General features: G+C 72.4%; 49 protein-coding genes and 1 pseudogene (1 of these 50 only partly in view). 22 read left to right on the top strand and 28 right to left on the bottom strand.

Going from position 1 to position 56,733, the window contains the following annotated elements; translation table 11 throughout:
- Nucleotides 1-397 precede the first annotated feature (397 nt).
- Nucleotides 398-1,390, top strand: coding sequence for a tryptophan--tRNA ligase (gene trpS, locus IF20_RS16490; protein ID WP_052865966.1), 993 nt, complete (start codon nt 398-400; stop codon nt 1,388-1,390).
- A gap of 118 nt (nt 1,391-1,508) precedes the next feature.
- Here the strand turns inward: trpS and proC are convergent, their stop codons facing one another.
- Together proC and IF20_RS16500 are read right to left on the bottom strand one after the other, a co-directional pair.
- The gene (gene proC, locus IF20_RS16495) at nt 1,509-2,318 is read right to left on the bottom strand and encodes a pyrroline-5-carboxylate reductase (protein ID WP_052865967.1); all 810 of its coding nucleotides are present in this window, start codon (nt 2,316-2,318) and stop codon (nt 1,509-1,511) included.
- A gap of 116 nt (nt 2,319-2,434) precedes the next feature.
- Nucleotides 2,435-3,379 (bottom strand): helix-turn-helix domain-containing protein, encoded by a 945-nt coding sequence (locus IF20_RS16500; RefSeq protein ID WP_199896632.1) that lies wholly within the window; start codon nt 3,377-3,379, stop codon nt 2,435-2,437.
- A 362-nt stretch (nt 3,380-3,741) separates the two neighbouring features.
- On the opposite strand from IF20_RS16500, the gene IF20_RS16505 reads away from it, so the two are divergent.
- Nucleotides 3,742-4,113, top strand: a complete 372-nt coding sequence (locus IF20_RS16505) for an SH3 domain-containing protein (protein ID WP_052865969.1) — start codon at nt 3,742-3,744, stop codon at nt 4,111-4,113.
- A 122-nt stretch (nt 4,114-4,235) separates the two neighbouring features.
- Here IF20_RS16505 and IF20_RS39215 read toward each other — a convergent pair whose 3' ends face one another.
- Both IF20_RS39215 and IF20_RS39220 read right to left on the bottom strand, forming a co-directional pair.
- On the bottom strand, nt 4,236-4,973 hold the full coding sequence (locus IF20_RS39215) for an ABC transporter permease (RefSeq protein ID WP_052866401.1): 738 nt from the start codon (nt 4,971-4,973) through the stop codon (nt 4,236-4,238).
- 288 nt (nt 4,974-5,261) lie between these two features.
- A pseudogene (locus IF20_RS39220) lies at nt 5,262-5,972 on the bottom strand (ABC transporter ATP-binding protein); the annotation flags it as partial.
- A 306-nt stretch (nt 5,973-6,278) separates the two neighbouring features.
- Here IF20_RS39220 and IF20_RS16515 point away from each other — a divergent pair.
- The 3 genes from IF20_RS16515 (at nt 6,279) to IF20_RS16525 (ending at nt 10,207) form a co-directional block, all read left to right on the top strand.
- Nucleotides 6,279-6,689, top strand: coding sequence for a hypothetical protein (locus IF20_RS16515; RefSeq protein WP_052865970.1), 411 nt, complete (start codon nt 6,279-6,281; stop codon nt 6,687-6,689).
- A 280-nt stretch (nt 6,690-6,969) separates the two neighbouring features.
- Nucleotides 6,970-8,640: a SulP family inorganic anion transporter gene (locus IF20_RS16520; protein WP_110944235.1), complete on the top strand. Its 1,671-nt coding sequence runs from the start codon at nt 6,970-6,972 to the stop codon at nt 8,638-8,640.
- Nucleotides 8,641-8,785: 145 nt separating this feature from the next.
- Complete coding sequence (locus IF20_RS16525; RefSeq protein ID WP_052865971.1) at nt 8,786-10,207, top strand: M1 family metallopeptidase; 1,422 nt, start codon at nt 8,786-8,788, stop codon at nt 10,205-10,207.
- Between the two features lie 80 nt (nt 10,208-10,287).
- On the opposite strand, the gene IF20_RS16530 is transcribed toward IF20_RS16525, so the two are convergent.
- Together IF20_RS16530 and IF20_RS16535 are read right to left on the bottom strand one after the other, a co-directional pair.
- The gene (locus IF20_RS16530; protein WP_110944236.1) at nt 10,288-10,860 is read right to left on the bottom strand and encodes a hypothetical protein; all 573 of its coding nucleotides are present in this window, start codon (nt 10,858-10,860) and stop codon (nt 10,288-10,290) included.
- 37 nt (nt 10,861-10,897) lie between these two features.
- Nucleotides 10,898-11,209: an SH3 domain-containing protein gene (locus IF20_RS16535; RefSeq protein ID WP_052865972.1), complete on the bottom strand. Its 312-nt coding sequence runs from the start codon at nt 11,207-11,209 to the stop codon at nt 10,898-10,900.
- A gap of 200 nt (nt 11,210-11,409) precedes the next feature.
- On the opposite strand from IF20_RS16535, the gene IF20_RS16540 reads away from it, so the two are divergent.
- A complete protein-coding gene (locus IF20_RS16540) occupies nt 11,410-13,779 on the top strand; it encodes a protein kinase domain-containing protein (protein ID WP_052865973.1) in 2,370 nt (789 codons plus the stop codon).
- 62 nt (nt 13,780-13,841) lie between these two features.
- Here the strand turns inward: IF20_RS16540 and ilvD are convergent, their stop codons facing one another.
- The 4 genes from ilvD to IF20_RS16560 all read right to left on the bottom strand — a co-directional run bounded on the left by ilvD (nt 13,842) and on the right by IF20_RS16560 (nt 18,457).
- Nucleotides 13,842-15,695, bottom strand: a complete 1,854-nt coding sequence (gene ilvD, locus IF20_RS16545) for a dihydroxy-acid dehydratase (protein WP_052866402.1) — start codon at nt 15,693-15,695, stop codon at nt 13,842-13,844.
- 233 nt (nt 15,696-15,928) lie between these two features.
- On the bottom strand, nt 15,929-16,588 hold the full coding sequence (locus IF20_RS16550; protein WP_052865974.1) for a TetR/AcrR family transcriptional regulator: 660 nt from the start codon (nt 16,586-16,588) through the stop codon (nt 15,929-15,931).
- Nucleotides 16,585-17,409, bottom strand: a complete 825-nt coding sequence (locus IF20_RS16555; RefSeq protein WP_199896633.1) for a sugar phosphate isomerase/epimerase family protein — start codon at nt 17,407-17,409, stop codon at nt 16,585-16,587. The genes IF20_RS16550 and IF20_RS16555 overlap by 4 nt, the downstream gene beginning before the upstream one ends.
- A 94-nt stretch (nt 17,410-17,503) precedes the next feature.
- Nucleotides 17,504-18,457, bottom strand: coding sequence for a Ppx/GppA phosphatase family protein (locus tag IF20_RS16560; protein ID WP_052865976.1), 954 nt, complete (start codon nt 18,455-18,457; stop codon nt 17,504-17,506).
- A gap of 45 nt (nt 18,458-18,502) precedes the next feature.
- Between IF20_RS16560 and IF20_RS16565 the strand changes: the two genes are divergently transcribed.
- A complete protein-coding gene (locus IF20_RS16565) occupies nt 18,503-19,366 on the top strand; it encodes a hypothetical protein (RefSeq protein WP_052865977.1) in 864 nt (287 codons plus the stop codon).
- 63 nt (nt 19,367-19,429) lie between these two features.
- Here the strand turns inward: IF20_RS16565 and IF20_RS16570 are convergent, their stop codons facing one another.
- On the bottom strand, nt 19,430-21,169 hold the full coding sequence (locus IF20_RS16570) for a sigma-70 family RNA polymerase sigma factor (RefSeq protein WP_052865978.1): 1,740 nt from the start codon (nt 21,167-21,169) through the stop codon (nt 19,430-19,432).
- A 274-nt stretch (nt 21,170-21,443) separates the two neighbouring features.
- On the opposite strand from IF20_RS16570, the gene radA reads away from it, so the two are divergent.
- Nucleotides 21,444-22,886 carry a DNA repair protein RadA gene (radA, locus tag IF20_RS16575; protein ID WP_052865979.1) on the top strand — a complete coding sequence of 481 codons (1,443 nt, stop codon included), beginning with the start codon at nt 21,444-21,446 and terminating at the stop codon, nt 22,884-22,886.
- Nucleotides 22,887-23,099: 213 nt separating this feature from the next.
- Nucleotides 23,100-24,224 carry a DNA integrity scanning diadenylate cyclase DisA gene (gene disA, locus IF20_RS16580; RefSeq protein ID WP_052865980.1) on the top strand — a complete coding sequence of 375 codons (1,125 nt, stop codon included), beginning with the start codon at nt 23,100-23,102 and terminating at the stop codon, nt 24,222-24,224.
- Nucleotides 24,225-24,308: 84 nt separating this feature from the next.
- Here the strand turns inward: disA and IF20_RS16585 are convergent, their stop codons facing one another.
- Together IF20_RS16585 and IF20_RS16590 are read right to left on the bottom strand one after the other, a co-directional pair.
- Nucleotides 24,309-25,133: a hypothetical protein gene (locus IF20_RS16585; RefSeq protein ID WP_052865981.1), complete on the bottom strand. Its 825-nt coding sequence runs from the start codon at nt 25,131-25,133 to the stop codon at nt 24,309-24,311.
- A 69-nt stretch (nt 25,134-25,202) separates the two neighbouring features.
- Complete coding sequence (locus IF20_RS16590) at nt 25,203-25,505, bottom strand: hypothetical protein (RefSeq protein ID WP_234426685.1); 303 nt, start codon at nt 25,503-25,505, stop codon at nt 25,203-25,205.
- A gap of 116 nt (nt 25,506-25,621) precedes the next feature.
- Between IF20_RS16590 and IF20_RS16595 the strand changes: the two genes are divergently transcribed.
- The 3 genes from IF20_RS16595 (at nt 25,622) to IF20_RS16605 (ending at nt 27,686) form a co-directional block, all read left to right on the top strand.
- Nucleotides 25,622-26,470: a helix-turn-helix domain-containing protein gene (locus IF20_RS16595; RefSeq protein WP_052865982.1), complete on the top strand. Its 849-nt coding sequence runs from the start codon at nt 25,622-25,624 to the stop codon at nt 26,468-26,470.
- Nucleotides 26,449-26,646: a DUF397 domain-containing protein gene (locus IF20_RS16600; RefSeq protein ID WP_052865983.1), complete on the top strand. Its 198-nt coding sequence runs from the start codon at nt 26,449-26,451 to the stop codon at nt 26,644-26,646. Before IF20_RS16595 ends, IF20_RS16600 begins: the two co-directional genes overlap by 22 nt.
- A 146-nt stretch (nt 26,647-26,792) precedes the next feature.
- A complete protein-coding gene (locus IF20_RS16605) occupies nt 26,793-27,686 on the top strand; it encodes a hypothetical protein (RefSeq protein ID WP_052865984.1) in 894 nt (297 codons plus the stop codon).
- On the opposite strand, the gene IF20_RS16610 is transcribed toward IF20_RS16605, so the two are convergent.
- Nucleotides 27,648-28,166, bottom strand: coding sequence for a pyridoxamine 5'-phosphate oxidase family protein (locus tag IF20_RS16610; RefSeq protein ID WP_052865985.1), 519 nt, complete (start codon nt 28,164-28,166; stop codon nt 27,648-27,650). The genes IF20_RS16605 and IF20_RS16610 overlap by 39 nt on opposite strands.
- Nucleotides 28,167-28,352: 186 nt before the next feature.
- On the opposite strand from IF20_RS16610, the gene IF20_RS16615 reads away from it, so the two are divergent.
- On the top strand, nt 28,353-29,402 hold the full coding sequence (locus IF20_RS16615) for an HhH-GPD family protein (protein ID WP_234426686.1): 1,050 nt from the start codon (nt 28,353-28,355) through the stop codon (nt 29,400-29,402).
- Nucleotides 29,403-29,444: 42 nt separating this feature from the next.
- Here IF20_RS16615 and IF20_RS16620 read toward each other — a convergent pair whose 3' ends face one another.
- Complete coding sequence (locus tag IF20_RS16620) at nt 29,445-30,569, bottom strand: YVTN family beta-propeller repeat protein (protein WP_110944238.1); 1,125 nt, start codon at nt 30,567-30,569, stop codon at nt 29,445-29,447.
- Between the two features lie 374 nt (nt 30,570-30,943).
- Between IF20_RS16620 and IF20_RS16625 the strand changes: the two genes are divergently transcribed.
- The 4 genes from IF20_RS16625 to cseC all read left to right on the top strand — a co-directional run bounded on the left by IF20_RS16625 (nt 30,944) and on the right by cseC (nt 34,306).
- Entirely contained in the window at nt 30,944-31,495 is a 552-nt protein-coding gene (locus IF20_RS16625) for a SigE family RNA polymerase sigma factor (RefSeq protein ID WP_052865987.1), read from the top strand.
- A gap of 66 nt (nt 31,496-31,561) precedes the next feature.
- The gene (locus IF20_RS16630) at nt 31,562-32,269 is read left to right on the top strand and encodes a hypothetical protein (RefSeq protein ID WP_324605572.1); all 708 of its coding nucleotides are present in this window, start codon (nt 31,562-31,564) and stop codon (nt 32,267-32,269) included.
- A gap of 8 nt (nt 32,270-32,277) precedes the next feature.
- Complete coding sequence (gene cseB, locus IF20_RS16635; RefSeq protein ID WP_052865988.1) at nt 32,278-32,991, top strand: two-component system response regulator CseB; 714 nt, start codon at nt 32,278-32,280, stop codon at nt 32,989-32,991.
- Between the two features lie 7 nt (nt 32,992-32,998).
- The gene (cseC, locus tag IF20_RS16640; RefSeq protein WP_052865989.1) at nt 32,999-34,306 is read left to right on the top strand and encodes a two-component system sensor histidine kinase CseC; all 1,308 of its coding nucleotides are present in this window, start codon (nt 32,999-33,001) and stop codon (nt 34,304-34,306) included.
- Between the two features lie 109 nt (nt 34,307-34,415).
- Here cseC and IF20_RS16645 read toward each other — a convergent pair whose 3' ends face one another.
- Nucleotides 34,416-36,011, bottom strand: a complete 1,596-nt coding sequence (locus IF20_RS16645) for an MDR family MFS transporter (protein WP_052865990.1) — start codon at nt 36,009-36,011, stop codon at nt 34,416-34,418.
- A 157-nt stretch (nt 36,012-36,168) separates the two neighbouring features.
- Here IF20_RS16645 and IF20_RS16650 point away from each other — a divergent pair, with 157 nt between their 5' ends.
- The gene (locus IF20_RS16650) at nt 36,169-36,747 is read left to right on the top strand and encodes a TetR/AcrR family transcriptional regulator (RefSeq protein ID WP_110944239.1); all 579 of its coding nucleotides are present in this window, start codon (nt 36,169-36,171) and stop codon (nt 36,745-36,747) included.
- 31 nt (nt 36,748-36,778) lie between these two features.
- On the opposite strand, the gene IF20_RS16655 is transcribed toward IF20_RS16650, so the two are convergent.
- The gene (locus tag IF20_RS16655) at nt 36,779-37,489 is read right to left on the bottom strand and encodes a M23 family metallopeptidase (protein ID WP_052865992.1); all 711 of its coding nucleotides are present in this window, start codon (nt 37,487-37,489) and stop codon (nt 36,779-36,781) included.
- A 497-nt stretch (nt 37,490-37,986) separates the two neighbouring features.
- On the opposite strand from IF20_RS16655, the gene IF20_RS16660 reads away from it, so the two are divergent.
- On the top strand, nt 37,987-41,088 hold the full coding sequence (locus IF20_RS16660) for an NACHT domain-containing protein (RefSeq protein ID WP_052865993.1): 3,102 nt from the start codon (nt 37,987-37,989) through the stop codon (nt 41,086-41,088).
- 92 nt (nt 41,089-41,180) lie between these two features.
- Nucleotides 41,181-43,835, top strand: a complete 2,655-nt coding sequence (locus IF20_RS16665) for an NACHT domain-containing protein (RefSeq protein WP_052865994.1) — start codon at nt 41,181-41,183, stop codon at nt 43,833-43,835.
- 73 nt (nt 43,836-43,908) lie between these two features.
- On the opposite strand, the gene IF20_RS16670 is transcribed toward IF20_RS16665, so the two are convergent.
- Entirely contained in the window at nt 43,909-46,434 is a 2,526-nt protein-coding gene (locus IF20_RS16670; RefSeq protein WP_052865995.1) for an ATP-dependent Clp protease ATP-binding subunit, read from the bottom strand.
- Nucleotides 46,435-46,922: 488 nt separating this feature from the next.
- Between IF20_RS16670 and IF20_RS39965 the strand changes: the two genes are divergently transcribed.
- Entirely contained in the window at nt 46,923-47,690 is a 768-nt protein-coding gene (locus IF20_RS39965; RefSeq protein WP_110944240.1) for an SCO3374 family protein, read from the top strand.
- Here the strand turns inward: IF20_RS39965 and IF20_RS16675 are convergent.
- From IF20_RS16675 to IF20_RS16720, 10 genes are all read right to left on the bottom strand, one after another.
- The gene (locus IF20_RS16675) at nt 47,621-47,953 is read right to left on the bottom strand and encodes a histone-like nucleoid-structuring protein Lsr2 (protein WP_052865996.1); all 333 of its coding nucleotides are present in this window, start codon (nt 47,951-47,953) and stop codon (nt 47,621-47,623) included. The two genes, IF20_RS39965 and IF20_RS16675, sit on opposite strands and share 70 nt — an antisense overlap.
- Nucleotides 47,954-48,109: 156 nt before the next feature.
- The gene (locus tag IF20_RS16680; protein ID WP_110944241.1) at nt 48,110-48,628 is read right to left on the bottom strand and encodes an amino-acid N-acetyltransferase; all 519 of its coding nucleotides are present in this window, start codon (nt 48,626-48,628) and stop codon (nt 48,110-48,112) included.
- A 9-nt stretch (nt 48,629-48,637) separates the two neighbouring features.
- Nucleotides 48,638-49,051 carry a BlaI/MecI/CopY family transcriptional regulator gene (locus IF20_RS16685; protein ID WP_110944242.1) on the bottom strand — a complete coding sequence of 138 codons (414 nt, stop codon included), beginning with the start codon at nt 49,049-49,051 and terminating at the stop codon, nt 48,638-48,640.
- A gap of 164 nt (nt 49,052-49,215) precedes the next feature.
- Entirely contained in the window at nt 49,216-49,395 is a 180-nt protein-coding gene (locus IF20_RS16690) for a hypothetical protein (RefSeq protein ID WP_052865999.1), read from the bottom strand.
- Between the two features lie 47 nt (nt 49,396-49,442).
- Complete coding sequence (locus IF20_RS16695; protein WP_234426687.1) at nt 49,443-50,096, bottom strand: hypothetical protein; 654 nt, start codon at nt 50,094-50,096, stop codon at nt 49,443-49,445.
- A 112-nt stretch (nt 50,097-50,208) separates the two neighbouring features.
- Nucleotides 50,209-51,006 (bottom strand): type III pantothenate kinase, encoded by a 798-nt coding sequence (locus IF20_RS16700; RefSeq protein WP_052866001.1) that lies wholly within the window; start codon nt 51,004-51,006, stop codon nt 50,209-50,211.
- Entirely contained in the window at nt 51,006-52,049 is a 1,044-nt protein-coding gene (gene nadC / locus IF20_RS16705; RefSeq protein WP_052866002.1) for a carboxylating nicotinate-nucleotide diphosphorylase, read from the bottom strand. The genes IF20_RS16700 and nadC overlap by 1 nt, the downstream gene beginning before the upstream one ends.
- Nucleotides 52,046-53,812 (bottom strand): L-aspartate oxidase, encoded by a 1,767-nt coding sequence (locus IF20_RS16710; protein WP_052866003.1) that lies wholly within the window; start codon nt 53,810-53,812, stop codon nt 52,046-52,048. The genes nadC and IF20_RS16710 overlap by 4 nt, the downstream gene beginning before the upstream one ends.
- Nucleotides 53,813-53,831: 19 nt before the next feature.
- Nucleotides 53,832-54,980 (bottom strand): pantoate--beta-alanine ligase, encoded by a 1,149-nt coding sequence (gene panC, locus IF20_RS16715; protein WP_110944243.1) that lies wholly within the window; start codon nt 54,978-54,980, stop codon nt 53,832-53,834.
- A complete protein-coding gene (locus tag IF20_RS16720) occupies nt 54,977-55,906 on the bottom strand; it encodes a Rossmann-like and DUF2520 domain-containing protein (RefSeq protein WP_052866004.1) in 930 nt (309 codons plus the stop codon). The genes panC and IF20_RS16720 overlap by 4 nt, the downstream gene beginning before the upstream one ends.
- Before the next feature lie 209 nt (nt 55,907-56,115).
- Here IF20_RS16720 and IF20_RS16725 point away from each other — a divergent pair, with 209 nt between their 5' ends.
- A protein-coding gene (locus IF20_RS16725; protein ID WP_052866005.1) for a threonine aldolase family protein crosses the window boundary here: on the top strand, nt 56,116-56,733 show its 5' portion. Its footprint extends 537 nt past the window's final position; the window shows 618 of its 1,155 coding nt (coding positions 1-618); it begins with the start codon at nt 56,116-56,118; its stop codon lies off the right edge, out of view.

A 56,733-nucleotide genomic window follows, 5' to 3' on the forward strand; every position in this document is an offset into this window, starting at 1 on the left:
ATAATCGAGCCGATCGGTCGAATTTCGGCATGCCGAAATTGTTCCCGAGGGAAGGTCGTGCAGTAGTGGGTTGCCGCCGGTGCGGCGTGAGTGGCTGCCAGGAGCCGATGACTCCGTGGCAACTCGGAGGACACTACACGACGCCCGGGGTTCGTTCAAACCCGCGCATGGACGCCCTCCGCGGCGTACCTTGGGCTCCATGCATACGCGTGCACTCGTACAGCAGTGGTGGCCCGCCTGACGGCGGCCGACCACAGCGCATGCATGACCACGGCCGCCGCCTCCGGCGGCCGTTCGCGTATCTCCCACCCGTAACGGCCGGTCGGCTCGGTGCGGCGGTCTCCACGCAATCGATCGCTCCAGGCGATGGAGCGACAGAGCAGGTAAGGGGACCGGAATGACGCGGATCTTCAGCGGTGTGCAGCCGACGGGGCACCTGACGCTGGGCAATTACCTCGGGGCGATGCGGCGGTGGGCCGAGGAGGATCAGTACCGCGCGGACGCGTTGTTCTGCGTGGTCGACCTGCACGCGCTCACCGTCGACCACGATCCGGCACGGGTCCGGCGGCTCAGTCGGCAGGCGGCGACGCTGCTGCTGGCCTGCGGGCTGGACCCGGAGCGGTGCACGTTGTTCGTGCAGAGTCAGGTGGACGAGCACACTCGGCTGTCGTACCTGATGGAGTGCACGGCCACCGACGGCGAGATGCGGCGCATGATCCAGTACAAGGAGAAGGCGGCGCGGGAGCGCGAGCGGGGCGGCAGCGTACGGCTGTCCTTGCTGACGTATCCGGCGCTGATGGCGGCCGACGTCCTGGCGTACGGGACGGACGAGGTGCCTGTGGGTGAGGATCAGGCGCAGCACGTGGAGCTGGCCCGGGATCTGGCGATGCGGTTCAACCAGCGGTACGGGCAGACGTTCGTGGTGCCGAGGACGACGCTTCCTGTCGTGGCCGCTCGGGTGATGGATCTGCAGGAGCCCACCCGGAAGATGGGGAAGTCGCACGCCCGTACGGCGGGGGTCGTCTACCTGCTGGACGAGCCGGACGTGGTGCGCAAGAAGATCATGCGCGCGGTGACGGACGCGGGCAGCGATGTCGTGTACGACCGGGCGGAGCGGCCCGGCGTCGCGAATCTGCTCGATGTGCTGGCGGCCTGTACGGGCGGGGATCCGCGGACGCTGGCCGCGGGGTACGACTCCTACGGCGCCTTGAAGAAGGACACGGCGGAGGCCGTGGTGGAGAGGGTGCGGCCGGTGCGGGAGCGGCATGCGGAGCTGGCCGCGGATCCGGCGTACGTGGACGAGGTGCTGAGGGCCGGGGCCGAGCGGGCTCGGAGGATGGCGCGGCCGCGAGTGGATGCGGCTTATCGGGCGGTGGGGCTGCTGGCGTAGGGAACGTGCGGGACAGGCGCCCCGCGGCGGCTGCCTGGAGAGGCAGCCGCCGCTGGGTCGGGAGTCAGCCGTTGCGCCGGAGGCCAGAGCGACCAGCCGTGCCCGGAGGCCAGAGGCGTCAGCCGTTGCCGGAGGCCAGGGCGCGGCTGCGGTCGCGGGCCGCTTCGAGGGCGGCGATGAGCGCTGCGCGTACGCCGTGGTTCTCCAGCTCACGGATGGCGTTGATGGTGGTGCCGGCCGGCGAGGTGACGTTCTCGCGCAGCTTGACCGGGTGCTCGCCGCTGTCGCGGAGCATCACGGCGGCGCCGATGGCGGCCTGGACGATCAGGTCGTGCGCCTTGTCGCGGGGCAGGCCGAGCAGGATGCCGGCGTCGGTCATGGCCTCGACGAGGAAGTAGAAGTAGGCCGGACCGGAGCCGGAGAGGGCGGTGGCGGCGTCCTGCTGGCTCTCGGGGACGCGGAGCGTCTTGCCGACGCCGCCGAAGATCTCCTCGGCGTGCGCGAGGTGCGCGTCGGTGGCGTGGGTGCCGGCGGAGATGACGGACATGGCCTCGTCCACGAGGGCGGGGGTGTTCGTCATGACCCGTACGACCGGGGTCTCCGGGGCCAGCCGCTCTTCGAAGAAGGAGGTGGGGATGCCGGCGGCGCCGCTGATGACGAGGCGTTCGGCGGGGACGTGCGGGGCGAGCTCGTCGAGGAGGGCGCCCATGTCCTGCGGCTTGACGGTGAGGATGAGCGTGTCGGCGGTCTTGGCGGCGTCGGCGTTGCTGACCGACTCGACCCCGTAGCGCTCGCGGAGCTGCGCTGCACGCTCGGGGCGGCGGGCGGTGACCAGCAGGTCGGACGGCGACCAGCCGCCGCGGATCATGCCGCTGAGCAGGGCCTCGCCGATCTTTCCTGTGCCTAGGACGGCGACCTTGTGGGACATGCGGTTCACCTCGCCGGTGGGACTTCGCGGTGCGCGCCGGGCGCGCGGTACCGCGTCATCCTCGCATTCGGGGGTGCTCGGTCGCCGAGGCGTTTCACGTTGTGAACCGTGGTGGTCTAGGCGCGAGGCGGAGCCGAGGTGATGCGGAAGAGCTGGGGCTTCGTGGCCTTGCAGGGGGCGACGACGGCTTCCGTGCCCTCGGTGGTGGCGGGGGCGTTGATGGCCACGCAGTGCCGGCCGCCCACCACGCGGAAGCGGTAGGCGGGGGTGTCGGCGGTGTGGAGCGCGGCCGTCTCCCCCGCGACGGTCTCCACGTGGAGGCGGGTGGCGCCGGCGCAGTCGTTCTGGGGTTCCAGGAGCCCGGTGGCGGGCCCTTCGGTCCGTACCGCGAGGCAGCCCTTGCCCATTTCGGGGCGGTACCACTGGATGCGGTACGTGCCGCCGCCTGCCGGGGCGAGCGTGGTGCGCTGCGTTCCGACGGCCGCGCACGAGCGCTGTACGGCCACCACGGAGTCGTACCTGCCGTCCGGCACGGGGCCGTCCGTGAGGCAGAGGGTCGGTGCGCTCAGGGGGTGGATGCGTACCGGGCCTTCGGGGAGCGCGGACGCGGCGCCCGGGGCGGGGCCTCCGAAGGGGGCCGGTGCGGTCAGTGCCCAGATCGCGAGCACGGCCGGTACTACAAGGACGGCCGCGGCGGCCGCGGCGGCCGACAGGACGGCGGGGCGTGGCGCTGTGCGTAGTGCTGTGCCCAGGCTCTTGCGTGTCCCCGGGTGGGGTGAGGGGGTGCCCGGCCCCGGGGGCGGCGGGGCGTCGGGGGCTGCCTCTGTCGTCGGCTCGGTCGCGGCCTTCGTGGTGAGGTGGTGGCGGGCGGCGGTCCACTCGGTCACCCGGTCGCCGGCTCCGCAGGCGCGGACGAAGGCGGCCAGGAGTTCGGGGCGCGGCAGGGAGCGGCCGCTCAGCGCGTTGGCGAGGGTGCTGCGGGGCAGGGTGTCGCCCTGCGCGGCGGCTTTCTCCTCCAGTTGGCGGTAGGTCAGGCCGGATCGCTCTTTCAGGCGCCGCATCTCTTGGATGAACTCGGCCGCATTCTGTGCCGCGTACGGCGCTGGGCCGTCCCCGTTTCCCATGGGTGTCATCTTGCCCAGGACATGCCATTCGGCCAATGGCTACTTCGCGTCGCTCCCGTACCGGGTGAACCGTGTCCGGGTCTGTCGCCGGACAAGGCGCTGACCTGCTGGGACAGCGGACGCTGTCCGGGACGGCGGTAAGTCGTTGACCTGGTACCGGGCGTCTCAGGAGTCTCGAAACGTCCCGGTCGCCCCGCCGCCCGCCGTTGTCACGGGGATCGGCGGAAGCGGGGGCCGGTACGTCCGTCCTTCGCGCCACCCGTCTCTGCCGTGGCGCGCAGAGCCTGTGAGGAGACTCGATGCGTATCCGTAAGGCGTTGGCCATCACCACACTGGGGGCGGCGCTCACGTCCGGTGCCGTGCTCCTGCCCACCGCTTCGGCGGGCGCCGCACCCTCCGCCGTGACCTGTGGCAACGCCCACTGGCCGCACCCGAACAAGGACAGCGGCACGGGGACCGTGACGTCCGGTTCGGCGGCGGTGCACACCGGTCCGTACGGCGACTGCGCCGTCACCGCGTACCTGAACAAGGGGCAGAAGGTCACCTACGACTGCTACAGCCGCGTCTCCGCAGGCAAGAAGTGGACGTTCGTGCGGCACCCCAAGGGCGCGAGCATCGGCTGGGTCTACGGCAAGTACCTCGACGACGGTGGCGCCACGAAGCACTGCTGAGCAGGCGGCCACGAAGTACTGCTGAGCCGGGCTTCCCGACTCTGGTCCTCGAAGCACTGCTGAGCCGGGCTTCCCGATCCTGGTCGCTGCGACCCCGGCCCGCCGCGTGCGGTGGGCCGGGGTCAGCGCGTGCGGCGGCGGAGGGTGGCGGCGCCGAGGGAGAGGACGAGAAGGGCGCAGCCGGTGACGACGGCGAGGTCGCGGAGGAAGTCGGTGGTGACGTCGGGGTGGCGGAGCACTTCGTTCATGGCGTCGACCGCGTAGGACATCGGGAGGACGTCGGAGAGGGCGGAGAGCACCGGCTGCATCTCGTCGCGCGGGGCGAAGAGGCCGCAGAGCAGGAGCTGCGGCATCAGGACCGCCGGCATGAACTGGACGGCCTGGAACTCGGATGCCGCGAAGGCCGAGACGAAGAGGCCGAGAGCCGTACCGAGGAGGGCGTCCAGGACGGCCACCAGGAGGAGGAGCCAGGGGGAGCCGGCGACGTCCAGGTCCAGCGCCCAGAGGGACAGGCCGGTGGCGAGGGCCGACTGGACGATGGCGAGGGCACCGAAGGCGAGGGCGTAGCCGGAGATCAGGTCGATCTTGCCGAGCGGCATGGCGAGGAGGCGTTCGAGCGTGCCCGAGGTGCGTTCGCGGAGGGTGGCGATGGAGGTCACCAGGAACATGGTGATCATCGGGAAGATGCCGAGGAGGGAGGCGCCGAGGGGGTCGAAGGTGCCGGTCCCGGCGGTGCCGTCGAAGACGTAGCGGAGCAGGGTGATCATCGCGCTCGGGACGACGAGCAGGAGCGCGATGGTGCGGGGGTCGTGGCGGAGCTGGCGGAGGACGCGCGTGGTGGTGGCCAGGGTGCGGGCCACGGAGGCGCGAGGTGCGGGGCGGGAATCGCCCTCGGGGCGCGGTTCGCCCTCGGGGCGCGGTTCGCCCTCGGGGTGCGGGGCCCCGTCGTGGCGCGGCTCGCCGTCGACGGCGGCGGGGCGGGTGGGCGTGTCACCCTCCGCGATCACGTGCAGGAAAGCCGATTCCACCGTCGTGGTCCCGGTGCGGGCCGTCAGGGCCGCCGGGGCGTCGGCGGCGACCAAGCGGCCCTCGCGCATCAGGAGGAGCTGGTCGCAGCGTTCGGCCTCGTCCATGACGTGGGACGAGACGAGCAGGGTCACGCCGCGGTCGGCGGCGAGGGCGTGGAAGAGGGCCCACAGGTCGCGGCGGAGCACGGGGTCGAGGCCGACGGTCGGCTCGTCGAGGACCAGGAGTTCGGGGTCGCCGAGCAGGGCGACCGCGAGCGAGACGCGGCTGCGCTGACCGCCGGAGAGGTGGCCGGCGAGTACGTCGGCGTGCGAGGTCAGGGCGGTGTCGGCGAGGACGCGGTCGACGGCCTCCCGGCGGGCGGCGCGGGCCGTCCGGGCCGGATGCAGGACCTGCGCGAAGTATCCGAGGTTCTGGCGGACGGTGAGGTCGTCGTACACGGCCGGTGCCTGGGTGACGTAGCCGATGCGGGGGCGGAGCGAGGCGTCGCCGGCGGGGCGGTCGAGGACGTCGAGCGCCCCGTCGACGTGCGCCTGGGTGCCGGCGATCGCGCGCATGAGGGTGGTCTTGCCGCAGCCGGAGGGGCCGAGGAGGCCGGTGACGCGGCCGCGCGCCACGTCGAAGTCGAGGGCGTCCAGAACGGTGCGACCACCACGTACCACGGAGAGGCCGCGGGCCCGTACGGCAGGAGCGGGGTCGGAACCGGGTACATCGGGCGCACTCGGCCCGCCCGGAGCGCTCGCCGCACGTAGTGCGCTCCGGGCCGCCCGGCCACCCTCCGGCGCGCCCGCCACACCCCGCCCGTGCGTGCCGTCCGACCCATAATTCACCATGCGTTGAATAATGTGCCGGGCCGCACGGAGGCGTCAAGGAGCGGGCGCGAGGGAACCTGCCGAGAGAGGGCGACGTTCAGTAGAGGTGCACGTGCGTTGTGCCACGGCCCGTCAGGGCCGGCCGTGCGAGCCGCCCGGCGTGCGGCGGTCCGTTACGTACTCCCGGCGGTCGCCGGAGCGATCGGAGGAGATCGTTCCCCTCCGATAACTCCGTGTTAACTCGACGGTTACACACGGACTTGCCGTACGGGGGTTGCCTTTGGACACAATGGAATTGACTGTCCACGGACGCCGGAGGAGGCGACGATGGGGAAGCCGGGTACCGCGATACGTCCTGCCCTGGTCATCTTCATTGCCGCACTGCTGGCTCTGCTGTCCACGGCCGGTTTCGCCTTCGCCGAACCCGCGGAGGGTGTCGGCACCCACGCCACCGCGCCGCAGGACAGCGGGTCCGCGCCGGCCGCCGAGCCCGCCAAGGCCAGCCTCGAAGGCAGCGGCGGGAAGGGCGAGATCGGGCCCGAGACCTGTCATCTGCGGCGGGCCGTCCGCACCTCCGCCGGACCGCCCACGCCGCCCGACCCGCGTGCCTACTGCGTGTGCTGCCGCACCGCGCCGATCGACGATCACGAAGCGGCCGTCTCGCTGACGCGTTCACAGGCCATATCACCGCAGAGAATCGGTCAAATTCCCCTCACCCTCTGTGTTTTTCGCTGCTGAGGGATGTCAACACGGGCTTCCCCCCCTGCCCGCGCACCGCACCACACGGGCGTCGACACGCCACTCACCACTGACCGGAACCGACCGCTGACCGGTACCGACCGCCGACCTCACCGCCCCACGGGCGACTGACGGACGGCTGACGGCGACCGGCCGCGCAGCTTTCGGTACCCCGGATGGTGAGGCGTGCCCGCGTCCGCTCGTACGGATCCAGCCATCCATCCGCAACAGCTCCTGCCGCAGCACGCACTGTCGGCGGGTACCAGCTGGAGGCATCCTCATGCGCCATCTCGTCGACCGGATCTTCAACTCCCGTCTCGGCCCCCCGGGCACCCATGCACCGCCGGGCGCCCCCGCTCCCCGAAGCGCCACCTTCCGCGCCGACTTCACCGCCTCGCTGGTGGTCTTCCTCGTCGCCGTGCCGCTCTGCGTCGGCGTGGCCGTCGCCTCCGGCGTGCCCGCCGAACTCGGCCTGGTCACCGGCATCGTGGGCGGCCTGCTCACCGGCCTCCTGCCCGGCTCCAGCCTCCAGGTCAGCGGCCCGGCCGCCGGTCTGACCGTGCTGGTCTACGAAGCCGTGAAGGAGTACGGCGTCGGCGCGCTCGGCATCATCGTCCTCGTCGCCGGCCTGCTCCAGCTGCTGATGGGCGCGCTGAAGCTCGGCCGGTGGTTCCGCGCCATCTCGGTCGCGGTCGTCCAGGGCATGCTGGCCGGCATCGGCCTCGTACTGATCGCGGGCCAGCTGTACGCCCTCGCCGACGCGAAGGCGCCCGGCAGCGGCCTCGCCAACCTGGGCGGGCTGCCCGACCTGTTCATCGACACCGTGGGCTCGAACTCCGCACTGGCCGCGGTGGCGATCGGCGCCGGCACGATCGCGGTGCTCGCCCTGTGGCCGCGCTGGAAGAAGGCCGCGAAGGTCCTGCCCGCGCCGCTCGCCGCGGTGGCCCTCGCCACGCTCGCCGTCTTCGTCCTCGACCTGCCGGTCGCCCGCGTCGAGGTGCAGGGCCTGCTGGGCGCCATCCAGCCGCCGGGCACCGACGACCTCTCGCGCGTCGCGGAGTTCGGCATCATCGGCACGGTCCTCGCGTTCACCCTCATCGCGTCCGCCGAGTCGCTGTTCAGCGCGGCGGCCGTGGACCGGCTGCACGACGGCCCGAAGACGGACTACGACAAGGAACTGATGGCCCAAGGCGCGGGCAACACCGTGTGCGGTGTGCTGGGCGCGCTCCCGATGACCGCGGTGATCGTACGCAGCTCCGCCAATGTGTCGGCCGGCGCGAAGACCAAGGCCTCGCGCGTGCTGCACGGCGTATGGCTGCTGGTGTTCGCCGCCGCCTTCCCGGCCGCGCTGGGCGTCATCCCGGTGGCCGCGCTGGCGGGTGTCCTGGTCCACGCGGGCTGGAAGCTGATGCCGATCAAGGACATCCGTCCGCTGTGGCGCGACCACCGCGGTGAGGCCGTCGTGCTCGCGACGACCGCGATCGCCATCGTGGTCACCAACATGTTCGAGGGCGTCCTGATCGGTCTGCTCATGGCCGTCGCGAAGACGGCCTGGGAGACCTCGCACGTGCACCTGGAGGTGTCCGGCGACGGCATCGACGGTGGTGTCCGCGAGCCGCAGAGCCTCGTGGTGGCCAAGTCGGTGCCCGGTGGCGGGTCCGTGGCGACCGCCACGATCGAGGAGGCGGAGCCCACGACCACCGGGACCGTGGGGCCGGTCCGCGTACGCGCCGTCGGCAACGCCACCTTCCTGCGGCTGCCGCGCCTCCTCGACCAGCTGGAGGAGCTGCCCGCCGACCGGGAGATCCAGCTGGACCTCTCGGGCCTGCGCCACCTCGACCACGCCTGCGAGGCCGCCCTCCTCTCGTGGGCCGAGCAGCGCCGCCGCCAGCTGGCCGAGCCGGCCGGCGTGAGCATCGACCACATGCCGGTGCGCGGCACGGTCTCCTGACCCGCATCCCCTGAAGCAGGGCGCTCGTCCTGGGAGATCCCCCCGGTGGCGGAAGAACTTCCCGTCACCGGGGGGATACAGGAGTCCGTACGACCCCATAAGGTCAGCGCGATCTCTCCCGCCCCCCACCCCCCAGGACTCTCCCGTGAAACGCCGGCCCCTGCGCGCCTGCGGCGCGACCGCCGCCCTGTCCGTGGCGCTCCTGCTCTCCTCCTGCACCTCCGAGGTCACGGCCGGCACCGCCGGTACCGCGGCCGCGGACGGCCGGGACACCCTCGACGACCCGCTCTTCCCCGCCCTCGGCAACGGCGGCTACGACGTACGCCACTACGCACTGGGCCTGGACTACGACGTGCCGCACGGCACCCTCGACGCCACCGCCCGGCTCACCTCCCGCGCGCGGCAGCGGCTGGCGTCCTTCTCGCTCGACCTGCACGGCCTGAAGGTGACGCGCGTTCAGGTGGACGGCAAGCGGGCCGACTTCTCGCGGCGCGGCGACAAACTGCGGGTACGCCCCGCCGACCCGCTCGCAAAGGGGCACACCTTCCGCACCACGATCGCCTACGAGGGCCGCCCCTCGGACTTCACCGACCCCGACGGGTCGACGGAGGGGTGGGTACGCACCACGGACGGGGCGTTCGTCGTCGGCGAGCCGGCCGGGTCGCAGACCTGGTTCCCCGGCAACCACCACCCCAGCGACAAGGCCACCTACGACATCACCGTCACCGTGCCCGAGGGGTACACCGCCGTCGCCAACGGCGAGCTGCGGAGCCGGAAGAGCGCGGCGGGCGCGCGGACGACGTTCCACTGGCACAGCGGGCAGCCGATGGCGTCCTACCTCGCCACCGCCACCATCGGGAAGTTCCGGGTGCGCACCGGCCGTACGGAGCAGGGCCTGCCGCTGTACGTGGCCGTCGACCCGAAGGAGGCGCGCAAGAGCGCCGAGCCGCTCGGCCACCTGGCGGACATCGTGACGTGGGAGTCGAAGGTCTTCGGCCGCTACCCGTTCTCCTCCGCCGGGGCCATCGTCGACCACCCGCCCAAGAGCGTGGACTACGCCCTGGAGACGCAGACCAAGCCGATCTACTCCGGCGCCCCGGACGAGCTGACCGTGGTGCACGAGACGGCGCACCAGTGGTTCGGCGACTCGGTGACGCCGAAGACCTGGCAGGACATCTGGCTCAACGAGGGCTTCGCGACGTACGCGGAGTGGCTGTGGACCGAGCGGCACGGCGGCAAGTCCCCGCAGCAGCAGTTCGACGTCCGCCACCGGCGGCCGGCCGACGACCCGCTGTGGGCGTTCCCGCCCGGCCGCCCGGGCAAGGCGGAGAACGTCATGGCCACCCCGGTGTACGAGCGCGGCGCGATGGTCCTCCAGCAGCTGCGGAACGCGGTGGGCGACCGGACGTTCTTCCGCATCCTGAAGGAGTGGCCGACCGAGTACCGGCACGGCACGGCCGGTACGAAGGACTTCATCGCCTTCTCCGAGCGGCAGGCGCACAAGGACCTGTCGGGTCTGTTCGACACCTGGCTGTACGAGAAGGGGAAGCCGTCCCGGACGTACTGACCGCCCCGCCCCCGCCGCCGGTCAGCCCACCCAGGGCCCACCGTGCCCATGATCCGCCAAGAGGTGTGACGCCCGGGAGGTCAGCGACGCTTCCTGCTCTTGCCGCCGGACTTGGCCCCGACCTTGGCGCCGCTCTTGGCGCCCGGCTTGCGGGCCGCCGGGTTGCCGGTGCGGGTGGTGCGGCGGCGTTCGTGGCGGGCGCGGGCCTCCTCGTACTCGGCCCGGTGCAGCTTCTCGCCGGGCGCCTCGATCAGCGCGCGGCAGAAGTAGGCCAGCAGCGAGCCGATGAAACCGATCATCATCAGGCTCTGCGCGGACTTCTCCGCCTTCTCGGCCGCGCGGTCCGCGGCCGGCTCGCGGCGCCGGACGAACCCCTCCCACGTACGGCGGAAGGCCAGCACGCTGCACACCGCGAAGCAGACCACGATCAGGACGTTGACCAGCGAGCCGACCTCGGCGACGGCCAGCCCCTCGAAGGCGAAGCGCAGCACGAACGCGCCGAGCACGGCCAGGACGAGCGCGCCGAGGGCCACGCCCGCGCGGCGCAGGGCGTAGCCGCCGTCGTGGTGGACCCAGGTGGTGCCGAAGAACCGGAGGGCGACCGGCTCGGGGCCGGCCGGCTCGGCGGCCGGGCGCTTGTGCTCCTCGCTCATGCCGCCGATTATCCCCGGCCGCCCCCGCGCGCCGTCGTCAGCTCCCGCAGGGCCCGGCGACGAAACCGTCGCTGCCGGTCCGCACGTACGTGTCGGAGACGTACTGGCCGCTGCCGATGCAGTCCCAGATGTCGCTGGTGCCGTACGGGCCGATCACCCGCTGGCCGTGGCGCTGGCAGCGGATCGGTACCGAGGCGCCGACCGGCAGGGTACGGACGACCGCGGCGCCGGTGCTCGGACCGCTGCGGACGTTGAGGCGGTAGCCCGGCGCGACCGGATAGCTGCGGTAGGCCGAGACGGTGCCGGCCGGTTCGTCCGCGCTGTCGACGATGTTCTCCTGCGTGCTCATGTGCACACTCCCCCGTGGCATGTCGTGGAAATGTCCGCGTTCGGCGGTCGGGCCGATTTTCGGCCGCCCGCGCCGAACCGCCGGACGGCTCGAACGAGGGCCAGGCTAGCAAGCGGTGTCCGGGCCGCAGCCGTTGTCCACTAGGCTCCGAACGTCGCATCTGCGGCCGATTACGCGGCCGAATACACGGGGGTGGGGAGATGCCGCCGCTGCGGAGTTCCGGCGCCGGACCGGAAGCGGAACATCCGGCATACGCGGGGAACTACCGGCTGGAAAAACTGCTCGGCGCGGGCGGTATGGGCGTGGTGCACCTGGCGCGTTCGGCGTCCGGTCTGCGGCTCGCCGTGAAAGTCGTGCACGGGGAATTCGCGCAGGACCCTGAGTTCCGTGGCCGGTTCCGCCAGGAGGTGGCGGCCGCGCGGCGGGTGAGTGGCGCATTCACGGCGCCGGTCGTGGACGCCGATCCCGACGGCGAGCGGCCGTGGATGGCGACGCTCTACATTCCCGGCCCCACGCTTTCCTCGCACGTGAAGCGGAACGGCCCGCTGGCCCTGAACGAGGTACGGAAACTGGGCGCCGGACTGGCGGAGGCGCTCCGCGACATCCACCGCGCCGGTGTGGTGCACCGCGATCTGAAACCGAGCAATGTCCTGCTCGCGCCGGACGGCCCGAAAGTCATCGATTTCGGAATTTCCCGACCATCCGACTCCGAAATGCGGACGGAAACCGGCAAATTGATCGGGACGCCGCCTTTCATGGCGCCCGAACAGTTCCAGCGGCCACGGGAAGTCGGCCCGGCGGCGGATGTGTTCGCACTGGGTTCGGTGCTGGTGCACGCGGCGACCGGCAGCGGGCCTTTCGATTCGGAGAGCCCGTACCTCGTCGCGTACCAGGTGGTCCACGACGAGGCGGACCTCGCGGGCGTGCCGGAGGAGCTGGCACCGCTGCTGCGCAGCTGTCTGGCGAAGGACCCGGCGGACCGGCCGACGCCGAGCCAGCTGATGGCCCGGCTCCGCGTCGACCTGCCCACGGAGCTGCACCTGGAGCCGCTGTACGAGCCACCCGCCGCGCTCGCCCCGCCCGCCACCGGCTCCTCCCCCGGCCCGGGCTCCCTCTACGGCCCGGAATCGCTCCTGGAGCCCGACTCGACCCTCGACGCGCCCGAGCCGGTGTCCGCCGCGGCCGTGCCCGAAGCACGGGCCGCCACCCCGGACGGCCCGCGCATACCGGCCCCGCGCGCGCCGGCCGAGGCCGTCCCCACCCACGTGCGGGCCAGGCCGCCGGTACCGCCGCCACCGGCGGAAGCGGACCCGGCCGCCGGCTCCCCCGCGCCGCGCAGGCCGCGCCGCTGGGCGGTCTGGGCCGCGGTCGCCGCGGTCGTCGTCGGCGGGGGCGGCTTCCTCGGCGTACGGGCGTTGCTGCCGACGGACGCGCCGGCGGCGAAGCCCGGGGCGACGGGCCCGGCCGAGCCGTTCCACCCGTGGCGTACCGCACTGCGCGAACGGTCGCCGGACCACGCCGCCGAGATGCCGTTCTGCGCCTTCGCGCCGCGCACCGCGCCCGCCGCCGCCAAGGCCGCGCCCGCGCTGTTCTGCGCCCAGCGGGACGTACGGGCCGCCCGTCTGGAGCCGGCGCACGGCGCCGTGTCGTGGCGGCTGCCCGCGGGGCCCGCCGCCGACACCGACCTGCCGCCGACCGCGCCGGTGTTCTCGGGCGGACTGCTGTACGTCCTGTCCGCCGACGGCGAGCGGCTCGACGCCTTCGACCCCACGGCGGCCGGCAAGGGCGCCCGGCGCTGGACCAAGGACGTCTCCGCGTACCACGGGCAGGTCGCGGTCGTGGGCGACGCCGTGCTGCTCACGGCGGTCGACGGCACGGTCACCGCGCTGGACAGCCGGACCCACGAGCAGCGGTGGCGCCGGGCCTTCCCGGGGCACGCGTTGCCCCACTTCCGTACCTACGGGGCGGGCGGGACCACCGCGTACACGGCCACCGCGCAGGACGACGGGCGCACCCTCGTCACGGCGATCGGCCTCGCCGAGGGCACCGTCCGGTGGGAGAAGGCGCTGTCCGGGACGCTGACCCCGGCGGGGCCCGGCAGCGGCGGCGCGCTCTTCCTGACCGCGGCGGCGCGGGACTCCCGTACGGAGGCGGTGGTGCGGTACGACCCGGAGCGCGGCGCGGTCCGCCGGTACCGGCTGTCGGCGCCGCTGGACGACGCGCTCGCGGTGGTGCGCGGCGGGACGGTCTACCTGCTGGCCTACGGGGGGACGCTGGCGGCGGTCGGGGCGCGGACCTGGTCGGTGGAGACCTCGGTCAGCCGCGGCTCGCAGCCGGTGGTGGCCGGTGACCGGCTGTACTTCAGCTCGGCCGACGGGCGGCTGCTGGCGGTGGACGCCCGGCGCGGGGCGATGCTCGGGCAGACCGAGCCGCGGCTGGCCGCGGGGCGCGGCGGCCTGCTGGAGACGGTGCCGTCGCCGGTGGTGGACCCGGCCACGCACCGGATCTTCGGGTCGGCCCCGGACGGCACGGTCTTTGGCGTGGCGGCGGAGGACCCCGGCCGCTGGTAGCCGGTACGCGCACGCCCCCGGTGTACGGACGTCCGTACACCGGGGGCGTGTCGTGCGTGCGGTCAGCCGAGCTTGCTGACGTCGCGGACCGCGCCCTTGTCGGCGCTGGTGGCCATCGCCGCGTAGGCGCGCAGCGCCTGCGAGACCTTGCGCTCGCGGTTCTTCGGCGCGTAGACGCCGTCCAGGGCCTCGCGGCGGACGGCCAGCGTGGCCTCGTCGACGGCCAGCTCGATCGTCCGCTCCGGGATGTTGATCTTGACCAGGTCGCCGTCCTCGACCAGCGCGATGGTGCCGCCGGCCGCGGCCTCCGGGGAGGCGTGGCCGATGGACAGGCCGGACGTGCCGCCGGAGAAGCGGCCGTCGGTGACCAGCGCGCAGGTCTTGCCCAGGCCGCGGCCCTTAAGGAAGGAGGTCGGGTACAGCATCTCCTGCATGCCCGGGCCGCCCTTGGGGCCCTCGTACCGGATGACGACCACGTCGCCGTCCTTGACCTCCTTGTTCAGGATGCGCTCGACGGCCTCCTCCTGGGACTCGCAGACCACGGCGGGGCCCTCGAAGACCAGGATCGACTCGTCGACGCCCGCGGTCTTCACGACGCAGCCGTCCTCGGCGAGGTTGCCGCGCAGCACGGCCAGGCCGCCGTCCTTGGAGTAGGCGTGCTCCAGGGAGCGGATGCAGCCGTTCTCGGCGTCGGTGTCGAGCGAGTCCCAGCGCTCGGACTGGGAGAAGGCCGTCGCCGAGCGCTTGCAGCCGGGCGCCGCGTGGAACAGCTCGACCGCCTCCGGGGAGGGCGAGCCGCCGCGGATGTCCCACTCCTTGATCCAGTCGGCCAGGGAGGCGGAGTGCACGGAGGACACGTCCTCGTTGAGCAGCCCGCCGCGGAACAGCTCGCCCAGCAGGGCCGGGATGCCGCCCGCGCGGTGCACGTCCTCCATGTAGTACGTGCCCTGCGGCGCGACGTTCGGCGCGACCTTGGACAGGCAGGGGACGCGGCGGGAGACCGCGTCGATGTCGGTCAGACCGAAGTCCTGGCCCGCCTCCTGGGCCGCGGCCAGCAGGTGCAGGATCGTGTTCGTGGAGCCGCCCATGGCGATGTCCAGCGCCATGGCGTTCTCGAAGGCCGCGCGGGAGCCGACGTTACGGGGCAGGACGGTCGCGTCGTCCTGCTCGTAGTAGCGCTTGGTGATGTCCACGACGGTCTGCCCGGCGCGCTCGTACAGCGCCTTGCGGGCGGTGTGCGTGGCGAGGACGGAGCCGTTGCCCGGCAGGGCCAGGCCCATGGCCTCGGTCAGGCAGTTCATGGAGTTGGCGGTGAACATGCCGGAGCAGGAGCCGCAGGTCGGGCAGGCGTTGTTCTCGATCCGGAGGATGTCCTCGTCCGAGACGTTCTCGTTGACCGCGTCGGAGATCGCGTCGACCAGGTCCAGCTTGCGGACCGTGCCGTTGACCAGCGTCGCGCGGCCGGCCTCCATGGGGCCGCCGGAGACGAAGACGGTCGGGATGTTCAGCCGCATCGCGGCCATCAGCATGCCCGGGGTGATCTTGTCGCAGTTGGAGATGCAGATCAGCGCGTCGGCGCAGTGCGCCTCGACCATGTACTCGACCGAGTCGGCGATCAGGTCGCGGGAGGGCAGCGAGTAGAGCATGCCGCCGTGGCCCATCGCGATGCCGTCGTCCACGGCGATGGTGTTGAACTCCCGGGCGATGCCGCCCGCCTCCTGGATCGCCTCGGAGACGATCCGGCCGATCGGCGCGAGGTGGGTGTGGCCCGGCACGAACTCGGTGAAGCTGTTGGCCACCGCGATGATCGGCTTCCGGCCGATGTCCGCGCCCGCTACACCCGAAGCCTGCATAAGGGCACGGGCGCCCGCCATGTTGCGGCCGTGGGTAACGGTGCGGGACCTCAGCTCAGGCACGATGGTCACTCCCTAGGGGTTCGTCGGACTCGCCGCCACGCCGGCGCCTCGCGGGCCCTGCGCCAGGCCTCCGGCCTGCGGCGCAGTCACGTCACGGCAGTCACATATCAGCTGATCCGAGACTACGCCCCCGATCCAAGATCTGGACAGTCCCTCCGGAATGTGAGACGCCCGATCGCCATGCGGACGGACCGGAACACATCCGGCCACCACCCGCGGCGCGCGGCCGCCGCTCACCCCTCCGTGAGGTACCGCTGCAGCGTCGGCGCGACCATCCGCACGATGTCCTCCGGATCGGCCGAGGCCAGCGGCTCGACCTGGACGACGTACCGCAGCATCGCGATGCCGACCAGCTGCGCGGCGGCCAGCTCGGCCCGCAGGCGCGGCTCCGGCACCGCCAGCTCCGCCGCCACCCGCTCCAGCATCCGCCGCAGCACGATGCCGCGCAGCACCTTCGCCGCGGTCTCGTGGGTCACCGCTGACCGGATCACGGCGAGCAGCCGTATACGGGTGGCCGGGTTCTCCCAGACGCCGATGAAGTAGCGGGCGAACCGCTCGCCGATGCCCTCCGGGCCTTGCGCCAGCACGTCGGGCAGGTGCAGCGCGGGCTCGAAGGTGACCTCGATGGCGGCGCCGAAGACCTGCTCCTTCGTGCCGAAGTAGTGGTGCACCAGCGCCGGGTCCACCTGCGCCGCCTTGGCGATGGAGCGGATGGAGGTCTTGTCGTACCCGCGCTCGGCGAACTCCGTACGGGCCGCGGTGAGGATCCGCTCCCGCGCGCCGGGCCCCGAGGCGCCTTCCGTACGGGCGGGCCGGCCGCGCCGCCGCGGGGCTGCCGCGGCAGCGTCGGTACCGGATCCGGTCCCGGAGGCGTCCGTCCCGGACGCGGTCACGAGCCGTACACCGAGTTCGGCGAGGCCAGGTGGAGGCGGGTGAAGGCGAGGGCCTCGGCGAGGTCGGCCTCGCGTTCGGCGGCGGAGAGCGCGCGGCGGGTGTTGACCTCGATGACGATGTGCCCGTCGTAGCCGGTGGCGGCCAACCGCTCCAGCAGCTCGGCGCAGGGCTGCTTGCCGCGCCCCGGGACCAGGTGCTCGTCCTTGTTGGAGCCGTTGCCGTCGGCGAGGTGGATGTGGGCCAGCCGGTCACCCATCCGGTCCACCATGTGCAGCGCGTCACTCCGGGCGGTCGAGGTGTGCGACAGGTCGACGGTGAAGTGCCGGTAGTCGTCCTTGGTGGGGTCCCAGTCCGGCGCGTACGCCAGCATCTCCCGGTCGCGGTACCGCCAGGGGTACATGTTCTCGACGGCGAACCGCACGTCCGTCTCGTTCTCCATCTGCCACACCCCGCGCACGAAGTCCCGGGCGTAGTTGCGCTGCCACCGGAAGGGCGGATGCACGACGACCGTGGACGCGCCCAGCTTCTCCGCCGCGTTGCGGGCCCGCTGGAGCTTGGTCCACGGGTCGGTGGACCACACGCGCTGAGTGATCAGCAGACAGGGGGCGTGGACGGCCAGGATCGGCACGCCGTGGTAGTCGGACAGCCGGCGCAGTGCCTCGATGTCCTGGCTGACCGGATCGGTCCAGACCATGACCTCGATGCCGTCGTACCCCAGGCGTGCGGCGATCTCGAAGGCCGTCGCGGTCGACTCCGGATACACCGACGCCGTGGACAGGGCGACCTTCGCATCCGGGATGCGCACCACTGGCTCCGTCACGAGGGACAGGGTACGGGGCGGCACCTCGCACGGGGCAAGCGACCGCCATCAGGGGTGCCCTTGACCACCCTGCGGGCTCCTCGGGGGCGTCCGCTCATGCCACGTGGCCTTCGGGCTCGCCGTTGGGCAGGTGGTCCAGCCGCCGCAGGATGACGCCCTCGCGCAGCGCCCACGGGCAGACCTCCAGCTCGTCCACCTTGAGGAGGTCCATCGCTGCCTCCGCGACCAGCGCCCCGGCCAGCAGCTGGCGGGACCGCCCCTCGGAGACCCCGGGCAGCTCGGCGCGCTTCTCGGCACTCATCGTGGCCAGCTGCGGCACCCACTCCTCCAGCGCTCTTCGGCTCAGCCCGCGCGCCACGTACAGGCCCTCCGCCGAGCGGGCCGCGCCGGCCAGCCTGGCCAGCTGTTTGAAGGTCTTCGACGTGGCCACGACGTGGTCCGGTGCCCCGTACCGTGTGAAGTCGCTCACCACCCGCGCTATCTCGGCGCGCACCCGGCGCCGCAGCGCCCGTACGTCCTCCGGGTCCGGCGGGTCGCCGGGCAGGTCGCTGTTGGTGAGCCGGCCCGCGCCGAGCGGCAGCGACACCGCCGCGTCCGGGTCCTCGTCCAGGCCGTACGCGATCTCCAGCGAGCCGCCGCCGATGTCCAGGAGCAGCAGCCGCCCGGCCGACCAGCCGAACCAGCGGCGGGCCGCGAGGAAGGTGAGCCGCGCCTCGTCCTCGCCGGAGAGCACCCGCAGCGTGACGCCGGTCTCCTCGGCGACGCGCGCGAGCACGTCCTCGCCGTTGGGTGCGTCACGTACGGCGGAGGTCGCGAACGGCAGCAGGTCCTCGACGCCCTTGTCCTCCGCCACCTGCAGGGCCTCGCGCACCGTGGCGACGAGCCGGTCGACGCCCGCGGCCCCGACGTTCCCGTCCTCGTCGAGGAGTTCGGCCAGCCGCAATTCCGCCTTGTGGGACCACGCGGGCAGCGGCCGCGCGCCAGGGTGCGCATCCACCACCAGCAGATGCACCGTATTCGAACCCACGTCGAGGACACCGAGTCTCATACCCAGAAAGCTACTGCGACCCCTTCTCGCCTTTAGGCTGGGGATGTGGCGAAGACGAAAAAGGCGAAGCAGGAAAAAGCCCTCAAGAAGCTGGAAAAGCAACAGGCGCGCGGGGCGGCGTCCGACGAGGTGACCGACGAGGTCGGCCTCGACTTCGCCCGTGCCTGGGTCACCTTCCCCGACCCGGCCGATGACGAGCAGGTCTTCAAGTGCGACCTGACCTGGCTCACCTCGCGCTGGAACTGCGTCTTCGGCGGCGGCTGCCAGGGCATCGAGGCCGGCCGCGCCGACGACGGCTGCTGCACGCTCGGCGCGCACTTCTCCGACGAGGAGGACGAGCAGCGGGTCGCCGAGCACGTGGCGCGGCTCACGCCGGACATCTGGCAGTTCCACGACGTGGGCACCACGACCGGCTGGGTCGAGGAGGACGAGGACGACGGTGAGCGCCAGACCCGGCGCTGGAAGGGCTCCTGCATCTTCCAGAACCGCCCCGGTTTCGCCGGCGGCGCCGGCTGCTCGCTGCACATCCTGGCCCTCCAGGAAGGCCGCGAGCCGCTGGAGACCAAGCCGGACGTCTGCTGGCAGCTCCCGGTCCGCCGCACCTACGACTGGATCGACCGCCCCGACGACACCCGCGTCCTGCAGATCACCATCGGCGAGTACGACCGCCGCGGCTGGGGCCCCGGCGGCCACGACCTGAACTGGTGGTGCACCTCGGCGACGTCCGCACACGGCGCGTCGAAGGCGGTCTACGAGTCGTACGCGCCCGAGCTCATCGAGCTGATGGGCAAGGAGGGCTACGACCGCCTGGCGGAACTGTGCGAGGAACGCCTCGCGACGGAGAGCCCGATGGCCCCGCACCCGGCGGACCCGGTACTGCTCCCGATGCCGGTGATCCGAAAGGACTGACCCAGCAGAATTCAGCCCGTCCGGCGATTGAGGACCGGGGGTCCGGGGGCAGCGCCCCGGGGCTCAGCCCGCCGGGCTGCCCGAGTCCGACGGCGGCGGCTCGCCGGACGGCGGATCACTCGGCGGCGGCTCCGAAGGCGTCGGCGTCGGGGACGGCGGCGGGTCGGACGGCGTCGGATCGGGCGGCGTGGGCGTCGGGTGCGTCGGATGCGTCGGCGGATCCGTAGGCGTCGGCCGCGGCCCCCCGGGGTTCGGCTGCGTCGCCCCGTGCCCCTCGATCGTGATCACCGATCCCGCCGGGTCCACGGTGATCCGGGCCCGCCAGTGGCCGGCCGGCTCGCGGTCGTGGTCGACGTACACCCTGACCGTCGTCGTCTCCCCCGGCTGCAGCACCCCGGCCGTCGTGCTGAACTGCAGCCACGGCGCGCGGGCGTGCGCCGCCCACCGCACCGCCGACCCGCCGGAGGCGGACAGCGTGATGAGGGTCAGGTCACCGCTCGGCTGCGCCGCGACGGTCAGCCGCCCCGGCCCGGAACGGGACCGCGACGGGCTCGGCACGGCCTTCCGCAGCCGCTCGCCCTGCGCGCCGATCACCTCCACCGACACGTCCGACCGGTGGCTGCCGGGCGCGAACCGGGGGCCGGGCGTGGTCTGTGCGCTGCCCGCCTCCTCGTACGGGCGCGCGCCCAGCCGGTCGCCGTCGGTGTCGCCCGCGGTGACGGAGGTGCCGTCGGTCTCGCCGGTCAGCGGGGCGCCCCGGTACGCCGCCCAGAGGGCGAGCACCGGCGCCGCCAGGACCGTGGCCACCACGGTGGTGGTGAGCGCGCGGCTGCGCAGCCGGGCGTTGCGGGCCGCCCGGTCCTTGGGGCCGAGGGGGAAGCCGTCGCGGTCGTAACGGGGTGCAGAACCGTTTACGCCTACCGCCCGTTTCGTGCGCCCCTGCGCCCCCTTCTCCAGCGGCTCCACCGCCCGCCCGGTCCGCGACCGCAGCGCAGCGCGCATCGCCACGCGGGCCGCGGCGCGCGGCGCCGCGACCATCGGGAGCGGCCCCTGCGCCACCGGCTCGGCCCCGGGCCAGGGCCCGCTCGCCGTCGCGCGCTCGGCCGTACGACGGCACTCCGCACACGCGTCGACGTGCGCCACGAGCTCCCGCCGCAGCGCCGTGCCCAGCAGCGTCCGGGTGTCCCCGGCGAGCCGGGACACGTCGGGGCAGCGGCCGAACTCGACGACGGCGAGCGCCGCGCGGGTGCGCTCCACCTCGCAGGCGGCGGTGGAGAGCAGGGCGCGGGCCGAGACCGGCTCCATGCCCAGCACGGCGGCCAGTTCGCGGGCGCCGAGCCCGTGCCGCACGGACAGCTCCAGCGCCTCGCGCTGCTCCGGTGTCGTCCCGGCCGCCTCCGGCCAGGCCAGCGCTGCCAGTTCGCGCCGCTGGTCGGTCTCGTCGTCGACCGCGGGCACCGGGCGCGCGTCCGGGTCGGCGAGCCGCCGCAGACATGCCCAGCGGGCCAGCGCGTACAGCCACGGGCGGTACAGCGCGGGGTCGGACGGGCGGCGTCCGTGCTGCCGCTCGGCGAGCGCGAGCACCTCGCCGAGCACCTCGGTCGCCGCGCCGTGCTCGCACAGCACGGAGAGGCAGTACGTGAACAGTCCGTCCACGTAGGGCTCGTAGCGCTCGGTGGACAGGTCGTGCCGGTCGGACCGGGCGGCACGACCGGCCCGGTCCTGCTGTCGGTCCCGCTCCACCCGGGGCGCGCGGGGCGGAGCGGCAGTGGTCTGTGTCGGGTGTCCGGGCCTGCTGCTCATCACCCGGCGACCGTAGACAGACGGCGATGACCGGTCAGGGCTGCTTGGCGGCTTTTAATTCTTTCGGGTGACGTTCTCCCTCAAAAGGGGACAGGCGTCCGATCCGCACCGTCCCTCACACACGCATCTGCGGCCACAGCCACCCGGAACGTGCCGCCGGCAGCCACCGGTATGCACCGGTGCCCACTGATATCCACCCGCACCGAACCCCTCATCCCGCCCTTCCGTACCGCGCCCGGCCGCGTTGTCGTACCCCACGGCTACGGTGGCTCCCATGGCAACCCGTAAATCCGCGGCCAAGGACCGACCGTCGTACCGCTGCACCGAGTGCGGCTGGACCACCGCGAAGTGGCTCGGCCGCTGCCCCGAGTGCCAGGCGTGGGGCACGGTCGAGGAGGCCGGCGGCAGCCCGGCCGTCCGGACGACGGCCCCGGGCCGGGTCACCACGGCCGCGCTGCCCATCGGCCAGGTCGACGGCCGGCAGGCCACGGCCCGCTCCACCGGCGTGGCCGAGCTGGACCGCGTGCTCGGCGGCGGCCTCGTGCCCGGCGCCGTCGTGCTGCTCGCCGGCGAGCCCGGCGTCGGCAAGTCCACGCTCCTGCTGGACGTCGCCGCCAAGGCCGCGAGCGACGACCACCGCACGCTGTACGTCACGGGCGAGGAGTCCGCGAGCCAGGTGCGGCTGCGCGCCGACCGCATCGGTGCCATCGACGACCATCTGTACCTCGCCGCCGAGACCGACCTCTCCGCCGTCCTCGGCCACCTCGACTCGGTCAAGCCCTCCCTGCTGATCCTGGACTCCGTCCAGACCGTCGCCTCGCCCGAGATCGACGGCGCGCCGGGCGGCATGGCGCAGGTCCGCGAGGTCGCCGGGGCGCTGATCCGCGCGTCGAAGGAGCGCGGCATGTCCACGCTCCTCGTCGGCCACGTCACCAAGGACGGGAACATCGCCGGGCCGCGCCTTCTGGAGCATCTCGTCGACGTCGTCCTCAGCTTCGAGGGCGACCGGCACGCCCGCCTCCGCCTCGTACGGGGCGTCAAGAACCGGTACGGCGCGACCGACGAGGTCGGCTGCTTCGAGCTGCACGACGAGGGCATCACCGGCCTGGCCGACCCCTCGGGCCTCTTCCTGACCCGCCGCGACGAGCCCGTGCCGGGCACCTGCCTGACCGTCACCCTGGAGGGCCGCCGCCCGCTGGTCGCCGAGGTGCAGGCGCTCACGGTCGACTCCCAGATCCCCTCCCCGCGCCGGACGACCTCCGGCCTGGAGACCTCCCGGGTCTCGATGATGCTGGCCGTCCTGGAGCAGCGCGGCCGCATCTCCGCGCTCGGCAAGCGGGACATCTACAGCGCGACGGTCGGCGGCGTGAAGCTGTCCGAGCCGGCCGCCGACCTGGCCGTGGCGCTCGCGCTGGCCAGCGCCGCGTCCGACACGCCCCTGCCGAAGAACCTCGTGGCGATCGGCGAGGTCGGGCTCGCGGGCGAGGTCCGCCGGGTCACGGGCGTGCAGCGCCGGCTCGCCGAGGCGGCGCGGCTCGGTTTCACCCACGCCCTCGTGCCGGCCGACCCGGGCAAGATCCCGGCGGGCATGCGGGTCCGGGAGGTCGCGGATGTCGGCGAGGCGCTGCGCGTGCTCCCCCGCCGGCCGCCCCGTGAATCCGCGCGGAAGGGGTCGGCGCCGGAGGAGTCCGAGGCGTCGCCGTTGAGCGGCCGGTGAGCCCCGGAGGCCGCCTCCGGTGCGCCGCCCGGGTGCCGCTCCGCGCCGCCCGGGCAGGACTCCCCTAGGTAAACGGCGCGTCGCCGGTAGACTTTGCCCTGGTCTCGCCCGCCAACGCAGTCCTGCCGCAGATCGCGTCCGCGGCGTACGTACGCGGCCGCGGCAGCTCCGGGCGGGCTGCGGCACCGACAGACCTTGCGACGGAGGAGTGCAGTGGCAGCCAACGACCGGGCGTCATCCCCCGGAAGGTCCGGCGGTAGCTCCGGCGGTGACAGTCTGATGCGCGCCTCGCTCAGCGCGGTCGCGCCGGGCACGGCACTGCGCGACGGACTGGAGCGCATCCTCCGCGGCAACACCGGCGGTCTCATCGTCCTCGGCTTCGACAAGACGGTCGAGTCGATGTGCACCGGCGGATTCGTCCTCGACGTCGAGTTCTCCGCCACCCGGCTGCGCGAGCTGTGCAAGCTCGACGGCGCGCTGGTGCTCGACAAGGACATCACCAAGATCCTGCGCGCCGGCGTCCAGCTCGTCCCCGACGCGTCCATCGCCACCGAGGAGACCGGCACCCGGCACCGTACGGCGCAGCGGGTCTCCATCCAGGCCGGCTTCCCGGTCGTCTCGGTCAGCCAGTCGATGCGCCTGATCGCCCTCTACGTGGACGGCGAACGCCGCGTCCTCGAAGAGTCCGCCGCGATCCTCTCCCGCGCCAACCAGGCGCTCGCCACGCTGGAGCGGTACAAGCTGCGCCTGGACGAGGTCGCCGGCACGCTCTCCGCGCTGGAGATCGAGGACCTGGTGACGGTCCGCGACGTGACCGCCGTGGCCCAGCGCCTGGAGATGGTCCGCCGGATCGCCACCGAGATCGCCGAGTACGTCGTCGAGCTGGGCACGGACGGCCGGCTGCTCTCCCTGCAGCTGGACGAGCTGATCGCGGGCGTCGAGCCGGAGCGGGAGCTGGTCGTGCGCGACTACGTCCCCGAGCCCACGGCCAAGCGCTCCCGCACGGTGTCGGAGGCGCTCGCCGAGCTGGACGCGCTCTCCCACACCGAGCTGCTCGAACTCCCGATCGTGGCCCGCGCCCTCGGCTACAGCGGCTCGCCCGAGACCCTGGACTCCGCGGTCTCCCCGCGCGGCTTCCGCCTCCTGGCGAAGGTGCCGCGCCTCCCGGGCGCCGTGATCGACCGTCTCGTCGACCACTTCGGCGGCCTCCAGAAGCTCCTGGCGGCCAGCGTCGACGACCTCCAGACGGTGGACGGCGTCGGCGAGGCCCGCGCCCGCTCCGTCCGCGAGGGCCTCAGCCGCCTCGCGGAGTCCTCAATCCTGGAACGCTACGTCTGACCCGTACGGCCGGCCGAGCCGTACGGTACGGCCGGCGGGCTCCGGTCCTTCGCGAGCGGGCGTCGGCCTGCCGCGGGGCGGACGTCAGTCCTTCGCGAGGACGAAGGACGTGCTGTCCGGCTTCAGCCCGTCGACCGTGATCTCCGCCAGGTAGGTGCCCGCCTTCGCCGTCTTGGCACCGGGCGTGGCGCACTGCGGGGCCGTGGGCTTGCGGTCCCACTCGACGGTCCGGGTGAGGGTCGCCCGCGCGGGCACCTTCAGCAGCGCGGGACCGGTGCTCGGCGGGCAGTCGTCCGAGGCGTACACATGGTCCTCGCTGTTGGTGTGACTGATCGTCAGCACCGCGGACTTGCGGCCGAAGTCGACCTTGCAGTCCTTGTCCGTGGTGTTCTTGACGGTCACCTCGAACGTGGGGCGGTCGTCCGGGCCGTAGTCGTTCTTGACGCTGTGCAGCTTCAACTCGACGTCGGAACCCTGGCAGTCGGCAAGCGACGAGCCGCTCGGCACCAGGACGCCGCCACCGCCGCCGACACCCGCGCCGGATCCGGAGCCGCCGCCCTCGCCGATGGGCGTACCGTCGCCCGTACCGCCACCGGAGCCGCCCGAACCGCCGCTCCCGGCCCCACCGGAACCCGCGTCACCGCCGTCCCCGCCGCCGTCGCCCGCCTCGTCGCGGCCGCCCGGCTTCTGACTGATGCCGGAGTCGGTGGCGTTGGGCCCCGGCGTGATGGACGTGGCGGGACCACCGGCAGACCCCTTGTTGTTCGAGCCGTCACCGCTGGTGTTGCCCATGTTGAGGGCCCACACCACCAGCAGCACGAGGAGCGCGAGGATCGCGAGCGCGACCGCCCTCCGTCGCCAGTAGATGGAGGAGGGAAGCGGCCCGATCGGATTGCGCAGAGATCCCACGCGGAAACTGTACGAGAGATCAGCCCCGATGCCAGCCAGTACCCGCCGACGGGCCGCCGACTTTTCCCATCATCTGCCTGGTTCCTCCAGGTCAGCTCCCGAAATCGACCCCGAGCCCCCGCCTGCCGGGGCCCGTCGTCGTCCCCGGCGCCGAGCAGAGTTCGCCTGCGCGACCTTGGCGCTCAGCACCTCGGCAGCGGTTGCGGGCCGTGCGGCGCCGCACGGCACCTCCCACTCGCGCCCGCCGCGGGGCGGCCGCAGCCAGACCGTCCCCTCGATGACGTCCATGACCTCGCCGACCTCTGCCGTCCGCGTGTCCACCGCGAACGACCCCTTCGGCGGGGCCGCCCCTTTCTCCTCCACCGCACCCATGAGCTCCACCTTCCGTGCCGAAAATCACTGTCCGTAAGGAAAGGGTTGCGCTCCGGCGCTACGGTCGGAACCCGCCGCGCGTCCGCAGCGGGCCATGAGGACAGAGGAGGCCGCAGATGGCGGCAGAGCCCCGCGAGTTGTTCCCCGGCCGGTCGGCCCGCGACTTCTTCGGCGCGGAGCTGCGCCGCGAGCGGCTGGCCGCCCGGCTGTCCCTGGCCCAGCTCGCCGAGATCGTCCGCTACAGCAAGACACACCTCGGGAATGTCGAGACGGCCGACCGCTCCATCCCGCCCGGCCTCCCCTCCGCACTCGACGCCGCCTTCGGCACGGACGGCCACTTCGCCCGCCTGTACGAACTGGCACGACGGGAGCCGCACCCGGGAAAGTATCGGGGTTTCATGGCCCTGGAGGCGCAGGCCGCGACGATCGAGGACTACGCGGCCCAGACGGTGCCCGGCCTGTTGCAGACCGAGGAGTACGCGCGGGCCCTGCTGCGCGTCGGTGACAACGAAGCGACGGATGAGGAGATCGAGGAGAAGGTGTCAGCCCGGCTCTCCCGTCAGGAGCTGCTGCGGGCCCCCTGCCGGCCGTACTTCTGGGCCGTCCTCGACGAGGCGGTGCTGCGTCGCCCCGTCGGCGGACGCGGCACCATGCACGATCAGTTGGCCGGCCTGCTGCCGCTCATGGACACTCGGTACACGACGATCCAAGTGCTGCCGTTCGACCACGGTGAGCACGCGCTGATGAACATCCCGCTCATCCTCATCACCCTGCCGAACAAGCTCACCGTGGCTTACGAAGAGACCGGCTACTCCGGCCAACTCATCGACAACGAGGCAACCGTGGCCAAGCGGAAGCGTGCCTACGATGCCCTCAGGGCGTACGCACTTTCCCCTGCGGAATCCGCGACGCTGATCCGCGCGGTGATGAAGGAGTACAAGCGATGCGAGCAGTCCCCGACCTGAGCACGGCGCACTGGCGTAAGAGCAGCTACAGCAACCAGGACGGCGGAGCGTGCGTCGAGACCGCCTACGGGCTCCCCGGCCTCGTCCCCGTCCGTGACAGCAAGGACCCGCACGGGCCCGTGCTCGTCTTTTCGGCCGACGTCTGGGCCGCGTTCCTCGCGCACATACGGCGCTAACTGGCCTTTTCGAGCCGGTAGTTCACTCGTATCAGCGAGGTACAGGGGGTTTGATCGCCGATACTGTGGGCGCAAAGCGGCCCCAGCGGGTGCTACCAACACCGCACTGGGGCCTTCACTGCCGAGGGAAACGGACCACCCCCGAAGTGCTCAAGCATGCTAACGCGCCCACCCGGTTCTTCACCCTCGCGCCGAACGAAATCATCCGCCATCCGCGGCTTTCCTCCGACGCCAAGGTGCTGCTCCTCTGGGCGTTGTCACTGCCCGAGGGGGCCGAGACGGCCCCGCAGGACATCGCTCGCCAGGCCGGCTGGAATTCCCGCAAGCTCACCCGCGCGAAGCGCGAGCTGGCCGCCGAACGGTACCTGTACGAGTGGCGGTACCAGGGCAGCAACGGCCGCTGGGCCACCGATCAGCTCATCTCCAACGAACCGCTGGAGAAGGAACAGGCGGCCCGCGTCCGGCACGGCGCACCGAGTGAGCCGAAACCGCCGGTCGGTGCAGCGACGGACCGGCCGGTCGGGCGTCCCCCTGAAGACAAGACCAGGGAGAACACCCCCCACCCCGCCGAGTCGGCCGACGAGGCGGTCGTCGCCCTCGCGGCGGTCTCCCGTGCCGAGCCGCGCCTCCGGCTCAGCGGCCGGGACGTACGTGAGCTCGCGCCGCTCGCCGCCGAATGGCTGGCCCGCGGGGCCACCTCGGCTGAGCTGCACACCGCGCTGACCTCGGGGCTGCCGTATCCCATCCATTCGCCGGCCGCCCTCGTGCGGGACCGGCTCACCCGTAAGCTCCCTGATCCGCCGCCCGAGCCGCCCGAGCCGGGCGGGTCGCCGCCGTCCGCCGCTGCCCGGGTCCGTACCTGCACGGACTGCGCGGTCACGGACTTCGTGCCGCTGCAGGACGAGAGACGGTGCCGGAACTGCCGGCGGGCGCGCGCCGATACCGCGCCGGCGCCGCTCTCCCCCGTCACCGTCAGAGGCGCCGCACTCGTCCGTGCGGGGCTACGGCGCCGTCTCCCCGCTCCTCCCGCTCCCGCCTGACCATTCCTCCTTGTGGCCGAAGCCCCGGGCGTTGTCGATCAGGCGGAGCCAGGTGGGCCGGAGTTCCCAGAAGGCGGTGTGGTCCATGGCGCTGCGCAGCTTGGGGCTGAGCGCGACGTACGGGAAGCGGTCGGCGTACGCGCGCCAGGCCCGCCGGCGCTCCGCACCGTCCAGGCGGCGGCACGTGCCGCGGCCCTGCACGCCCGTCAGGCCGGACCACTCCTGGTCGTCGCGTTGGGCGGTGAACGCGACCGGGGCCGCGGGGTGCGCGGCGGCCAGGGCCCGGCCGTGGCGGGTGGACTCCGAGGTGACGAAGAGGAGGACGGGGGCCGGGCCGTCGGTCGCGGCGTACAGGACGGCACAGGCCTGGGGCCCGTCGTCGTCCGTGTAGGCGAGCGTCATGGTGGTGTGGTCGGCCAGGGCCTGCAGGATCTCGGGCGGGCAGGGGTGGTCCTCGGGCTGGGGCGCGCTGTGGGTCATGGAAGCATCCTCGCTCGCCCGGGCGGGTGGCGGAGCGGCGCCCCGCGCCTCGGTCATACGGCCGTCCCGGCGGCCCTCCGCACGCCCCGTTGCAGCAGTCCGCGTACCACGTGCAGGTGCACAACGGGCGGCGCGGGCCCGGCGCGTTTCACCGCCGCGCGCCACCGTGTCAGGATCGACGGTGCCATGACTTCCACTCCTGCCCCCGCCCAGCCCGCCGGCGACGCCGCCGTGGAGCCCGGCACCGGACGCACCGCCGGGACCCCCGCGCCGCGCCCCGCCGAGCCCACCGCCGCCTCCGCCCTTGCCGCCGCATCCGCCACCGGCATCGCCACGGATGCCGCCGACGCCGCCGACAGGGCCGGCCGGCGACTGCACGAGCCGGTCAACGTCTGGTTCGACGAGCACGCCCGCGATCTGCCGTGGCGCCGCCCCGAGGCGGGTGCCTGGGGCGTGATGGTCAGCGAGTTCATGCTGCAGCAGACGCCCGTCAACCGGGTCCTGCCGGTCTACGAGCAGTGGCTCGCCCGCTGGCCCCGCCCGGCCGACCTGGCCGCCGAGCCGTCCGGCGAGGCGGTGCGCGCCTGGGGCCGGCTCGGCTACCCGCGGCGCGCGCTGCGGCTGCACGCCGCCGCCTCCGCGATAAAGGAGCGGCACGGCGGCGACGTGCCGCGCGAACACGCCCAGCTGCTGGCGCTGCCCGGCGTCGGCGAGTACACCGCGGCGGCGGTGGCCTCCTTCGCGTACGGGCAGCGGCACGCGGTGCTGGACACCAACGTCCGGCGCGTGTTCGCCCGTGCGGTCACCGGCCGCCAGTACCCGCCGAACGCCACCACCGCCGCCGAGCGCAAGCTCGCCCGTGCGCTGCTGCCCGAGGACGAGGCGACCGCCTCGAAGTGGGCCGCGGCCACGATGGAACTGGGCGCACTGGTGTGCACGGCGCGCAGCCCGGAGTGCGTGCGCTGCCCGATCTCCGCGCAGTGCGCGTGGCAGCTGGCCGGCCGTCCCGAGCACGAGGGCCCGCCGCGGCGCGTCCAGACGTACGCGGGCACCGACCGCCAGGTGCGCGGCAAGCTGCTGGCCGTACTGCGCGAGGCGGTGGCGCCGGTGCCGCAGGCGCGGCTGGACGCGGTGTGGCACGAGCCGGTCCAGCGGGCCCGCGCCCTGGACGGCCTGGTCGCCGACGGCCTGGTGGAGCCGCTGCCGGACGGCCTGTACCGACTCCCGCTGACCTGATCCCCCGGCCCCGGCCCGGCCGCGCGGCCGGGCCGGACGCCGTCAGTGGGGCGTGATGGCGATGCCCTCCGGCTGGTGTCCGGCGGGCAGGGTGACGGGGCTGCCCGGGGCCGCCGTGTTGATGACGGTCACCGTGTCGGAGCCCTCGTTCGTCACCCACACCTGGCCCCCCTCCGGGGAGACGGCCACGCCCTGCGGGGTCAAGCCGACGGGGATCCGGGCCCGGACCCTGCCGCTGCCGACGTCGACGATGACCAGCTGATTGTTGGTGGAGTCGGCGACGTACAGGGTGTTGCCGCTCGGGCTGACGGCGTTGCCGACGGGTGCCCCGCCCACCGGCAGGACGGCGATCACCTGGTTCGAGGCCGTGCTGATCACCGAGACGGTCCCCGATCCGGTGTTGGAGACGAAGACCCGGTCGCCCCTGGGGGTGGCGCTGATCCCGCTGGGGAAGACCCCGACGGGGATGACGGCGACGGGGCGCAGGCCGGGGCTGATGACCGTCACGGTGTTGGAACCGTTGTTGGTGACGTACGCGGTGCCGTTGGGCACGGTGGCGATGCTGTGCGGCATGCGGCCCACGGGCACGGTGGCGATCACCCGCTGGAGCGGGACACTGATCACGCTGACGGTGTTCGCCCCGAAGTTCGCCGTCAGCACGCGGGCGCCGTTCGGGGTGGGCATCGCGGCGTACGGCTGGGCGCCGACCGGCACGGTGGCGATGACCTGGCGGGTCTCGGTGTCCACGAAGGACACGGTGTTGCTCTTGCTGTTCGCCACGTACACGGTGTTGCCGTTCGGCGCGGCGCCCACTCCCGTCGGTCCGTTGCCCACCGGCGAGGCGCCCAGCGGCCGCGCCAGCTGGACGTTGTACGCGGAGAGCGAGTCCGAGCCGGTGTTGGCGGCGAAGGCCAGGATCCGTACCGGGTACCGGGGGCCGGCCGCGCTCCGTGCCTCCGCCGCACTGCGCGCCGCGGCGGCGTCCCCGGCGTCGTCGGCCGCCGTCACCCCGCAGGCGGCCGCCGGCAGGGCGGCGAGGATGAGGAGGGCGGCGCACCACCGCTGGTGTGCGCGGCGCCGTCGGCGCCCCGGCAGCCCTGGGCCGTGCCCTCGGGTCCGTCGGGCCGCACCGGTCGGGGGACTGTGGGCAGCGGCGAGGCGTCGCATGGCAAAACGCATCCTTTCGGGACAAAACGGAAAGGTCTCTGCCATCCGACCACAGAAAAAGGCATCGGCATATGCCGATGCCGCCGAATGGCGCTTCCGGTGGAACCCGCCGCGCGGCGGGCCCGTCCTCCCCCTGTGGAATGACGTTCCGGCGACTCCCGTCCCCCGCGAGGAGGAGCCCCGCGCCGCTGTTACACAATCGACGGATTCCTGTGCACTCCCTGTGGGGCAGCCGCGCATGACGCCGCAACACCCCCTCCGTAGCGTCCTCTTCGTGCTGGAGAAGGGCCGCGCCGTCAGACGTACGGCGCCCGGCCCGCGACCACCGGCACACGCAACGTGGGGAACGCAGGCGGAGGAACGGAGGCGTCGGTATGGCGACCAGCGGCGGCAAGGTACTGGACTTCGAAGAGTACGTGCGCACTCGGCAGGATGCGCTGCTGCGGAGCGCGCGACGTCTGGTGCCCGACCCGGTCGACGCCCAGGACCTCCTGCAGACGGCGCTGGTACGGACGTACGGCCGTTGGGACGGCATCGCCGACAAGTCGCTCGCCGACGCCTACCTGCGCCGCGTCATGATCAACACGCGGACCGAGTGGTGGCGGGCGCGCAAGCTGGAGGAGGTGCCCACCGAGCAGCTCCCGGACGCGAGCGTGGACGACGGCACCGAGCAGCGCGCCGACCGCGCCCTGCTCATGGACATCCTCTCGGTGCTGGCTCCCAAGCAGCGCAGCGTCGTCGTCCTGCGACACTGGGAGCAGATGAGTACGGAGGAGACCGCGGCGGCGCTGGGCATGTCCACGGGGACGGTCAAGAGCACGCTGCACCGGGCGCTGGCCCGGCTGCGCCAGGAGCTGATGAACCGTGAGGTCGACGCGCGCGTACTGGAGCGCGACGACCAGGAGCGGGAGCGGTGCGCGGCCTGACCGGCCGCGGAACCGCCGGCCCAGGGGCCGGCGACGGGTGAGCGGCACATGGTGAGCAGGAGCGGTGTGACCAGAGGCGGCGGAGCCGACGGCGGACCGGCCGAGAAGCGGCCGGCCCCTTCCTCGCGCCTGCCCGTGAACTTGTGGCGCGCGGCCGGCACGGTCCTCGGTGGGATCGCCGCGATCGCGTTGCTGCTGGCCGGGTGCGAGACGACCGGCGACGGGGTGCGGTCCGAGGGGTCGGCGGCCGACACGCCCGTACCGTCCCGGGCCCGCAGCGCGACGCCGACGCCCTCCCCCTCGTCCTCCGTGGCGTACAAGAAGGTCGACGCGCGGGCGCTGCTGCGCAAGGACCCCAAGGTCGGCGCCGGGGTGAAGAAGTCCCTGGCCAAGCCGTGCACGGCCGACGAGTACCCGATCGACGTCACCTACGCCCCGCTGACCGGCGGCAAGGCGGCGGACGTCATCGTCAACGTGATGACCTGTACGGACTCCGTCGGGATCGGCTCGTACGTGTACCGCAAGAGCTCCAAGGGCTACGAGAACGTCTTCACCAGCGAGGAGCCGCCGGTCTACGCCGCGGTCAGCAAGGGCGAGCTGGAGATCACCAAGCAGACGTACAAGACCGACGACGCCGTCTGCTGCCCCTCGGGCGAGGATGTGATGACGTACCACTGGACGAAGAACCACTTCCGTGAGTACGTCCGCTACCACACCGACTACAGCAAGACCGGCGACAGCGCCGATCCGAACGCGACACCATCGGAGGATTGAGAACCCGCATGGCCGAGACCCATGTGCTCTTCGTCGAGGACGACGACGTCATCCGCGAGGCCACCCAGCTCGCGCTGGAGCGGGACGGTTTCGTGGTGACGGCCATGCCCGACGGGCTTTCGGGCCTGGAGGCGTTCCGTGCCGACCGGCCGGACATCGCCCTGCTCGACGTCATGGTGCCGGGTCTGGACGGGGTCAGCCTGTGCCGGCGGATCCGGGACGAGTCCACGGTCCCGGTGATCATGCTGTCCGCGCGCGCCGACTCCATCGACGTGGTGCTCGGCCTGGAGGCGGGCGCCGACGACTACGTCACCAAGCCGTTCGACGGCGCGGTGCTGGTGGCCCGGATACGGGCGGTACTGCGCCGCTTCGGGCACGCCAGCGGCCCCGACGGCCGCGGCGGTGCGGGCAAGGAGTCCGCGCCGGCGGCGGACGACGGGCTGCTGCGCTTCGGTGACCTGGAGGTGGACACCGAGGGCATGGAGGTGCGGCGGGCCGGCGAGCCGGTCGCGCTGACGCCGACCGAGATGCGGCTGCTGTTGGAGTTCTCCGACGCGCCGGGCACGGTCCTCTCCCGCGACCGGCTGCTGGAGCGCGTGTGGGACTACGGCTGGGGCGGCGACACCCGGGTCGTGGACGTCCATGTGCAGCGGCTGCGCGGCAAGATCGGCCAGGACCGCATCGAGACGGTCCGCGGCTTCGGCTACAAGCTGAGAGGCTGACCGCGGCGTGGTCGGGCTCGCCCTGCGTACGGGACTGCGCTGGAAGCTCAGTGCGGCGATCGCGCTAGTCGGAGCGCTGGTCGCGATCGCGCTGAGCCTCGTCGTGCACAACGCCGCCCGGGTCTCCATGCTCGACAACAGCCGCGACGTGCAGATCGAGCGGCTGAACTTCACCCAGCGGATCTACGAGACCACCAGCCGGCTGCAGTTCGGCGCCCGGCTGGACGACCCCAAGCTGCCCAAGGCGCTGCGCGCCGAGGTCGCCGAGGGGCGGCGCGCCACCTACCTGGAGGACAACGGCGAGGCCGCGCCGGAGGTGTGGGCCGCCGCGCCGCTGGACGACGGCCGGGTGCTCTCCCTCCACAACGACTTCCCCGACCGCTTCACCGTCCTGGACGACCTGGACCAGGCGCTGTTCATCGGGTCCATCTCGGTCGTGGCGGCCGGCTGCGCGCTCGGCGTGCTCGTCGGCGGCCGGCTCTCCAAGCGGCTGCGGAAGGCCGCGGCGGCCGCCCGCAAGCTCGCCGAGGGTGATACGTCCGTCCGGGTACGGGACGAGATTCCCGGCCGGGTACGGGACGAGACGGACGAGCTGGCGCACGCCATCGACGCCATGTCCGACGCGCTGCAGACCCGGATCGAGGCGGAGCGGCGGGTGACGGCGGACATCGCGCACGAGCTGCGCACGCCGGTCACGGGGCTGCTCACCGCGGCGGAGCTGCTGCCCCCGGGCCGCCCCACCGAGCTCGTACGGGACCGGGCGCAGGCCATGCGCACGCTCGTCGAGGACGTGCTGGAGGTGGCGCGCCTGGACGGCTACGCCGAGCGGGCCGAGCTGCAGGACGTCGACCTCGGGGAGTTCGTCCGCCGGCGGGTGCGGGCGCTCGGCCCGGACATCCGGATCGAGGTGCTGCGGGACGCGGAGGTCAGCACCGACCCGCGCCGCCTGGAGCGGATCCTCGGCAACCTCATCGCCAACGCCGCCCGGCACGGCAAGCCGCCGGTCGAGGTCACCGTCGAGGGCCGCGTCATCCGCGTCCGCGACCACGGGCCCGGCTTCCCCGAAGCGCTGCTCCGCGAGGGGCCGAGCCGCTTCCGCACCGGCAGCAGCGACCGGGCGGGCCGCGGCCACGGCCTGGGCCTGACCATCGCGGCGGGCCAGGCCCGGGTGCTCGGCGCCCGGCTGACCTTCCGCAACGCGGAGGCCGCGGTGGACGGCACGACCGGCGCCGTCGCCGTCCTCTGGCTGCCGGAGAACGCCCCGACCGCCACCGGCAGCTTCCCCGTGATCCAGCTGCCCGGCCCGGAGGACTGACCCGCCGCACTCCTGAAGGGCCGCACGCGCTCCGATGCCGGCACGCGCCACTGACAACGGCCCCGGCACCGTTTGCCGGTGCCGGGGCCGATCGTCGCTTCGTACCGGGTCAGACGCCCTGCGGAAGCTCCGCCTTGTCGAGCGGGACGGTGTCCCGGGGCTCCTCGGCGGCCGGCTTCGACGCCGGGCCGCCGCGCAGCGGCACCTCCTTGAGGAACCAGGCCGCGAGGAAGCCGATGACGCTGATGGCGGCGCCGCACAGGAAGACCAGGTGGGTGCCGTCGGCGACCGCGTGCAGGTACGCGTCCTTCAGCTGCGCCGGGAGCTGCGCGAGTCCGTTGGCGCCGAGCTGCGCGCCGCCCTCCATGGCCGTGCCGCCGGCCGGGCCGACCCGCTCGGTCATGGCGTCCTGCACCTGGTGGGTGAAGAGCGCGCCGAAGATCGCCACACCGAAGGAGCCGCCGATGGTGCGGAACAGCGTGGCGGAGGACGAGCCGACGCCCATGTCCTTCATCTCGACGCTGTTCTGCGCGATCAGCATCGTGGTCTGCATCAGGAAGCCCATGCCGGCACCGAGGACGGCCATGAAGACGCCCGAGGTGAAGCGGCTGGTGCCGGTGTCCATCAGGGACAGCAGGAAGAGGCCGGCGGTGATCAGCGCGCCGCCGCTCACCACGAAGACCTTGTACCGGCCGCTGGCGGTGGTGATCCGGCCCGCGATCAGCGAGACGACCATCATCGCCAGCAGCATCGGCAGGAGCAGCAGGCCGGAGTTGGTGGCCGAGGCGCCCTGGACGGTCTGCTGGAAGAGCGGCAGGAAGGTCATCGACCCGAACATCACGAAGCCGACCAGGAAGCCGATCAGGGTGACGAGCGAGAAGTTGCCGTTGCGGAAGATGTGCAGCGGCAGGACCGGCTCGCTGACCTTGCGCTCGACCAGGACGAACGCGAGGAGGGAGAGCACGCCGAGCACGCCGAGACCGACGATCTGCGCCGACAGCCAGTCGTACTCGGTGCCGCCCCAGGTGGTGATCAGGACGAGCGCGGTGATGCCGACGGTGAGCAGCGCGGCGCCCACGTAGTCGATGCGTGCCCGGGCGCGCTTCTTGGGCAGGTGCAGCACGGCGGTGATCATGGCCAGGGCTATCGCGCCGAGTGGCAGGTTGATGTAGAAGCTCCAGCGCCAGCCGAGGTGGTCGGTGATGGTGCCGCCGACCAGCGGGCCGCCGATCATGGCGACGGCCATGACGCCGGCCATCATGCCCTGGTACTTGCCGCGCTCCCGGGGCGGGATCAGGTCGCCGATGATCGCCATGACGCCGACCATCAGACCGCCGGCGCCCAGGCCCTGCACGGCGCGGAAGGCGATGAGCTGGCCCATGTCCTGGGCCATGCCGGAGGTCGCCGAGCCGATCAGGAAGATCACGATGGACGTGAGGAAGACGCCCTTGCGGCCGTACATGTCGCCGAGCTTGCCCCAGATGGGCGTGGACGCGGCGGTGGCGAGGGTGTAGGCGGTGACCACCCAGGAGAGGTGGTCGAGGCCGCCCAGCTCGCCGACGATCGTCGGCATCGCGGTGCCCACGATCATGTTGTCGAGCATCGCGAGCAGCATCGCGATCATCAGTGCGAAGAGCACCACACGGACGCTCGCGGGCTGTCTGGCCCCGGTCTCCGTCGGCGCGGTGGCCTGGGTTGCGGCCATCACTCCCCCGTTCAGGTTACTTACTTGCCGCCCGGCAAGTTTACTGTCGACGAAGACGGTAAAGGTGCAACTAGCCGGTCGTCAAGTAAGTTTTGCCCGACCCCGCCTGACCAGGGATAGCCTGCGAGAGGCCGCACGGACGATGAAGGAGAGCACCATGGGCACAGCACACGCGCGCAGGGGCAACACCCGGCAGCGCATTCAGGACGTGGCCCTGGACCTCTTCGCCCAGCAGGGGTACGAGAAGACCTCGCTGCGGGAGATCGCCGAGCGGCTGGAGGTCACCAAGGCCGCCCTGTACTACCACTTCAAGACCAAGGAAGACATCGTCATCAGCCTCTTCGAGGACCTGGCCAGGCCCTGCGACGAGCTGATCGAGTGGGCCGCCGACCGGCCGCGCACGCTGGAGACGAAGAAGGAGATCGTGCGCCGCTACAGCGAGGCGCTGCGCGACGCCGCCCCGCTCTTCCGCTTCATGCAGGAGAACCAGGCCACCGTCCGGGACCTCAGCATCGGCGAATCGTTCAAGGCGCGCATGCTGTCGATGGTCGGACTCCTCAAGGAGCCGGACGCCGAGCTGACGGACCAGGCGCGCTGCGTCACCGCACTGGTATCGCTGCACGCCGGCATGTTCGCCATGCAGAACGTCGAGGGCGACCCCGAGGAAAAGCGCAAGGCCATCCTCGAAGTCGCCCTCGAATTGGTCACCGCGGCGAATCCTCCCGCGGCTTCCTGACGGAGTTGTCGAGTTCCCGCCGTCCGGCGGCTCAGATGTGCAGGTGCTCGCTCTTCAGGTACTTCACCGGCTCGATACCGGTGCCGTAGTCCGGGCCGGTACGGACCTCGAAGTGCAGGTGCGGACCGGTCGAATTGCCGGTGCTGCCGGAAAGCGCGATCTGCTGACCCACGGAGACCTTCTGGCCCACCTGGACCTGGATCTTCGAAAGGTGCGCGTACTGCGTGTACGTGTGCGGACCGTGCTTGATGACGATGGCGTTACCGTACGCCGGACCGTCGCCGCCGCCGTTCGGGCCCGCCTTCACGACGGTGCCTTCGTGCGCGGCCTTCACATGGGTACCGGTGGGCACCACGAAGTCCTGACCGCTGTGCTTGTGCGACCAGTGGCTGCCCGCCAGACCGAACTTCTCGCCGATGCCGTACTTGTCCACCGGCTTCTCCCAGCCGTTGGTCTTCTGCAGCTGCCGCTGGGCACGCTCGTGCCGGTCAGCGGCGGCCTTGGCCCGGTCGGCCTTGGCCTTCTTCTCCGCGTCGATCGCCTTCTTCTGCGCGTCGGCCTGCGCGCTCACCGTGCTCGCCACGTCCGTGGAGAGGCCCTGGAGCGAAACCGCGCCACCGTCCAACGCCGAAGCAGCACCGGCACCCAGCGCGAGGGAGGCGCCCATGCCGGCCACCAGAACGGTGGCGCGGGTACGCAGGGCGGGCTTCTTCGAATACCGGGTGAGGGAGAACTTCGACATGCGGGAATTACCTCCGAAAGAAAGACTCCCGGCCGGGACCAACCGGGATCGCCATTCCTTGGTAATCGCCGCTCGCCGGCCTGCCAAGAAGCCTTTCTACTACCGGACCCCGTAACAACAGCTGCGGGAATCAGCCCCTTGCGCTACCCGCCGCATTCGCTTCAAAACATCCCAGCCGACTTCTTTCCGGCACCGCCCCTGGGTGCCGAATTCCGCCGCCACCAGGCACTCCCTTGATCCTCGACTGCCCTGTCACAAGACCTTTCCACCCCCCTGTCGAAAGTCCCGAACCGCCGGGGAACTGCGTCCCACCACACCACCCGGCGCCTTTCCTATGCCCTTTAGTAGGCCCGGAATCCGCTGTGCGGCATGTCACCGAACCCCCCGTTACGCGCACTTTGCGCGAGGGCCTTGGTATGTCCGTTTCGGGACCAAGGGCCTGTGACGCCGGTAACCTGAAAGGCGCATTCGGCCGGCACAGGAGGGGGAAGCCCGGCATGGAACCGGCAGCACTCGGGGCCCGGCTGGCCTCATCCGTCCTGGCCCCGCTCGTGAAGAAACTCTTCGTGGCGGAGGGACCCGGCGCGGGGCTCGCGGAGCGGCCGGTACGGGTGTCGGCACTGGTGTCGTTCACCGGCGAGAAGCGCACCCTCACCGAGGGCGATCTACGGAAGATCGCCGAAGAACTGGTCGCCCGGGCGGTACGGGCCGCGGGCCCCGGCGAGCGGCCCGTACCCGCCGCCGACGAGGCCGCCGTCGCCGACGCGCTCGCGCGGACCCTGTACGGCCTCGGCGAGCTGGACATGGACGACGTACAGGCCGTCCGGCTCGGCGCCCCGGCGCTCGCCGGGCGGCTGCGGCAGGAGGCCGGCCGGGCGCCGCAGAGCACGCTCTCGCGGGCTGCCGAGGAGCTGTACGACACCCTGCTCGGCGCCGCCTGCCTGCACATCGTGCACTTCTTCACCCAGCGCTCGACGTTCGTCGCGCGCACCCTGGTCGACCAGAGCCGCAGTCTGGACCGGTTGATCGCGCTGACGGACGAGCTGATCGCACGCAATCCGTCGCCCCGGGCCGCGGACACCGCCTTCGAGCGGGACTACCTCGCGTACCTCGGGAAGAAGCACGGCCGGCTGACGATCTACGGCATCGACCTGGCGCAGTCGCCGGACCGCTGGCCGCTGGACGCGGCGTACCTGAGCCTGCAGGCGACGTACGGGGAACAGGCCGCGGCGCCGGACGCCGACGGCCCGTACGACGACCTGCCCGGCCTCCCGGCCCCGCCCGCCTCCCCGGTCCGCGCCGACCAGGCGCTCGCCGGGCACCACCGCGTCCTGCTGCGCGGCGTCGCCGGCTCGGGCAAGAGCACGCTGGTCCAGTGGCTCGCGGTCTCCTGCGCCTCGGCGGCCGGCGCCGCGGCGCTGCCCCACCTCTACGGGCGCATTCCCTTCGTCCTGCCCCTGCGGACGCTCCAACGCGCCGGGGGCGGCCTCCCCACGCCGGACCGGTTCCTCGCGGCCGTCGGCTGCCCGGTGGCCGGCGCGCAGCCGGAAGGCTGGGCGCACCGGGTACTGGCGAGCGGCCGCGGGCTGGTCCTCGTGGACGGCCTGGACGAGATACCCGAACGGGAGCGCGACCGGACCCGGCGGTGGCTGCGCGACCTCCTGGACGCGTTCCCCCACAACCTGTGGATGGTGACCTCGCGCCCCTCCGCCGTCCGCACGGACTGGCTCGCGGCCGAGGGCTTCACCGAGCTGACGCTCGCCCCGATGAGCCGGGACGACGTGGCCGCGTTCCTCGCGCGCTGGCACGCCGCGGCGCGCGCGGAAGCCCCCGCCGACGAGGACCGGCTCACCGCGTACGAGCAGTCGCTGCTGCACGCCGTACGCACCAAGCAGGACCTGGGGCGGCTGGCCACCAACCCCCTGATGTGCGGGCTGATCTGCGCGCTCCACCGCGACCGGCGCGGCTACCTGCCGCACGGCCGCAAGGAGCTGTACGACGCGGCGCTGACCATGCTGCTGTCGCGCCGCGACCGGGAACGCGACATGAACGGCCCGGACGGCATCGAGCTGAGCGACGAGCCGCAGATCCAGTTGCTGCAGCGGCTCGCGTACTGGCTCATCCGCAACGGCCGGACGGAGCTGGACCGGGCGCACGCCGAGCGCATCATCGCGGACGCGCTGCCCGCCGTACCGGCGGCCGCCGCCCAGGGGGACGCCGGCGCGGTCTTCCAGCACCTGCTGCTCCGCAGCGGACTGCTGCGCGAACCCACCCCCGGCGCCGTCACGTTCGTGCACCGCACCTTCCAGGACTACCTGGGCGCGCGGGCCGCCGTCGAGGAGTGGGACATCGGCCTGCTGACCGCCCATGCGCACGACTCCCAGTGGGAGGACGTGATCCGGATGGCGGTGGCGCACGGCCGGCCACGCGAACGCGCCGAGATCCTGCGGGAGTTGCTGACACGGGCCGATGCGGCGAGCGGAGCGGACGAGCGCGCGGTGCGCATCCGCGTCCGGCTGCTGGCCCTGGCCTGCCTGGAACACGCCTCGGAGCTGGCCCCGGCGGTCCGTACGGCCGTGGAGGAACGGACGGCGGAGCTGCTGCCGCCCCGCTCCGCCGAGGAGGCCAGGGAACTGGCCGCCGCGGGCCCGCTGGTCCTGGAACTGCTACCGAGCCCCGAGGGGCTGACGGAGGACGAGGCGGTCGCCGTCACGGTCGCGGCCTCGAACGTGGAGTCGGAGCGCGCGCTGCCGGTACTGGGCCGCTTCCGGGACCATCCGGCGCTGCGCGTCCGCTCCCAACTGGTGTGGGCCTGGCACCGGTTCGATGCCGGGCGGTACGCGGACGAGATCGTCCGGCACCTCGACCCGGACGGCCTGATGTTCTCGGTCCACGCCGACGAACACCTGCGGCTGCTGCGGGAGATGGGCGGGCGCGAGCGGCTCGACGTCCGGAGCAAGGTGACCCAGGACGCGCTCGCGACGTACGCGTGCGAAGCCGGCGCCACCTTCCTCCGCATCGAGGCCAATGACATCCACGACCTCGGGTTCCTGCGGAGCACGCCGCGATTCACACAGCTGACCCTCTACGACACCCCGCGCGTCACCGACCTCTCGCCGCTCACCGGTCTGCCTCTGGAGTGGCTCGGCCTGTTCCACCTCCCCCGGCTCCGGGACCTGCGGCCTCTCGCCTCACTGTCCGGGCTCACCAGCCTGATGGTCCACCTGCCGGACGTCGCCTGGGGCCCCGACGACCTGCCGAAGGACGCGCCGCTCCAGACCCTGCGGCTGGGCGGCACCGCTTCCCGTGACTGGTCGGGGCCGCTCGTCGTACGGGCCTGGCCGGAGCTGCGGACCCTGCTGCTCGACTCCCAGGCATGCCCGAGGGACGCCGCGGGCTGGGAGGCGATCGCGGCACTGGAGTCGCTCACGCACCTCAGCGTGGATGCCGACTGCCTCGCGGCCTGCCCGGACGGGCTCACGCTCCCCGGTCCGGCCACACTCAGGCTCTTCGATCCCACGGGAGAGTTCTCCGACGAGGCAGTCGTCGCACGCCACTTCCCCCACCTGGAAAGGCTCGACGTCGTCCGGCCGCTGTGACGTCCCGGCCCCCTCACAACCCCGCCCCGCTCCCCTACCCTGAGGCCCAACAGCGCTGCAGACGCCCACCAGTTACCGGGGGACACCTCCGCATGGATCCCACGACCGCCGCCGCCCGCCTCGTGCCAGGACACGTCGGGCCCCTCGTCAGAGCGCTCTTCGTGAGCGCGGAGGACGATCCGGCGGCGGGGGTGGCGGACGACCGGCCGGTGCCCGTGGCGCGGCTCGTGGCCTTCCGCGGGGAGAAGCCGGCGCTCACCGAGGAGGACCTGGAACGCCTCGCGGAGCGGCTCGTGGCGCCGGCCGTGCCCGCCGAGGCGGCGCTCCCGCCCCTGGTCGGCGCGCTGGCCCGTACGCTCGCCGCGCTCGCCGCGTCCGAGCTGGACGACTGGCACGCCGTACGGCTGCGGCCCGGCGACTTCGCGCAGCGGATGCGGGCCGCCGTCCCGGACGTGGAGCACGCGCTGACCGATGACGGCCGCGCGCTGTACCGGGCCGTCCTCGACGTCCTGGCCGTGCACATCCTGCACTTCTTCACGCGACGGTCGGACTTCGTGGCCCGCACGCTGCCGGCGGAGACCCGGCGGCTGGCGGAACTGGCGGCCGGGCAGGACGGCTCCGACGGGGACGGCGGAGGCGGCGAACCGGTCTTTCGCGAGGCGGTCCCGGACGGAGCGGTCCGGGATGAGGAAGCGCCCGACGACGCCGCCTTCGAAGCGCAGTACGCGCGCGACGTCACCGTGCTCCACAACCACCTCACGATCTTCGGCATCGACCTCGCGCACTCCCCGGACAGCTGGCCGCTGGACGCCGCCTACCTGGGGCTTCAGTGCGAGCGCGGCCAGCCGGAGACGTCAGGGCCGCCGGCCCGCGAGCGCCGGGACCCCGGCCCGCAGGCGCCGCCCGTCCCGGCCGAACAGGCCCTCTCCGGGCTGGACCGGGTGCTCGTACGGGGCGTCGCGGGGTCCGGCAAGACGACCCTGCTGCAGTGGCTCGCGGTCGGCACGGCGCGCGACGAGCTGCCGCCGGCGCTGAGCGCGGAGCTGTCCGGGCGGGTGCCGTTCCTGCTGCCCGTACGGCGCTTCGCCTCGCACTCCGGCATCCCGTCGCCGGACGGCTTCCTGGCGGCCATGGGGCACCCGGGCGCGGCCGGGCAGCCGCCCGGGTGGGCGGAGCGGGTGCTGCGGGCGGGCCGCGGGCTGCTGCTCGTCGACGGGGTGGACGAGGCGCCGGAGGACGACCGCGAGCGGCTGCGGACGCGGCTGCGGGAGTGGACGACCCGGTACCCCGGCAACGTGTGGGTGGTGACCTCCCGGCCCTCCGCCGTACCGGAGGACTGGCTGGCCCCCGACGGCTTCACCGAGCTGCGGCTGGCGCCGATGAGCCGGGAGGACGTCGCGGCGTTCATCCAGCGCTGGCACCGGGCCGCCGCCCAGCAGTCGCCCGCCGACCTGGACCGGCTCGGGCACTACGAACGGACGCTGCTGAACGCCGTCCGCATCACCCGAGACCTGGGGCGGCTGGCCACCAACCCGCTGATGTGCGGACTGCTGTGCGCGCTCCACCGGGACCGCCGCGGCTACCTCCCCAGCGGCCGCAAGGAGCTGTACGACGCGGGCCTGTCGATGCTGTTGGAGCGGCGGGACCAGGAGCGGGCGATGGTCCCCACCGACGCCATCGACCTGCCGCGGCAGCCGAAGATTCAGCTGCTGCAGAAGCTGGCCCACTGGATGCTGGTCAACGGGCGCTCCGAGATGGGCCGGGACGTAGCCGTCGACACCCTCGCCCGGCACCTGCCCGCCATCCCCGACGCGGCCCGGCAGGGCGACGCCGAGGACGTCTACCGGCACCTGCTGAACCGGACGGGGCTGCTGCGCGAGACGACGCCCGGCACGGTGGACTTCGTGCACCGCACGTTCCAGGACTATCTCGCCGCGCGGGCCACCGTGCAGCGGCACGACTTCACGCTGTTGCTGGACCACGCCCACCACACGGAGTGGGAGGACGTCATCCGGATGGCCGTCGCACTCGCCCGGCCCGACGAGTGCGCCCAGCTGCTGAACGGGCTGCTGGCCCCGCACGCGGGCGTCAAGGCAGCGGATGCCCGGCACCGCAAGCTGCTGGCCGCCGCCTGCCTGGAGCACGCCACCGAGCTGGACCCGGAGGTACGCCGGCGGGTGCAGCGCTTCACCCGCGACATGATGCGGCCCACCACCCCCGCCGGGGCACGTGCGCTGGGCTGGATCGGGCCGATCGTCCTGGAGATGCTGCCGGACCCCGCCACGGCCACCGACGCGGAGGCCTACCTCCTCGCGCTCACCGCCACCTCCATCGGCGACGACATGGCCATCGACTACCTCACAGGACTGCGCGAGCGGCCGCACCTGGACGTACGGGCGCAGCTGGCGAGCGCCTGGCGGAAGTACGACACCGAGCGGTACGCCCGCGAGATCATCGCCCATCTCGACGACACCGAGCTGTACTTCCCGGTCTCGGATCCGCAGGAGCTGCACGCGCTGCGCCGGCTGGGCGGCCGGCCGCACCTCCAGATCGCCGGCCGGTTCACGCCCGACCAGCTCATCGAGGGCGTCGTCGCCGAGCGGCTGACCCGGCTGTGGCTCTCCTACGACCTGGGCGTCCCGATGGACTGGCTGACCGCCTTCCCCCGGCTGGAGACGCTGCTCATCGGCAGCCGCCTCCCCCGCCCCACCGACATCCCGGAGGGCATCGAAGTGGTGGAGCTGTAGCGCAACGGGTCGTGGAAACGCCGCTGCCCCGGAACCACAGCTGTGGTTCCGGGGCAGCGGACGGGACTCGCGCTTACGCGTCCTTGTTCAGGTTCGGGCCCGAGCCGCCGGTGGCGGACTCGATCGGCGGGGCGTCGGGCAGGGCCGACTTCTCCTCGCCGCGGAAGGTGAACTTGGTGTTCTCCCCCTCGCCCTCGATGTCGACGACCACGATGTGGCCCGGACGCAGGTCGTTGAAGAGGATCTTCTCCGACAGGGCGTCCTCGATCTCGCGCTGGATCGTCCGGCGCAGCGGGCGGGCGCCCAGCACCGGGTCGTAACCGCGCTTGGCGAGCAGCTTCTTGGCCTCGGTGCTGAGCTCGATGCCCATGTCCCGGTCCTTGAGGCGCTCGTCCACCTTGGCGATCATCAGGTCGACGATCTGGATGATGTCTTCCTCGGTGAGCTGGTGGAAGACGACCGTGTCGTCGACACGGTTCAGGAACTCCGGCCGGAAGTGCTGCTTGAGCTCTTCGTTGACCTTGTTCTTCATCCGCTCGTAGCCGGTCTTCACATCGCCCTGGGCGGCGAAGCCCAGGTTGAAGCCCTTGGAGATGTCCCGGGTGCCGAGGTTCGTCGTCATGATGATGACGGTGTTCTTGAAGTCCACGACCCGGCCCTGGGAGTCGGTCAGGCGACCGTCCTCCAGGATCTGCAGCAGGGAGTTGAAGATGTCCGGGTGCGCCTTCTCGACCTCGTCGAAGAGGACCACGGAGAACGGCTTGCGGCGGACCTTCTCGGTCAGCTGGCCGCCCTCTTCGTAGCCCACGTAGCCGGGGGGCGAACCGAAGAGCCGCGAGACCGTGTGCTTCTCGCTGAACTCCGACATGTCGAGGGAGATCAGCGCGTCCTCGTCGCCGAAGAGGAACTCGGCGAGCGTCTTGGACAGCTCGGTCTTACCGACACCGGACGGGCCCGCGAAGATGAACGAACCGCCGGGGCGCTTCGGGTCCTTCAGGCCGGCACGCGTACGCCGGATGGCCTGCGAGAGCGCCTTGATGGCGTCCTTCTGGCCGATGACGCGCTTGTGCAGCTCGTCCTCCATGCGGAGGAGACGGGAAGACTCCTCCTCGGTGAGCTTGAAGACCGGAATGCCGGTGGCGGTCGCGAGGACCTCGGCGATCAGCTCGCCGTCGACCTCGGCGACGACGTCCATGTCGCCGGCCTTCCACTCCTTCTCCCGCTTCGCCTTCGCGGCCAGGAGCTGCTTCTCCTTGTCGCGCAGGCCCGCGGCCATCTCGAAGTCCTGCGAGTCGATCGCGGACTCCTTCTCCCGGCGCACGTCGGCGATCTTCTCGTCGAACTCGCGGAGGTCCGGCGGCGCGGTCATCCGGCGGATGCGCATCCGGGAGCCGGCCTCGTCGATCAGGTCGATCGCCTTGTCCGGCAGGAAGCGGTCGGAGATGTACCGGTCGGCCAGCTGAGCGGCCTGGACCAGCGCTTCGTCCGTGATCGAGACCCGGTGGTGGGCCTCGTAGCGGTCGCGCAGGCCCTTGAGGATCTCGATGGTGTGCGGCAGCGACGGCTCCGCGACCTGGATCGGCTGGAAACGGCGCTCCAGGGCCGCGTCCTTCTCCAGGTGCTTGCGGTACTCGTCGAGCGTGGTCGCACCGATGGTCTGCAGCTCACCGCGGGCCAGCATCGGCTTCAGGATGCTGGCGGCGTCGATCGCGCCCTCGGCGGCACCCGCACCCACCAGGGTGTGGAGCTCGTCGATGAACAGGATGATGTCGCCGCGGGTGCGGATCTCCTTGAGCACCTTCTTCAGGCGCTCCTCGAAGTCACCGCGGTACCGGGAGCCGGCGACCAGGGCGCCCAGGTCGAGGGTGTAGAGGTGCTTGTCCTTGAGGGTCTCGGGCACCTCGCCCTTGACGATGGCCTGGGCCAGGCCCTCGACGACCGCCGTCTTGCCGACGCCGGGCTCGCCGATGAGGACCGGGTTGTTCTTCGTACGCCGGGACAGCACCTGCATGACCCGCTCGATCTCCTTCTCGCGCCCGATGACCGGGTCGAGCTTGGACTCACGAGCGGCCTGCGTGAGGTTGCGGCCGAACTGGTCCAGGACGAGGGAGGTCGAGGGGGTGCCCTCGGCGGGGCCGCCGGCGGCGGCCGTCTCCTTGCCCTGGTAGCCGGAGAGCAGCTGGATGACCTGCTGCCGCACCCGGTTCAGATCGGCGCCCAGCTTCACGAGGACCTGGGCGGCGACGCCCTCGCCCTCGCGGATCAGGCCGAGCAGGATGTGCTCGGTGCCGATGTAGTTGTGGCCGAGCTGAAGGGCCTCGCGGAGCGACAGCTCCAGGACCTTCTTGGCACGGGGGGTGAAGGGAATGTGACCGGACGGGGCCTGCTGGCCCTGGCCGATGATCTCCTCCACCTGCTGGCGGACCGCCTCGAGCGAAATCCCGAGGCTCTCCAGGGCCTTAGCGGCGACACCCTCACCCTCGTGGATCAGGCCCAGGAGGATGTGCTCGGTGCCGATGTAGTTGTGGTTGAGCATCCGGGCTTCTTCCTGAGCCAGGACGACAACCCGCCGCGCGCGGTCGGTGAACCTCTCGAACATCGTTAATCGCTCCTCAGAGCGGTCAGGCAGTTAGGGGTCGGTCCCCTCCCTGTCCTTCCGCATGCTAGTCCCGCGGGGCGGGACAGCTCATTCCAACTGCCGACACCCGTCCTTGGCCTCCTGCCCCGAACAGCCGACATCTGCTCCAACCCGATGGTGCGAGACGATGTTCCCGCAGGCCAGGCATATACGCCCCGCGCCAGTACGCCCATGGCGAACGCGGCCGCTTTCGACACGCCCGCGCTCATGGCGCGTTCCTGGCGAACGTCCCGCTCAACGCTGCGTTTCATCGTCCCTCCCCTCGCGGAAAGTCTTACCCGCTGCCTCCGACAGTCCATCCGCGCGGCCCGCCTGGCTCCGCTACGGGCGAACACCCTTGCGCCGGTTTACGCACCCGCACGCCCGTCCTATACCCACCTGGCGAGCACGGTACGTATCCACCCTTCAACCCAGCGTAACTTCTGGGCATTTCGGCAGTTGCACCGGTCATGGCCCTCGCGCTCCCGCGCCCCCGCGACCCGCTGCACGCCGCAGAATCCGGCGCGCAGCGCTGGTACGAGCAGACGCTGGGCTGGCCGACGGACGGCGCCGCACGGCTCCGGCTGCGCACCGGCATCCGCTTCGACGTCCTGGAGATGCCCGCGGACGCAGGCTTCGCCACGCTGCGCCGGGTGGGCTCCACAGGCCCCGTCGCGCTCGACAGGAGCGAGAGGCCCGCAGAAGGCTCCCTGCGGCCCGCAGAACCGGTCCTGCGCTTTCTGGTGGCCACAGGCGCGGCAGAGGAGCTGCCAGGGGTGCTGGAGTGGCTGGAGTGGGGCTCGGTGGACCTCGAACTGACCGCTCTCGGCTCCGGTGACCTGATGCCCGCGCCGCCGCCTGTGGCGCCCTGGACGCCGGCCGCGCGCGGCGGGGCGTCAGTACCGGCAGCGGGGCCTGGGCTGCCTACGGGGTTCGGTCCGCGAGGGGCCGCGTGGGTACGGCCTCCGGAGCCGGGCTGCGATGTCGAGGCGACGCTGCCCTCCACGGGGAGCGGGGCAGGCCTCGGGGGCGGTGGTGGGGTTCCCCGTACGTCACGTATGGGGCGCGCCCCCGACCTCGTACGGCTCGTGAGCGTGGCGGCAACGGAATGCCACCGGGCCCGGTTGCTGCGCGTAGGAAAAGGTCGAACGGATCGCTTCCGCGGTGATCAGCCGTTGGCCTTCTCGTATGCCTCACGAACGGTCGCGGGGACACGGCCGCGGTCATTGACCTCGTAACCGTTGTCCTTGGCCCACTTACGGATCTCAGCGGTGTCCTTGTTGCCGGAGGAGGCAGCGCGCGCCTTGCCACGGCCGCTCGCGGCGCGACCGGTACGGCGACCGGCCTTCACGAACGTCTCAAGGGCGTCGCGCAGCTTCTCCGCGTTGCCGGTGCTGAGGTCGATCTCATAGGACTTACCGTCGAGCGCGAACGTCACGGTCTCGTCCGCCTCGCCACCGTCGAGGTCGTCGACAAGAAGAACCTGAACCTTCTGTGCCACCGGTTTCCCTTTCATCGAATGTGGATTACGACGGAAAGCAAACCGCTTTTCCGGGAAAAACACAAACCCCCGGGTCGGGTTCAGCTGCGGCAGCTCCGGGGAACGTCGGGTTCAGCAGCTATGAGATAGGGGCGCGATTCGGACATAGAACGCTGATCACAGGTGCAGAAGCATGCGACTGTTGCCTAGGGTGTTGGGCTTCACTCGTTCGAGACCGAGGAACTCGGCGACACCCTCGTCATAGGAACGCAGCAGCTCGCTGTAGACATCACCGTCGACCGGAGTCTCGCCGATCTCCACGAAGCCGTGCTTGGCGAAGAAGTCGACTTCGAAGGTCAGACAGAAAATACGGCGCACTCCCAGCCAGCTTGCTGTACGGATCAGCTTGTCCAGGACCTGGTGGCCCACGCCGGCGCCCTTGAGCTGGGGGGCGACGGCAAGTGTGCGGACCTCCGCGAGGTCTTCCCACATGACGTGCAGCGCGCCGCAGCCCACCACCTCGGCGTCCTCGTCGCGCTCGGCCACCCAGAACTCCTGGATGTCCTCGTAAAGCGTGACGGTGGCTTTGTCGAGCAGGATCCCGTCACGTGAGTACGAGTCGATGAGGTGACGCACGGCGGGCACATCACCGGTCCGGGCCCGGCGGACGCTGACGCCATTCGATAGTGGTGGCATGCAAGGACGCTATCGTTCCGACTCCGGGGGTCCCGAGCCGGGTTCCGCGACTTCCTCGGGGGCTCCCGCCTGTACGACGCGCATGGCATCACGGAGGGCCTGCCGCTGTTCCTGCGACATCATCCCGAAGAAGGCGACGAGGGCGGCGGCGGGGTTGTCGCTGACCGACCACGCTTCGTTCATCAGTGCGGCCGAGTAGGCGGCGCGAGTGGAGACCGCCTCATATCGATAGGCGCGGCCTTCCGCTTCTCGCCGCACCCAGCCCTTCTGGTGAAGGTTGTCCAATACGGTCATCACCGTGGTGTACGCGATGGACCGTTCCTTCTGCAGATCTTCCAGGACTTCCCGAACGGTTACCGGCCGGTTCCACTGCCAGACCCGCGTCATGACGGCATCTTCCAGTTCACCCAAACGTCTCGGCACACGAGAACAATAGTGGGAGATGTCCAGAATGCCGCGTGTTGACGAGGGCGCGCGACCGATTCCTTGCGGAAATAGACGTATGGCCCGGGATGCGCAATCCCGGGCCCTACGTCGGTATTCGTGCGGCCCGAAGGCCGAGGCGGACCGCCGCGGGTCCGCGCGCCTCAGGCGCCGTGCGCCTTGGGCTCCTGACGAGCGGCCTCGGCGCTCTGGAGCACCGCGTCCACGGCCGCATCCTCCTTGGCCTTGTTCGCGCCGCCCTGGCTCTTGATCATCGTCACGATGACCCCGACGAAGGCGATGGCCATCACGACAGGGGGAAGCAGAGCTGACACGTAGTCCATGACGAGGGCCTCCTTGTGCGACGAGGCTTCCAGAGTACGCGGCGCCCTCAGGCGGTCCGGGCCGCGGGGGGCGGAGCGGGCTTGCGGCGCGGCGGGAAGACCTCGCCGGGCGTGGGCACCGGCCGGTCCCGCCGGTCGGGCTGCGGGTCCGCTGGACGGGGCTGAGCAGGCTTCCGCTCCGGCTGCGGCGCGGCCGGGCGCTCCGGTTCGCCGGCCGACCGGCCGCCGGGGAGCGCGCGCAGCCGGGCCCGTACGGAGTGCTCGGCGGCCTGCTCGCAGCGGCGCAGCAGGGCCGTGCGGCGGCTCCGTTCGGCCGGCCCGGCGGCCACCGAGCGCAGCACCCGGAGCGCGGCGAGGTCGTCCGGACCCGGTACGTACCCGGCCGCCAGGGCCTCCTGGAGGCGGCCCAGGTAGCCGTACGCGGAACCCGGGAGCGCTTCGCGGTGCCGGGCGAGGTCGGCGTACAGGAAGGCGCGCAGCCGGGCGCCTTCGTGCACCGCCTCGTCCAGGGCCTCGGTGAGCCGGAGGCATTCCTGGACCTCTTCGGTGCGCCGCGGGTCGCGGGACACGGGTACGGAGCCGGCGGGAGCGGGGCCGGGGGCGGGGAGGGGCTGAAGGGCGGTGGCGAGGGCGCGGCGGAGCACGCGCAGTTCGTCCGCGCTGAACGCCATGCCGCCGCGGAATCCGTATGGCGTGGGCATGGCCCGACTTTAATTACTAAATGGACAAACCCCCGTTATTTGAAATTTCCGGGTGCGGCGCCCGGAGCGCACCCGCAACACCCCTTCCAGGGCGCCGCGGGTGCGCGGTGCGTCACTGCCGCCCGACGTTCCGCTCGTACACCAGGCGCAGCCCGATGAGGGTGAGCCAGGGCTCGTGCATGTCGATCGTGGAGGACTCGCCGAGCACCATCGGGGCCAGTCCGCCGGTGGCGATCACCGTCACGTCCTCGGGATCGTCGGCCAGCTCCCGCGCCATCCGCTGCACGACGCCGTCGACCTGGCCGGCGAAGCCGTAGAGGATGCCGGACTGCATGGCCTCGACGGTGTTCTTGCCGATGATGCTGCGCGGCCGGGCCAGCTCGATCTTGCGCAGCTGCGCGCCCTTGACGCCCAGCGCGTCCACCGAGATCTCGATGCCCGGGGCGATCACGCCACCGACGTACTCGCCGCGCGCGCTCACCGCGTCGAAGGTCGTGGCCGTGCCGAAGTCCACGACCACCGCGGGGCCGCCGTACAGCTCCACCGCCGCGAGGGAGTTGATGATGCGGTCGGCGCCGACCTCCTTGGGGTTGTCCATGAGGATCGGCACGCCGGTCTTCACGCCGGGCTCGACGAGCACGGCCGGCACATCGCCGTAGTAGCGGCGGGTGACCTCGCGCAGCTCGTGCAGGACCGAGGGGACGGTGGAGCAGATGGAGATGCCCTCGATGCCGTCGCCCAGCTCCTCGCCGAGCAGCGGATGCATGCCCATCAGGCCGTTGAGCAGGACGGCCAGTTCGTCGGCGGTGCGGCGGGCGTCGGTGGAGATCCGCCAGTGCTCGACGATCTCCTCGCCGTCGAAGAGGCCGAGGACGGTGTGCGTGTTGCCGACGTCGATGGTCAGGAGCATCAGGCCCGCGCCTCCCCGGCGTCCTCAGGGGCGTTCTCGCGCAGGTCCAGGCCGATGTCCAGGACCGGCGAGGAGTGCGTGAGGCTGCCGACGGCGAGGTAGTCCACGCCGGTCTCCCCGTAGACGCGGGCGTTGCCCAGGGTGAGGCGGCCGGAGGACTCCAGGAACGCGCGGCCCGCGACCAGCTCCACCGCCTCCCGGGTCTGCTCGGGCGTGAAGTTGTCCAGCAGGATCAGGTCGGCGCCCTCGGCGAGGATCGGCGGGATCTGGTCCAGCCGATCCACCTCCACCTCGATCGGCACGCCCGGGAACTCGGTCCGTACGGCCCGGAACGCCTCGGCGACGCCGCCCGCGGCCACCACGTGGTTGTCCTTGATGAGCGCCGCGTCCGAGAGGGACATGCGGTGGTTGACCCCGCCGCCGCAGCGCACGGCGAACTTCTCCAGCGCGCGGAGGCCCGGCGTCGTCTTCCGGGTGTCGCGCACGCGCGCCTTCGTGCCCTCCAGGGCGTCCGCCCAGGCACGGGTGGCGGTGGCGATGCCGGAGAGCCGGCACAGGATGTTCAGCGCGCTGCGCTCGCCGGTCAGCAGGTCGCGGGTGCGGGCGGTGACCGACAGCAGCTTCTGGCCGGCCTCGACCCGGTCGCCGTCCTCGACGTGCCGCTCGACCGCGAACTCGTCGGTGCAGACCACCGAGAGGATGGCCTCGGCGATGCGCAGGCCCGCGACCGTACCGGCGTCCCGGGCGGTGAAGTCGCCGGTGGCGACGGCGTCCTCGGGGATGGTCGCCACGGTGGTGACGTCCACGCCCTGGTCGAGGTCCTCCTCGATGGCCAGGTGCGCGATGTCCTCGACCTGTACGGGGTCCAGGCCGGCGTTCACCAGGAGCGCGGCCAGGTCCGGGTCCAGACCGCACTCCATCGGGTCGAGCTCGTAGGCGTCGTCACCGCCGCCGCAGCCGCAGGCGTCGCCACAGCCTCCGGCGTCGGTGCTCTGGCCCGGACGGCCGATCTGGAGAAGGGGGAGGTCGTCGGGCGTGCTCACGGGTTCGGCTCCGTTTCGAAGTGGATGGCGGGGAAGTCGGCGGAGTCCGTGATACCGGTGAGGCCGACAGTGCGGGGCGGATGGTAGGTGACCATGCGGTGGCGCCGGTACACGTCGTCGTTGCGCTCGGGGTGGTCCTCGCGCCAGTGGCAGCCACGGGTCTCCTCGCGCGCCCGGGCGCCGGCCACCAACACCCGGGCGACGAGCAGGAGGTTCGTCGTCTCCCAGGCCTCCACGCCGGGCACGACCGCCTTGTGCTCCTCGGCCTCGCCGTCGGCCTCCCGCTGCAGGCGGACGAGCGTCGCGAACGCCTCCGCGAGGCTGGCCGCCGACCGCAGCACTCCGGCGCCGGCCGTCATGGTCCGCTGGATCGTCGGCCGCGCCTCGGGCGGGAGCAGCGGCAGGGCGGGGTGCTCCGGCGCCACGGGCTCCCCGGGCTGCCGCGGAGGACGCGCCGTGATGTCCGCCGCGATCCGCTCGGCGAAGACCAGCCCTTCGAGGAGGGAGTTGGAGGCGAGCCGGTTGGCACCGTGCACCCCCGTGCAGGCGACCTCACCGCACGCGTACAGGCCCGGTACGGTCGTCCGGCCGTGCAGGTCGGTGCGGACGCCGCCGGAGGCGTAGTGCGCGGCGGGCGCCACCGGGATCGGCTCGGTGACCGGATCGATGCCGTGGCTGCGGCAGGCGGCCAGGATGGTCGGGAAGCGCCGCTCCCACATCTCCGCGCCGAAGTGCCGCGCGTCCAGGTACATGTGCTCGGTGCCCTGCTCCTGGGCGCGGCGCATGATGCCCTTGGCGACGATGTCGCGCGGCGCCAATTCGGCCAGTTCGTGCTGGCCCACCATGAAGCGCACGCCGTCGCCGTCCACGAGGTGCGCGCCCTCGCCCCGCACCGCCTCGGAGATGAGCGGCTGCTGCCCCTCCGCCTCCGGGCCCAGGTAGAGCACGGTCGGGTGGAACTGCACGAATTCCAGGTCGGAGACCTCGGCACCGGCCCTCAGAGCCAGCGCGACGCCGTCCCCCGTGGAGACGGCGGGGTTGGTGGTGGCCGAGAAGACCTGGCCCATACCGCCGGTGGCGAGCACCACGGCGGGCGCGTGCACGGCGCCCACCCCGTCGTGCTGGCCCTCGCCCATCACGTGCAGCGTGACGCCCGCCGTACGGCCCTGGGCGTCCGTGAGCAGGTCCAGCACGAGCGCGTTCTCGATGGTGCGCAGGCCCGCCCGTCGCCCACCACCGCCCTTGCCGGAGAGCGCTTCGCGCTCGCCCCTCCCCATGGCGCGCACCGCCTCGACCAGTGCGCGGGAGATCTCCGCGCCGGTGGCGTCACCGCCCGCGTGCGCGATCCGGCGCCGGTGGTGGCCGCCCTCGCGGGTCAGCGCGATCTCCTCGCCGTCCTCGCCCGCATCGAAGCGCGCTCCCGTGGCGATCAGCCGCCGTACCGCGTCCGGGCCCTCGGTGACCAGCGTGCGCACCGCGGCCTCGTCGCACAGCCCGGCGCCTGCGACGAGCGTGTCGTTCAGGTGCTGCTCGGGGGTGTCCCCCTCGCCGAGCGCCGCGGCTATGCCGCCCTGCGCCCAGCGTGTGGAGCCGTCGTCCAGCCGGGCCTTGGTGACCACGACCGTACGGTGGCCGGCCGCGGCGCAGCGCAGGGCGGCGGTCAGCCCGGCGACGCCGGAACCGACCACGACGACGTCCGCGTCGATGGCCCAGCCGGGCGCGGGCGCTTCGAGTCGTATGCCGGGCCCGGTCGCCCCGGTCATCGGGTGGCTCCTGCGCTGCTCATCGTTGCTCTCCTGCTGACGGGGGTCCGCTCTGCGGTACGGCGGGCCCGAAAGTGAGGCGGATGTTGTCTATGAGGCGGGTGGTACCGACCCGGGCGGCCACGGCGAGCACTGCTTCGCCCTCGTACCCGCCCTTGTACGGCCCGTCCTCCGCAGCGCGCTCGGTGTCCGGGATCGCCGTGAAGGTGTCCGGGTCGACCAGCTCCAGGTAGTCCAGCTCCAGCGGCGGGTCGAGGCGGGCCGCGTCGGCCAGGACGGCCCGGGCCGCCGCACGGGCCACCTCGGGGCCCTGCGGGGCGTCGGCGGACGCCGCGTACGCGAGGGCGTGCGCGTCGGCCGCCGCCCGGTCCTCGCCCATGGCGGCCAGGCCGGCGGCGCGCGCCTCGGAGTGCGCACCGGCCCCGGCGCGCGCCCGCAGCGCCTCCTCGGCGGCCAGCCGGTCGCGGGCCGCGAACAGCGCCCGGGACAGGGCCAGCGCGGTGCGGCGCTCGGCGGGCGAGAGGTAGCGGTTGCGGCTGGAGAGCGCCAGGCCGTCGGGCTCCCGCACGGTCTCCACGCCGATGATCCGCACGGGGAAGTTCAGGTCGCGTGCCATGCGCGACACGATGGCGAGCTGCTGGGCGTCCTTCTGCCCGAAGAGGGCCACGTCCGGCGCCGTGAGGTGCAGCAGCTTGGCGACCACGGTGGCCATGCCGTCGAAGTGCCCGGGGCGCGAGGCGCCCTCCAGCACGTCGCCCATGGGGCCCGCGCCGATCCGCACCTGCGGTTCGCCGCCCGGGTAGACCTCCTCGACCGACGGCGCGAAGACCGCGTCGGCACCGGCCTCGCCGGCGACCGCGATGTCGGCGTCCAGCGTGCGCGGATAGCGGTCCAGGTCCTCGCCCGCGCCGAACTGCAGCGGGTTCACGAAGACGGTGACCACGACCTGACCCTCGGGGCCGACGTGATCACGCGCCGTACGGATCAGCGTCGCGTGGCCCTCGTGCAGCGCGCCCATGGTCATCACGACGGCGCGGCGACCGCGGCGCTTCAGGGCGCGCAGCTCCGCGGCGGTCTCCACCAGGCGGGGACCGGCCGCAACGGGGGCGGGCGCCGCCGGCAGTACGGCAGCTTCCGCACCGGCGGGGTGGTGTGCCGTGGTGTTCATCGGGTGCCTCCCTCCGAGCGGTCCGCGACGTCCGAGAGCACGCCCAGCAGGTCCTCGGCGAGCTCCGCCTTGAGCAGTCCGTTCGCGAGCGCCCGGTCCGCCGTCGTACGGGCCATGGCCAGGTATCCGGCGACCGCCTGCGGGGAGTGCTCGCGCAGCTCGGCGATGTGCGCGGCGACCGTACCGGCGTCACCGCGGGCGACCGGGCCGGTCAGCGCGGCGTCACCGGAGCGCAGAGCGTTGTCCAGGGAGGCGCCGAGCAGCGGCCCGAGCATCCGGTCGGGGGCCTGGACGCCGGCCTTGCGCAGCAGTTCCAGGGACTGCGCGACCAGGGTGATCAGGTGGTTGGAGCCGCTGGCCAGGGCCGCGTGATACAGCGGCCGGGCGGCCTCCTCGATCCACTCGGGCTCGCCGCCCATCTCGATGACCAGCGCCTCGGCGGCCATCCGCAGCTCCTCGGGCGCGGTGACCCCGAAGGAGCAGCCGGCCAGTCGCTGGACGTCGACGGACGTGCCGGTGAACGTCATCGCGGGGTGCAGCGCCAGCGGCAGCGCACCGGCCCGGGTGGCCTCGTCAAGCACGCCGGCGCCGAACCGCCCCGAGGTGTGCACGAGCAGCTGTCCGGGCCGTACGGCGCCGGTCTCGACGAGGCCGGCGACCAGGCCGGGCAGCGCGTCGTCGGGGACCGTCAGCAGCACCAGCTCGGCGCGCGCGAGGACCTCCTCCGGCGGCACGAGGGGCACGTCGGGCAGGAGCGCGGCCGCGCGCCGCCTGGAGGCGTCGGAGACGCCCGAGACGGCGACCGGGCGGTGCCCGGCGAGCTGCAGGGCCGCGGCGAGCGCGGGCCCCACGCGGCCGGCCCCGACGACGCCGACGGTGAGCCGGGCGGGGCGGTCCTGGGGGTCTGTCGAGGGATTGTCATTCACGCGGCGATGGCCTTCCGTTCCAGTCCGCGGGGGGTACCGGACGTTTCCTGGTCATGCTACGCGGTGTTCCGCGCGCGCCCGAGGGACGGCGGACAGGTGAGACGGGCGTCTCGTGATCGCGCGAAAGCCGGTCGCCGCCCGGGGGCCGGTACGGGATGATCGGGCCGCATACCGGCGGTGGGCGGACGCGACAAGGAGGCGGACAGCGGATGACCGACCAAGAGGAGCGGACACGCCGGCTGGTGGCGTGGCGCGGCTGCGACCGGGCGCTGACGCGCCGGCCCGGGGACGAGACCGTCGGCGAGCGGCTGGCCCGGCTGGCCGCCGACGCCCCCGACGCGTACGACCTGGACACCGCGGTGGACCTCTACGCCGACGAGGAGAGCGTCGTCGGCGCCCTGGAGCGCCGCACGGCGGAGCTGCTCGGCACCGAGGACGCGGTGTTCTTCCCGACCGGCACGATGGCGCAGCAGGTCGCGCTGCGCTGCTGGGCGGGGCGGACGGGCAGCGCCACCGTGGCCGGCCATCCGCTGTCGCACCTGGAGGTGCACGAGCGGGACGCGTACCACGTGGTCAGCGGATTGCGCATGATCCATCCGACGCGGGAGCCGCGGCTGCCGACTGCCGAGGAGGTGCGCGGTCTGGACGAGCCCTTCGGGACGCTGGCGCTGGAACTTCCCCTTCGGGACGCGGGCTTCGTGCTGCCTTCGTGGGACGAGCTGGTGGCCGTGACCGAAGCGGCGCGCGAGCGGGACGCGGTGGTGCACTTCGACGGGGCGCGGCTGTGGGAGTCGGCGCCGCACTTCGGGCGGCCGCTCCCGGAGATC

Source organism: Streptomyces niger (assembly GCF_000718305.1).
In the GTDB taxonomy this organism is placed as follows: Bacteria; Actinomycetota; Actinomycetes; order Streptomycetales; family Streptomycetaceae; genus Streptomyces; species Streptomyces niger.

Excerpts from the sequence above, each read along its gene's own strand:
- IF20_RS16615 (WP_234426686.1), top strand. The coding sequence starts at position 28,353 with ATGACTTCCACTCCTGCCCCCGCCCAGCCCGCCGGCGACGCCGCCGTG.
- IF20_RS16540 (WP_052865973.1), top strand. The coding sequence starts at position 11,410 with ATGCCGCCGCTGCGGAGTTCCGGCGCCGGACCGGAAGCGGAACATCCG.
- IF20_RS39965 (WP_110944240.1), top strand. The coding sequence starts at position 46,923 with ATGGCCCTCGCGCTCCCGCGCCCCCGCGACCCGCTGCACGCCGCAGAA.
- IF20_RS16505 (WP_052865969.1), top strand. The coding sequence starts at position 3,742 with ATGCGTATCCGTAAGGCGTTGGCCATCACCACACTGGGGGCGGCGCTC.
- IF20_RS16530 (WP_110944236.1), bottom strand. The coding sequence starts at position 10,860 with ATGAGCGAGGAGCACAAGCGCCCGGCCGCCGAGCCGGCCGGCCCCGAG.
- IF20_RS16700 (WP_052866001.1), bottom strand. The coding sequence starts at position 51,006 with ATGCTCCTGACCATCGACGTCGGCAACACGCACACCGTCCTCGGCCTC.
- IF20_RS16600 (WP_052865983.1), top strand. The coding sequence starts at position 26,449 with ATGCGAGCAGTCCCCGACCTGAGCACGGCGCACTGGCGTAAGAGCAGC.
- panC (WP_110944243.1), bottom strand. The coding sequence starts at position 54,980 with ATGAACACCACGGCACACCACCCCGCCGGTGCGGAAGCTGCCGTACTG.
- IF20_RS16695 (WP_234426687.1), bottom strand. The coding sequence starts at position 50,096 with ATGCCCACGCCATACGGATTCCGCGGCGGCATGGCGTTCAGCGCGGAC.
- IF20_RS16610 (WP_052865985.1), bottom strand. The coding sequence starts at position 28,166 with ATGACCCACAGCGCGCCCCAGCCCGAGGACCACCCCTGCCCGCCCGAG.
- IF20_RS16570 (WP_052865978.1), bottom strand. The coding sequence starts at position 21,169 with ATGAGCAGCAGGCCCGGACACCCGACACAGACCACTGCCGCTCCGCCC.
- IF20_RS16500 (WP_199896632.1), bottom strand. The coding sequence starts at position 3,379 with ATGCGGCGCCTGAAAGAGCGATCCGGCCTGACCTACCGCCAACTGGAG.
- trpS (WP_052865966.1), top strand. The coding sequence starts at position 398 with ATGACGCGGATCTTCAGCGGTGTGCAGCCGACGGGGCACCTGACGCTG.
- IF20_RS16690 (WP_052865999.1), bottom strand. The coding sequence starts at position 49,395 with ATGGACTACGTGTCAGCTCTGCTTCCCCCTGTCGTGATGGCCATCGCC.
- IF20_RS16660 (WP_052865993.1), top strand. The coding sequence starts at position 37,987 with ATGGAACCGGCAGCACTCGGGGCCCGGCTGGCCTCATCCGTCCTGGCC.
- IF20_RS16620 (WP_110944238.1), bottom strand. The coding sequence starts at position 30,569 with ATGCGACGCCTCGCCGCTGCCCACAGTCCCCCGACCGGTGCGGCCCGA.
- IF20_RS16680 (WP_110944241.1), bottom strand. The coding sequence starts at position 48,628 with ATGCCACCACTATCGAATGGCGTCAGCGTCCGCCGGGCCCGGACCGGT.
- IF20_RS16560 (WP_052865976.1), bottom strand. The coding sequence starts at position 18,457 with ATGAGACTCGGTGTCCTCGACGTGGGTTCGAATACGGTGCATCTGCTG.
- IF20_RS16535 (WP_052865972.1), bottom strand. The coding sequence starts at position 11,209 with ATGAGCACGCAGGAGAACATCGTCGACAGCGCGGACGAACCGGCCGGC.
- IF20_RS16625 (WP_052865987.1), top strand. The coding sequence starts at position 30,944 with ATGGCGACCAGCGGCGGCAAGGTACTGGACTTCGAAGAGTACGTGCGC.
- proC (WP_052865967.1), bottom strand. The coding sequence starts at position 2,318 with ATGTCCCACAAGGTCGCCGTCCTAGGCACAGGAAAGATCGGCGAGGCC.
- IF20_RS16710 (WP_052866003.1), bottom strand. The coding sequence starts at position 53,812 with ATGACCGGGGCGACCGGGCCCGGCATACGACTCGAAGCGCCCGCGCCC.
- IF20_RS16655 (WP_052865992.1), bottom strand. The coding sequence starts at position 37,489 with ATGTCGAAGTTCTCCCTCACCCGGTATTCGAAGAAGCCCGCCCTGCGT.
- IF20_RS16520 (WP_110944235.1), top strand. The coding sequence starts at position 6,970 with ATGCGCCATCTCGTCGACCGGATCTTCAACTCCCGTCTCGGCCCCCCG.
- IF20_RS16515 (WP_052865970.1), top strand. The coding sequence starts at position 6,279 with ATGGGGAAGCCGGGTACCGCGATACGTCCTGCCCTGGTCATCTTCATT.
- IF20_RS16595 (WP_052865982.1), top strand. The coding sequence starts at position 25,622 with ATGGCGGCAGAGCCCCGCGAGTTGTTCCCCGGCCGGTCGGCCCGCGAC.
- IF20_RS16590 (WP_234426685.1), bottom strand. The coding sequence starts at position 25,505 with ATGGGTGCGGTGGAGGAGAAAGGGGCGGCCCCGCCGAAGGGGTCGTTC.
- radA (WP_052865979.1), top strand. The coding sequence starts at position 21,444 with ATGGCAACCCGTAAATCCGCGGCCAAGGACCGACCGTCGTACCGCTGC.
- IF20_RS16645 (WP_052865990.1), bottom strand. The coding sequence starts at position 36,011 with ATGGCCGCAACCCAGGCCACCGCGCCGACGGAGACCGGGGCCAGACAG.
- IF20_RS16650 (WP_110944239.1), top strand. The coding sequence starts at position 36,169 with ATGGGCACAGCACACGCGCGCAGGGGCAACACCCGGCAGCGCATTCAG.
- IF20_RS16670 (WP_052865995.1), bottom strand. The coding sequence starts at position 46,434 with ATGTTCGAGAGGTTCACCGACCGCGCGCGGCGGGTTGTCGTCCTGGCT.
- cseB (WP_052865988.1), top strand. The coding sequence starts at position 32,278 with ATGGCCGAGACCCATGTGCTCTTCGTCGAGGACGACGACGTCATCCGC.
- IF20_RS16665 (WP_052865994.1), top strand. The coding sequence starts at position 41,181 with ATGGATCCCACGACCGCCGCCGCCCGCCTCGTGCCAGGACACGTCGGG.